We start from the raw sequence: 56,660 nt of genomic DNA on the forward strand, positions 1-56,660 counted from the left end.
GTAGTTGCCGGGCAGCTCGTCGAGCGACACCCAGGCCGAGATCGTGTAGTCCTTGGTGGTGTCGAGCACCGGCGCCCGGGTGTCGGCCGAGTCGCCGTCACCGTCGAAGGTCAGCGCCGAGCCCTTCGCGCCCGGCGCCCACGCGGTGTCACCGGTCAGGGTCAGGTCCGCCCCGCTTCCGCTGCTGTCGCGGGCGGTCGTGCCGGTGCCCTCGTCCAGGGTCCAGTCGCCCCGGCCGGGGAACGTCGCGTCCGAGGCGGCGTTCGCGCCCGCCTTGATCACCGCGGCGTTCACGGCCCGTACGGGCGCGGGGTCGACCTTGATTTCCCGGCGGTCGTAGGTCCAGAGCCCGTTCAGCTCGGTCTCGAGGTCGGTGATCTGGGTGTACACCGAACCGGACAGCTCGGCCCCGGCCGCCTCCCGATAGAAGCGGTCGGTGTTGTCGACGTACTTCGCGGTCAGCGCGGCCTTGTCGGCGACCCCGCTGTAGATGACCGCCGGCGGCCCGGGCCACATGTGCCCCGGAGTGCGCAGCGTGAAGCCGCCGTGCTCGCCGTCCATGGCGATGCGGGTCGCGTCCGGGTAGGGCGGGTCGTTGTTGACGTAGTCGTGGTGGTCGATCACGTCGCCCTTGCCCGAGTCACCCTTGGAGGCGCAGCAGTTCACGCCGCTGTGCGCGTTGAGGATGCGCGACGGGTCGGCCGCCTTCATCTGCTCGGCGATGCGCCCGGTCTCTTCCCGGTTCCACTCGCCCCAGCCCTCGTTGAACACAATCCAGCCGATGATCGACGGGTAGCTGTGCAGCTGCTTCATCATCTCGCGGCCCTGGCTCAGGAACGCCTGCTGACCGGCCGTCGAGGTGATGTCGGAGGAGACGAAGTCCTGCCAGACCAGCAGGCCCAGCTCGTCGGCGTGGCGATAGAAGCGGGCCGGCTCGACCTTGATGTGCTTGCGGACCGCGTTGAAGCCGAGCTTCTTGGTCTCCACCAGGTCGAACTTCAGGGCCGCGTCGCTGGGCGGGGTGTAGAGGCCGTCCGGCCAGAAGCCCTGGTCGAGCGTGGCCAGCGAGAAGATCGGCTTGCCGTTGAGGACGAGCTTGGGGAAGCCGCCGACCTTCTGCACCGCGACCGTGCGCAGGCCGAAGTAGCTGCGTACGGCGTCATTGCCCTGCTTGACCTCGAGGTCGTAGAGGTAGGGGTTGTCCGGGCTCCAGAGCTGCGGCTTGGCGATCTTCAAGGTCAGCGGTGTGCTGGGCGCACCCGACACCGTGGCGACCTTCTTGCCCCGCTTGTCGAGGGCGGTGGCGGTGACCCTGGCGGTGGAGGCCGAGTTGACCTGGACGGTGACGGAGTCGAGCGCCGGGGTGGTGACCACCTCGTCGATGCCCGCCGCGACCACCGGCTCCATCCACACCGTCTGCCAGATGCCCGACGAGGGCTCGTAGACGATGCCGCCCGGGTTGAGCGACTGCTTGCCCTTGGGCTGATCGGGCCCGGTCACGTCGGTGACCGCGACGATGATCTCCTGCGGCCCGTTCTTCTTGAGCGCGCCGGTGATGTCGGCGGTGAAGGCGTTGTAGCCGCCGGTGTGCTCGGTGACCAGCTTGCCGTTGACCCAGACCTTGGCCTGGTAGTCGACCGCGCCGAAGTTGAGCTTGACCTGCTTGTTCCGCCAGCCGCCGGGCACGGTGACGAGCTTGCGATAGAACATGTGGTCCTCGCGCCGCTCGATGCCGGACAGCTGCGACTCGACCGGGAACGGCACGGTGATCTTCTCGGCCAGCTTCCGGCCGAAGACCGGCTGCTCGCCCGCCTCGGCCCCGGCGAACTCCCACGGCCCGTTCAGGTTGAGCCAATCCTTGCGGACCAGCTGCGGGCGCGGGTATTCGGGCAGCGGCTTGTTGCGGTTGAGCTTCTCGCCCCACGGGGTCAGCAGCCGGTGGGCCGAGTTGTTGGTGGCCGAGCGCTGAAGCTGCGGCACGGTCTCGCCGCCGACGACCAGGCCGCCGGCGCCGTCGTAGCTGACCCGAACGCGCTGGTTCTTCTGCACCGTCGCGCCCAGCTTGACCACGATCTTCTTGCCGTCCCGCCGGACCGACCTGATCGGGAACGGGGTGGTGTCGACCTCGACCTTCAGGTGCTGGGCCAGGTCGCCCAGGGCCTCCACGCGCGCGTCGAAGTTCGCGGTCAGCGTCGTGCCGGTCCGGTCGACGGCGAAGGTGACCGGGAAGACCTGGAAGCCGTCCGGCGGGGTGAACGCCGACTCGGGCACGATCTGCTTCGCGAGACCGGCGCCGGCCCAGCGCAGGAACAGGTTCGCGCCGCCGACGTCCTGGAACATCTCGATGCGTACGGTGTGGGTCTCGCCGGCCACCAGGCGTACGGGAGCGCTGTTCTGCTCGACGTCCCAGTCGCCGACCCAGTGGTCGATCACCGGCTGGTCGTCGAGAAGGAACCGGAAGCCGTTGTCGCCGATCATCGAGAACGTGTAGTCGCCGGTGGCCGGGGCCGTGAGCTTGCCGGTCCAGCGGGCGGTCGTGTGCTCGGTGCGGCCGGTCAGCGACTCGAACGTGCCGGCCAGGCCGGGCAGGTCGATGTTGGGGTCGAGGACCGTGCCGCCGAGCTCGGCGAAGTCGCGGGCGCCGGGCGCCGACATCCGGAAGTACTCGCCCTTGAGGCCGTGGACGGTCACAGCGGCCTGGGCGGAGGCGGGGATCGCGAGGACGGAAGTTATCAACAGCAGCGCAAGGAGGAGTGGTCGCACGGGCGATCGCGGCATCGAGTGTTTCCTTTCGATCAACGGCGCGTTGCGACCACATTGAGGCATCCAAATGTGTGATGTCAACAGAACGAAACATGGTTGGACACATTCGATAACAGGCGTGCACTAGTGGGCATTGTGACCGCCGTCACAGAGTTTCGTGATCCGTGGCGGGGTCCCTCGTCGTCTGACCGGATGTGAGAGTGACCGAGCTGGACGAGGAACAGCTGTTGCGGCGCGTCGCGCGAGCCGATCGGGCCGCGTTCGACGAGCTGTACCGGCGCACGTCGCCGTGGCTCGCCGTCCGGCTCCGGCGGCGCTGCGCCGACGACGGCATGGTCGCCGAGGTCATGCAGGACACCTACCTCGCGGTCTGGCGGGCGGCCGGCTCGTTCGCCGGGGTGCAGGGCGGCGGCAGCGCGGCCGGCTGGCTCTGGACCATCGCGGCCCGGCGGCTCGTCGACGCCATGCGCCGGCGGGCCCGCCACCCGGAGACACCGGCCGAGGAGCTTCCCGTACGCAGCATGCCCGCGGCCGAGGACGAGGCGCTGGCCGGCTCGATCGGCGACGAGGTCGGCGCGGCGCTGTCGCGGCTGGCCCCCGAGCTGCGCGCGGTGCTGCACGCGATGGTGCTGGACGGCCTGACCGTCCGTGAGACGTCGATTCTCCTCGGGCTGCCCGAGGGAACCGTGAAGAGCAGGGCGCGGCGCGCCCGGACCACACTGCGGGAGGCCCTGTCGTGAGCGACCACATCCCGGGCGGCTCGCTGGCCGCCTACACCGCCGGCGACCCGGCCCTCGACGACACCGCGGTCTGGGCCATCGAGGTCCACCTGGAGAACTGCGCCGAGTGCCGGGGGCACCTGGCCGGCGCCGCCCCGGCGCCGCTGACCGCGCTGCTCGACGACGTGCAGGTGATGATCGACCGGGAGGTACGCACCGGGCCCGAGCCGGTCCGCCCGCGCGTCTGGCGCCGCCTCGCCCACCGGTGGGCCGCGTGGTCGCTGGTCCCGTGGCTGGTGACCATCTGCGCCGCGGTGGCCGCCGCCTTCCTGCTCGACCGGTCCTTCCCCGACAGGCCGTCGCTGGTGCTGCTGCTGGCGCCGGTCGCTCCGCTCGTGGGCATGGCCGTCGCCTGGTCCCGGCGGACGGACCCGGGCTGGGAAGTTGTGGCCGGCACCGCCCGCGCGGGTCTGGAGCTGTTGCTGCGCCGCACGACGCTGATCCTCGCGGTCGTGCTGCCGCCGCTGGCCCTGGCCGGCTGGCGGCTCGGCATGTCACCCGCGCTCTGGCTGCTGCCCGCGCTGACCTTCACCGCGGCGACCCTGCTGCTCGGTGGCCGGTTCGGCGTGGTGCGGGCGGCCGCGGGACTGGGCGCGGCCTGGTTCCTGGCCGTCGTGACCCCGGCCGTCTTCACCTCGGACGTTCCGGTCCTGGTCGAGCCGGCGAGCGTGCCCGGATGGGCCGTGGCCGCCGTCGCCGGCACCGTTCTTGCCCTCTGGCGCGCCGGCGACCACCGGCACGTCAACCCCCGATAACTGGAGGACACCTTGGTACGCATGGTTAGCACGGCGGAGCTGCGTCCGTCGACCAACGCCTGGCCCATCGAGGCCGACGGACTGATGGTCAAGGCCGGGAAGCATCTGGCCGTCGACGGTCTCGACCTCAAGCTCGGCGTCGGCGTGTACGGCCTGCTCGGCCCCAACGGCGCCGGCAAGACCACGCTGATGCGCGCGCTGTCCACAGTCGAGCGGCCGTCCGGCGGCCGGCTGCGGCTGCTCGGGGAGGACGCGACGAACGGCCGGTCGCTGCGGGCCCTGCGGTCCCGGCTCGGCTATCTGCCGCAGCACTTCGGGTTCTACCCCCGGTTCACCGTGCGCGAATACGTCGAGTACGTGGCCTGGCTGCGCGAGATGCCCAAGGCCGACATCCCCGAGGCCGTGCAGCGCGTGGTCGAACGGGTCGGGCTGGCCGACCGGGCCGACTCCCGGCTCAAGACGCTCTCCGGCGGCATGCTGCGCCGCGTCGGCGTGGCCCAGGCCATCGTCAACTCCCCGGACGTGCTCCTGCTGGACGAACCGACCGTCGGTCTCGACCCCGAACAGCGCGTGGAGTTCCGCACCCTGCTGCGTGACCTCGGCGCCGACAGCTGCGTGCTGGTCTCGACCCACCTGGTCGAGGACGTGGTCGCCGCCTGCACCGACGTCGTCCTGGTCAACCAGGGCAAGCTCGTCTGGCAGGGCCGGCCGTCCGACCTGATCAGCCGGGGCGAGCAGGGCGGCGTGGGCGACAGCCCGGCCGAGCGCGGCTACAGCGCCATCCTGGCCGGCCACCGGAGCGCGGCATGAAGCGGATGCTGGGAATCGAACTGCGCCGCTCCAACGCGCTGACCCTGGTGCTGCTGCTGAGCGCGGCGAGCATCGCCGGGCTGCTGCTGTCCGGCAACGACTGGTACGCCACCTGGATCCGGTTCTCCTTCGTGCACGGGTCCGCGATGTTGCTGCTGCTCCCGCTGGCGCTGGCCGGCGGCGCGATCTTGGGCCGCCGCGAGAAGCGCACCCACGCCGACGAGCTGATCGCCAGCACCGGGCGCCCCAAGGCGCAGCGCTTGCTGCCCGGCCTGCTCGTCCTCGGTCTGGCCGCCGCGGCCACCCACCTGCTGGTCTTCGCGGTGGCCGGGATCCTGCCCGCGGTGACCGGCAGCTACGCCGGGCTGACGGCGCTGCTGTGGCCGCTCACCGGGATGCTCGCCCTGATCGGCGGCGTCTGGCTGGGCCTGGCGGCCGGCCGGGCCTGGGCCTCTCCGCTTGTTCCGCCGCTGCTCGCCGTGGTCACCGTGATCGCGGAGATCGGCCTGTCCGAGGCCGGCGGCCCCGGTGGGTCATCGGCGCTGCGCAACCTCTCGCTGCTGGCGCAGCCCCCGTCGTACGACTGGGAGGCGATCTCGCCCCGGATGCTGCTCGGCTGGACCCTGCTCGGGCTGGGCCTGGCCGGCGCCGGATATCTGTTGTCCACCGGCCGGTCGTGGCTGCACCGGGCGGCCGCCGTGGCCGTGCTGGGCGTCGCCCTTGTGGCTGCCGCGACGGTGCCGGGCACGTCACAGAGCGACCACTACGGCGTCGACGCGGGCGCGCAGAAGCTCGTGTGTGCCGAGGGCGCCCCGCAGGTCTGCGTGACGGCGGTCCACGCGTACGTCCTCGACGACGCCGCGCCGCAGGTCCGCAAGGCGATGGAGTTGCTCGCGAAGCTCCCCGGCGCCCCCACGAAGGCCGCCGAATGGCGCGCCGACAAGGTCTACGACTTCGGCACCACCGCGAACTGGATGAACGGCGGCACGACCCGGCCCGATCCCGGCACGCTCCACTTCGACCTGGTGCTGGACGACAACAAGATCAGCGAACAGCTGGTCGAGAACATCGTGGTCGGCGCCGGCACCTACTGGAACGGCTGCGAGGAGGGCTGGGACACGGTGGCCGGGCGCGCGGCCGGCGCCTGGCTGATGGGCACCGACGAGCTCGAGGGCGTCATCGACGGCACCGAGCGATTGCCCGAGCAGCAGCAGGAGGTCAAGCAGGTTCTGGCCGCCCTGCGCGCCGCGCCCGAGAAGGAGCAGGTCCGGCGGGTGGCCGCGATGCGCGACGCCGCGCTCAGCTGCGAGGGCACCGACCAGGTGGCCATCCTCACCGGCAAGGCGTCCTCGTGATGCGCTGGCTCACCCTGTACGCCCGATCCCGCCGCCTGCCCGTGGCGATGCTGGCGTCCGTCGGCGCGGTCGTGCTGACCTGGGGCGGCTGGGGCTTGTTCACCGACAGCCGGGACATCAACGAGAACCTGGCCGTCCTGACCGTCCTGCTCGTGCTGTCCCCGCTGATCCCGACGATGGCCGGCGACGACGACTCGCTGGAGTCGGGCGTGGCGCTGAACTGGCCACCCCGCCGCGCGCTGCACCTGATCGTCTTCGCCGCCCTCGCCTCGGTGCCGCTGCTGGCCAGCGCGGCCACCGGCGCCTGGTTCGGCCCGCCGGGTGCGGTCCTGCGCAACGTGGCCGCCCTGACCGGGCTGATCGGCCTGGGGGTCGCCCTGTTCGGCATCCGCATGGCCTGGCAGCTGCCGGTCTGCTGGACCGTCCTGCAGATGCTGTTCGGCAACCTGGCCGAGCCGGGGTGGAGGGAAGCGCCGTTCCTGCTCTTCCAGCCGGCCGGCAGCCGGCCCGCCGCGGTCGCCGCGATCGCGCTGTTCGCCGCCGGTGTGCTGGCCTACGCCTGGCGGGTCGGCCCACGCATCGCCCCGGCCGAGGTCGCGTTCGGCCAGTGAGCGTGCGAGGCCTGGACTCCGCGAATCAGTAAGGTGGCGGCATGGACCGATCCGGGGGCTCCCCACTGCCGATCATCGCCGTAGCCAGCGGGAAAGGCGGCGTGGGAAAGTCGAGCGTCGCCGTTGCCATCGGACGCGAGCTGGTCCGCAACGGCCGCAGGGCCGGACTGGTCGATGCCGACATCGCCGGGCCGGATGTGCCCCGCATGCTCGGATTACGTCGCGACGTGCCGGCCCGGACGGTCACCCTCGCGGGCTGGGCGGGCGGCGGCCGGGGCAGCTCCGGGCTGGAAGCGATGGACGTGGGCGGCCTCAAGGTCGCGTCGGCCGGGTTCCTCATGGCCGGCAACCAGGGGCTCGCGCTCGGGTCGGGGCTGGGGGACCTCATGCTCAGCCGGCTGATCAAGGAAACGAACTGGGGCGATATCGAGGCGCTGGTCGTGGATCTGCCCCCCGGCATCAGCTTCACGCAGCAGGGCGTGCTCTCCGGCGCCGGACGGGTGACGACGATCCTGGTGGTGACGCCGGCCGAGGTCTCTCATCTGGACACCGGCCGCACGCTCAGCACGCTGCGCGAGCTGCGGACGCCGGTGCTGGGCGGGGTCGAGAACATGGCCTACTTCGAGTGCCCGTGCTGCGGCGAGAAGTCGGAGCTGCACGCGCCGGCGCCCGGGGAGCGCACCATCTGGGCCGACGGCGTCGAACGGCTCGTCCGCCTTCCGTTCCGGCCCGACGCGGCGATCGACCCCGCCGATCTCGCCCCCGTCCTCGAGGCAGTGGCGGCGCACATCGCGGCGTAACCGCTCACTTGCGGTGGATCGTGTAGTGCAGCACCAGGAACGGCATCCCGTACAGGGAGAAGGCGTGCTCGGCCTTGAGGTCGCCGTCCTCGGTGTAGACGTCCAGCTGCTCGGTGAAACCGTGCACCGCGAGGGTGGTGAGGTCGCGGCTCTCCGGGTCGATGAAGGTCAGGTAGTGGCCCGGGTGGGCGAGCTCGCTGCGGCTGGTCAGCACCAGCCCGCCACCCGGGCGGGGCCGCGGCAGCAGGGTGGCCGTGAAACTGCCCTGCGGCACCGGGAAGCCGACGCTGACGTAACCGCGGCCGTCGTGCCGGTACGTCGTGTAGATGCCCACATAGATCGGCTCGTCGGTGTCGGCGTAAGAGCGGATCCATCCCCGTACGCCGATCAGCTCCGTGCCGTCCGGGGTGATGGTGTCGATGCGGCTGCGGACGCCGCGCAGCGTCTCGCGCTGGTTCATCGGCACGTTGGCCTGGCCCAGCGGCCGCGCGACGAGCGTGCGGTAGAGCAGGTATCCGGGGCGCACCCAGAGCTTCCACTCGGGCACGATGTCGAGCCGGAACCGGGTGGTGTGCTCGTAGAACTCGCGGACGAGCGGATCGACCCCGGCCGGATCGAATTCGGGGCCGGCCAGGTCGTCGAGCGAGGCGACGATGCCCACGTCGGCCGCGTCGGCCTGATATGTGCCGCCGAGCACCTCGGCCAGCCCGCGCACGTAGTCGGTGCCGACATAGCCCGTACGGGCCTCGAGCGGGACCACGAACGGCAGCTCGCCGGCCGTCGCCCGCTCGGCCAGCAGATCGACCTGCGGATCGCGGAATAGCACCGCCGACAGCACCCGGAAGCCGACCACCGCGCTCGCGGCGACCGCGGCCGGGTTGGCGCCGGGCCCGCGGGTCAGATGCCAGGCGGCCCCCACCGCGGCCCCGGCCACCGGGCCGAGCGCGACCTTCTGCGGCCGCAGGCCGAGCGCCCCGGCGACCGCGCCCGCGGCCAGGCCGACCGGCAGCGGCCCGGCCTTGGTGACGCAGCCCGCCTGGGCCGCCAGCGCGCCGCTCATCACGATCCGCGACCACAGGGGCGGAACCTCGTCGGGCCGCTGCCGGGCCCGGGCCACGGCCTCGGTCGCGGCCAGGGCGGCCGCGCCGGCCAGCGCCGCGGGAATCTTCCGGCGTCCGGCCAGGGCGGCCCCGGCCAGCGCCCCCACGGTGGCGGCGAACACGATCCCGGCAGCTCTGCTCATCCGCGAAGGGTAGCGGGGAGCGCGGCCTCCACCCGCCAGCCACCACCGGGAACCGTTCCCGCGGTGAACCGGCCGCCCTGTTCCTGCACCCGTTCGCGCAGCCCGGTCAGGCCCTGGCCGGTCCCGCCGAGTTCCAGGCGGGCCTGCTGGGACGGGTCGTTCTCCACCCGTACGGACAAGGACCGTTCGGTGCCCGTGACGAGCACCCGCACCGCGGCGCCGGGAGCGTGCCGGAGCGCGTTGGTCAGGCTCTCCTGCACGACGCGGAAGGCGACGTGCGCGACCGGCGCCGCCACCCCGTCGCGGTCGCCCTCGAAGCGGCAGGTCACGTCGAGACCGTTGCGGGCCGCGCGGCTCACCACTTCCTCGATCAACGACAGGTCGGGGCCCGCGGTGCCGGCACCGGCCAGCAGGTCCACCAGGCGCTGCAGGTCGGCCCGTCCCTGTCGCGCCGACTCGGCGATCGCCTCGAGCGCCTCGCGGGCGCGGACCGGATCGCGGTCGGCCAGACGCTGCCCCGCGGCGGCTTGGATGATCATGACGCTGATCGCGTGACCGACGATGTCGTGCAGCTCGGCCGCGATCCGCGAGCGCTCGTGCCGCAGTGCCAGCTCGGCGAACAGCTCCCGCTCCTCGGCCAGCTCGCGCCCGCGCTCGGCCAGCTGCCGCGCGGCCTCGCGGCGAAGACGCAGCACCGTGCCCGCGAAGAAGGCCGGCACGCTGAACATGGCCAGCGCGACCCACGTCGCGTCCAGCAGCAACCAGAGCGCCCACAGGTACGCCGTCAGCACCGCACCCGCCATCCAGGCCGCCCGCCCGCCGAACGCCAGGGCCGCGACCCCGGCCAGCAGCGCCAGCACGACCAGGGCCGGATCGGGAAACGGCGTGCCGCCCGCGACCAGTGCCGCGGCCAGCCACAGCGAGCCGCCCGCCACCGTCACGATGCGCGGGTGCGCACGCCACCAGAGCAGGGTGAGCCCGCTCGCCAGCAGCAGGAACGTCACGGGGCTCCACCGCCCGGTGACCGCCGTCGGTCCCACGACCACCCCGGCGACCAGGACCGCGATCGCCGCCCTCTCGAGCATCTAACTCGTCACCGGCAGCTGGGCCACCACCAGCGCCCGGCCGCGGGTGACCTTCACGTCGACCGACCCGCCGAGCAACCGGGCCCGTTCCCGAGCCCGGGCCACCGCCGCGCGAACCTGGCCGGCCCGGCCGACCGACCCGTTGACCCTGATCTCCAGCGCCTCGGGCTCGAACCGGATCGCCACCTCGAGCCCGCCCAGCGCCCCGACCAGATATTCGACGATCCGGTAGGCCGACAACTCCACCGTGGCCGGCAGCGTCCGCGGATCCCCGGTCACCGTCAGCGAGCCCGCCGTCCCCGGCCGGGCCAGCAGCGCGTCGAGATGCGCGACGGTCGGCGGGGGCGCCAGATCCACCTCGCCGCCGCGCAGCAGCCCGACGATCTCGCGCATGTCGTCCATCGTCCGGCGGCTGTCCGTCTCGATCGACTCCAGCAATTGCCGGGTGCGGGCCGGCTCGAGGCCGTCGGCCGACTCGGCCGCCCGGCCGAGCTGATCGAGCCGTTCCTGCAACAACCCGTCGAGCCGCCGCGACAGCCGGGCCCGGTCGTCGGCCACCACCAGCGCGGCCCGCTCGTCGCGCAGATGCCGCAGTTCCTCGTCGCGGCTCTGCAACTGCCGGTTGAGCTCGCTGCGCTGCCTTGCCGCCCGGCCGACGCCGAAGAGAATCAACGCGACCGGCCCGGCGAGCAGCATGGTGTCCGGGCCGGCCGAGGCGTCGACCACCAGGACGGCGTAGCAGAGCAGCAGATTGAGGGCCAAGGACAACCAGGCCTTCGTACGGGGACAGGCCAGCGCCCCGAGGAACGTCAGCACGAACACCAGCGGCAGTCCCGCACCGCACCGGGTCACCCAGCCGAAGAGCAGATCGTGCAGCACCATGACGCCCAGCGCGACGCCGGTGACCGCCAGAACACTGCGACGCCACCACAGCACCGGAACGGTGGCCGCGGCGAACAACGAGATCATCCAGATCGAGTGGGAGCCGGGCATGTGCGCCATGGCGCCGGTGGCGACGTCCCGGGCCATCTGCTCGTCGTCCGCCGTGACACCGAAGACCATGAGCACGGTGCCGAGCGCGGTGAGGCACCCCGCAACGAGCCAGTCGCCGGCCCGGACCCTGCTCATCGCCGCACCTGCTTCCCTGTCCGCGTTCGGCGTCAGACGGCCGCGTGTTCCGGGGCCGGCGCGACGGCTTGCTTCCTTGTGCTCCTAGTCTGGACCGCCAGGCCGATGCCGTAGAAGAGCGCGGACCCCGGAAGGGCGAGCTCGAGGCCGCCGGGAAGCCCGCCGATCGACGAGTCGCGCACGAGCACCAGCAGGATCAACGCGACAATTCCGGCCAGCCCCACCGCCTGGTTGCGGATGTTTCCGGCGAAGCGGGCCACCGCGTACGAGAGGGCGAAAGCCAGCGGCAGGCCGGCGCCGCAGCGGGTCACCCAGTCGAACGCCACCACGTGCACCGCCATCGCGGCCACCGTGACCCCGATGACGGCCAGGATGTTGCGCCGCCGCCACAGAATCGGCACGGTGGCCAGCAGGAACACCGGGAGCATGGCCCATGTCGTGGTGGACAGTGGGTGAGCCAGTGACTCGCCGCCGGGTGCGTTGACGTTCTCCACCATGATCAATGCCCCGCCCGCCGTGAGCAGCGCCGCCAGAATCCAGTCGGTCCTCTTCATGACCGTTCCCCTTTCGTTTCCCGGAACGGTAGGGAGCGGCGCGGGTAGCCTTCGTCTGTCTCGAGGACGATGTCGCGGTCCGGCATCCTCCTCAGGGATGACCCGCTGTCGTTCCCGCTTCGGCAGAATCGCGGGTGTGATCCGGGTGCTGATAGCCGATGACCAGACGCTGGTCCGCACGGGCTTCCGCGTCATCCTGGAGGCCGAGGGCGACATCACGGTGGTGGCCGAGGCCGGCACCGGCGCCGAGGCCGTCCGCCAATCCCAGCTGACCACCCCCGACGTGATCCTGATGGACATCCGCATGCCCGTGCTGGACGGGCTGGCCGCCACCGAGGAGATCCTGCGCCACCCCGGCCCGCCGACGATCGTCGTGCTGACCACCTTCGACCAGAACGAGTACGTCTATCGGGCCCTGCGCGCCGGAGCCGCGGGCTTCCTGCTGAAGGACGCCCCCTCCACGCGCCTGATCGCGGCCGTCCGGGCCGCCGCCACCGGCGACTCCCTGATCGAGCCCTCGATCACCCGTCGCCTGGTCGAGCGCTTCGCCGCCCCGGCCGCCCCGAGTGGCCCACCGCCGGAGCTGGCCACCCTGACGGATCGGGAACGCGACGTGCTGCGCGCGATGTCGCGGGGCCGGTCGAACGCCGAGATCGCCGCCGACCTGGTGGTGGCCGAGACAACGGTCAAGACCCACGTGGCCCGGATCCTGACCAAGCTCGGCCTCCCCGACCGGGTGCAGGCCGTGGTTCTCGCCTACGAGACCGGCTTCGCCACCCGTCGCGAGCGTGACCGCTGACACGGCCGAGGTGTGACCGGCGTACGGGGAAATGGTTGTTCATCACGAGTTCTGGTTCCTGAGCGGCCCCCGGGCATAGCTTGAAATGGCGTTGCACCAACTGCGGAGGGAACCGGCATGGGATATGTCACCACGAACGACGGCGTCGAGATTTTCTACAAGGACTGGGGGAGCGGACAGCCGATCGTGTTCAGTCACGGGTGGCCGCTGTCCGCCGATGACTGGGACACCCAGATGCTGTTCTTCGCGCAGCACGGCTATCGGGTCATCGCGCACGACCGCCGCGGGCACGGACGGTCCACTCAGGTCAATGACGGCCACGACATGGACCACTACGCCGACGACCTGGCCGCCGTGACCACGCATCTCGACCTGCACGACGCGATCCACGTCGGGCACTCGACCGGCGGCGGTGAAGTGGCGCACTACATCGGGCGGCACGGGGAAAGCAGGGTCGCGCGGGCCGTGCTGATCAGCGCTGTCCCGCCGCTCATGGTGCAGACCGACAGCAACCCGGGCGGCCTGCCCAAGAGCGTCTTCGACGACCTGCAGGCGCAGCTCGCGGCCAACCGGTCGGAGTTCTACCGGGCCCTGCCGTCGGGCCCGTTCTACGGCTTCAACCGGCCGGGTGTCGAGTCGTCCGAGGCGATCATCCAGAACTGGTGGCGTCAGGGCATGATGGGCGGCGCGAAGGCGCACTACGACGGGATCGTCGCCTTCAGCCAGACCGACTTCACCGAGGACCTCAAGAAGATCACCGTCCCGGTTCTGGTCATGCACGGCGACGACGACCAGATCGTCCCCTACGCGGACTCGGCTCCGCTTTCGGCCGACCTTCTCAAGAACGGCACGCTGAAGACGTACGCCGGTTTCCCGCACGGCATGCCGACCACGCAGGCCGACACGATCAACGCCGATCTGCTGGAGTGGCTCCGCTCCTGAGGCGGCGTAACCCGGCGGCTGCGGTCCGTGATTGGCGGTTCGTTACTACAGTCATGAGCGATGAAGACGCTATCGAGGGTCGTCGTCGCGCTGGTGGCCGCAACGCTGGGCTCCGGGGCTCTGAGCACGCCGGCCCACGCGATCGCGAACGGTGAGGACGTAGCCGACGGACAGTACGAATTCGCCGTCAAGCTGACCGACATCGGCATCCCGACCAAGGACGGCGGCAAGCGGAACAGCTCCTGTTCGGGCGGGCTGATCTCGCCCCGCTGGGTGCTCACCGCCGGCCACTGCTTCAAGGACGAGAACGACCGCCGGGTGTCGCGGCCGGTGGCGGACCGCACGGTCGCCACGATCGGAAGAGCGGATCTGACCGGTACGGCCGGGTTCAGCGCGAACGTCGTCGAAGTGCGCCAGCACGGCGATTCCGACGTGGCGCTGGCCCGGCTCGACCGGCCGATCACGGGCGTGCCGCTCATGCGCCTCAACCGGAAGAAGCCCGTCAAGGGGCAGCAGGTGCGGCTGGTCGGCTTCGGTAACACCAAGGGCACCGCGAAGCAGACGACCGAGCGGCTGCAAACCGGCGTCTTCGAGATCACGAAGACGTCGAAGCTCGAGATGGGCGTCATCGGCACGTCCCCGCGGGACGACACGAGCGCCTGCCCGCACGACTCCGGCGGCCCCTACTTCATCGGCGGCCCGACCGGCGCCCCCACCGTGGTCGGCGTGGTCAGCCGCGGCCCCCTCTGCCCGCACAGCGGCGCCGACACCTCGGCCCGGGTCGACGCGATCGCCCCGTGGATCCTCTCGGTGATCACCGCCGACCTGCGGACCGCCGCGGTCAAGCCCACCACCAAAGCCCCGGCCGCCGCGAAACCGCCCCCGGCCGGCCGGGCCGAGTCCCGGGCCGAGGAGCCCGTGGACGAGCCGGTCTCGCCCCTGCTGTGGGTGGCCGCCCTGCCCATCGTGCTGCTGATCGGCGCCCTGGTGATGTGGACGGCGAAACCACGCAAGGGGTCGCACCGCCGCCGATAGACCCCGGCAACAGCGCCGTGTCAGGCCGTGTCAGCGGCATGTGCGTGCGCTGTCAGCGCGGGCCGCGAGTCTCTACGCCGAGGGCAGCCGTCACGTTGCGCTGCCCGCGACGGAGGGGACGGAAACATCATGAGCGATCTCGTGGTGCGCGCGGAGGGGCTGCGCAAGCGATTCGGCAAGACGCAGGCGCTCGACGGGGTGGACCTGGCCATGCGGCGGGGCACGGTGCTGGGCGTGCTCGGCCCGAACGGCGCCGGCAAGACCACGGCCGTACGGGTGCTGGCGACTCTGCTGCGGCCCGACGAGGGCTACGCCGAGGTAGCCGGCATCGACGTGCTCAAGGAGCCGGCCCGGGTGCGCCGGCGGATCGGCCTGACCGGTCAGTACGCCAGCGTCGACGAGGACCTGACCGGCACGCAGAACCTGGTGCTGATCGGCCAGCTGCTCGACCTCACGACCCGGGACGCCCGGCGCCGCGCGGCCGAACTGCTGGAGTGGTTCGACCTGGCCGAAGCGGCGGGACGGCAGGCCAAGACGTACTCCGGTGGCATGCGCCGCCGCCTCGACCTGGCCGCGAGCCTGGTCGGCCACCCCGAGGTGATCTTCCTCGACGAGCCGACCACCGGCCTCGACCCGGCCAAGCGCGAGGACATGTGGGGCGTCGTGCGCAACCAGGTCACCCAGGGCGCGAGCGTCCTGCTGACCACGCAGTACCTGGAGGAGGCGGACGCGCTGGCCGACGAGATCGTGGTGGTCAACCACGGACGGGTCATCGCGCACGACAACCCGGACGGCCTCAAGCGCCGGGTCGGGGGGCTGACCCTGCGCGTACGCCCGGCCGACCCGGCCCGCGTGCCCGACGTCATGCGGGTCCTGGACGCGGTGGCCGCTCCCGGCACGAACGCGTCGCCGGACGCGGCCGCCGGCGCCCGCCCCGGCGCGGTCAGCGTGCCGGTCAAGGACGACATGTCGCTCGACATCGCCGTCCCCGCCCTGCGCCGGGCCGGCATCGAGGTCGTCGACCTCGGCCTGCACCTGCCCAGCCTCGACGAGGTCTTCCACTCCCTCACCGACGGCACCTCCGCTGCTCCGGCCACCGCCAAGGAAGGTGAGCTCGTATGACCACGCTCGACGTGCCCGTCCGCAACATCACCGGCGACATCGACAAGCCTCGCGGCGGCGCGCCGGCCGCTCTGGTGCGCCACAGCGTGGCGCTGGCCCGGCGAAGTCTGATCAAGACGATCCGGACGCCGGAGGCCCTGATCGACGTGACCCTGCAGCCGGTCATCTTCCTGCTGCTGTTCACCTACCTCTTCGGCGGCGCCCTCTCCGGCGGCAACCGCGGCGCCTATTTGCAGTTGCTGCTGCCCGGCATGCTGGCCCAGTCGCTTGCGATGGGCGGCATCGCGCTCGGCCAGAACCTCAATGCCGACATCGAGAAGGGGGTCTTCGACCGCTTCCGCTCGCTGCCCGTGGCCCGCTCGGCCCCGCTGGTCGGCGCGGTCGCGGCCGACATCGTGCGCTACCTCACCGTGTGCCTGGTCATGCTCGGCTTCGGCTACCTGATGGGTTTCCGCGTCGAGACCGGCTTCGTGCCGGCGGTTGCCGCGGTCGGCCTGGCCATCGGGTTCGGCCTGTGCTTCTGCTGGATCTCGGTGTGGGTCGGCATGATGGTCCGCACCTCCGGCGCCGTCCAGGGCGTCATGTTCCTGCTGGTCTTCCCTCTCGGCTTCGGCAGCAACGTCTTCGTCGCCACCGAGACCCTGCCCGGCTGGCTGCAGGCGTTCGTGCACGTCAACCCGATCACGCCGCTGGTCACCTCGATCCGGGGCCTGCTGATCGGCGGGCCGGTGGCCAGCCACCTGCTGCTCACCCTGGCCTGGATGGCCGGCTTGCTGATCGTCTTCGTTCCCCTGGCCCTGCGGGCCTACGCCCGCCGAGCCTGAGTCCCGCACTCCCACGGGCCGGGGCGGCCGTTCAAGCCGCCCCGGCCCCGATCTGTCCGCGGTTCAGGGAATGAGCACGAGCTTGCCGGGGGCGTGTCCGGCGAGGCCGGCCTCGTGGGCCTTCGCGGCCTCGGGGAGGGGGAACGTGGTGTCGATGACGACCCGCAGGGCACCGGATCCGGCGCGCTCGACAAGCTCGGCTCGGGCGGCGCTACGAACCTCGGTGCCCGCGTCCTGTCCCGGCCCGTAGCCGAGCAGCTTGATGCCGGACGCGGCCCGGCGCGGCGATCCGGTGATCGAGGCGATCCGGGCGCGGCCGGCCACCAGCTCCAGCGAGACGTCGAGCGCCTCGTCGGTGCCGGCGAAGTCGACCGCGGCGCTGACACCCTGCGGCGCGGCGGCGCGCACCCGGCCGGCGAGTCCCGGGCCGTAGGCGACCGGGACGGCCCCGAGCTCCCGCAGCAGCGCGTGGTTGCGCCCGGCCGCGGTGGCGATCACCGTCGCGCCCGCGGCGACGGCCAGCTGCACCCCCATCAGGCCGACCCCGCCCGCGCCGCCGTGGATGAGCACCGTGTCGCCGTCACCCACACCGGTGGCGTGCAGCGCGTGGAACGCGGTGGTGCCGGTCAGCAGCAGCGACCCGGCCTCGGCCCACCCCAGCCCGGCCGGTTTGGCCAGGATCGAGGCGGCCGGGGCGGTCACGTAATCGGCGTAGGCGGCCGTCACCGGGTACACGATGACCTCGTCGCCGAGCCGGACTCCGGTCACCTGCGCACCGACCTCGGTGACGATGCCCGCGCATTCGAGACCGATCGAGGGCATGGCGGCGGCAACCCCGGCGGCGTCCTTGTGACTGTCGTCGACGGCGTGGAAGGCGCCGCTGTAGACCTTCCAGTCGATCGGATTGACGCCCGCGGCCCGCACCTGGACCACGACGCTGTCGTCGGCCGCGCGCGGAGCCGGCGTTTCCATCACGGCGAGCACGTCGGGCCGGCCATAGGCGGTCGGGCGAACGATCCTGGGCATGTCGGGCTCCTGTCCGGGCGAGTGGCTGAGGACCAGTATCGAGTCGGCCTGGCATGATGCCCAGTGCATTGTTCTTACGTAATCATTGCGCTGGACGCACGAATGAGGCCGCCGTGCCGGAAGAGCTGGATCTCAACCTGTTACGGGTGTTCGACGCGCTCATGGACACCGGCAGCGTCGCCGGGGCCGCCGTACGCCTGCACCTGTCGGCGCCCGCGACCAGCCGGGCGCTGAGCCGGCTCCGGCGCATGCTGAACGACCCGATCCTGGTGCGGGCCGGCCGCGGCCTGGTCCCCACGCCCTTCGCCCAGCACTCCGCGAGCCGGGTCAAAGCGCTGCTCGAGGCCGCGGACGGCTTGCGGGCCGATCCGGCCGACAGCGACCCGTCCTCGTGGCAGCGCACCTTCTCGCTCCGCCTGAACGACGCCCTCACGCCGGTTCTCGCGCCTCGCCTCACCCGCCGGATCACCCGCGAGGCGCCCGGTGTGCGCCTGCGGTTCGTGCGTCAGGAGTCCAAGGAGCCGGAACCGCTTCGCGGCGGCTCGCTCGACCTCGACATCGGGGTCGCGGATCCTCCGCCGCCCGACATCCTCAGCTCCACGTTGTTCACCGCGGGCTTCGTCGCGGTCGTGGCGGCCGGATCGGAGCTCGGCCGGGCCGCGCGCCTGACCGTCGACGACCTCTGCCGTCATCCCCACATCTCCGCCTCGCGACGCGGCGTGGCCCGGGGGCCGCTCGACGACGCCCTGGCCCGGATCGGGCGGTCCCGGCACGTCGCGGCGGTCGTTCCCTCGTACGCCGTGGGCGCCCTGATGGCCCTCGAGGACGACGTCATCTGTCTCGTGCCGCGCGTGACCGCCGCGCACCTGCGCGAGCGAGGGGTCCCGCTGCGCCTGCACGAGGTGCCCCTCGACCTGCCTGCCGCCGAGGTGGAGATGCGCTGGCACCGCCGCGTCGACAACGACCCGGCCTCCCGGTGGCTACGCGCCTGCGTGCGTGACGCCGCAGTGTCGCTGGGGGCGCTCGGCTGACGTGCAGCCATGCCCGAATCCGTTCGATTCCTGACCCGTCGCTCTCCGTAGCCGGGCGTTCGCGCTGGGGTGGCCGGCGGGCGCCGTGGCCGACTGGGAAATGTCGGTTCCTGCCCGAGCGGGCCGGCGACGCGCCGGGACACGCCGACGGCCCCGGCCGAGACGAAACTGTCACCGAGAGCGACGGCTGCCGGGGCCGGGTGGCTTGAGCTGGGACGACCGGGATGACCAACGAGGGACGGCGCGCGGACACCCAGGGGACCCGGCCTGCCGCGACCGGAATTCCGGCCGGTTCACCTATTTCGTCGCCTGTCGATGTTTTGCGCGGGCGCGAGCGGAGGGTAAGTTCTGCTCTCATGACCGAAAGCAACCAGCAGTCCGGCCGGCACGCCGCGAAGCCGGACGATCTCGGCGACCGCTCCACCGTCAACATCAAGAAGTACCTGTTGAAGGACGAGGAGCTGGAGCGCCGGGCGGCCACCGAGAGTAACGGTCGGCACGCCGCCCCGGAGTCGCAGAGCTGAGCGGACCCCCACACCGGCCGCCGGCATGGAAAAGGCCCACCGAAGCGTGGCCGCGAGGAACCCTCCGCGGCCACGCTTCACGCTTTGCGGGCGGCGTCTGACAAAGACCGTCGAGGGCCGGGTTGGGCACACTCGACACCGCGCGGGAGGATCGTGGGTGTGGGGGAGCACGGGGACTCGGCGGCACGGCTGCGTGTGACGCTGCTCGGCGCCTTCGAGGTGCGGCTGGGCGACGCCGTCGTGCCGGTGCCCGGGGCCCGCCTCCGGGGCCTGCTCGTCCGCCTCGCGCTCGCCGGTGGGCGCGCCGTCGAACCGGCCGTGCTGGTCGACGCGCTCTGGTCCGGCGACGGCCCGTCCGACCCGGTCAACTCGCTGCAGTCGCTGGTGTCCCGGCTGCGCCGCGTGCTGGGCTCACCCGGCCTGGTCGTGCAGAACGAGGCCGGCTACCGGCTCGACGTGGCCCCCGGCGACGTGGACGCGCTGCGCTTCGAGCGCCTGGCCGCCGACGGCCGCGAGCGCCTTCAAGCCGGGGACGCGCCGGAGGCCGTACGGCTGCTCGGGAATGCTCTGGAATTGTGGGCCGGCCCACCGATCGCGGGATCGGCGAACCGTCTGGAGACGCTGCGGGCCGAGGCGGTGGCCGACCTGGCCGAGGCCGAGCTCGCGCTGCACCAGCCGGCCGCGGCCGCCGCCCGCCTGACCGGCCTGCTGGCCGAGGATCCGGTGCACGAGCGGGCCGCCGCCCTGCTGATGGACGCGCTGACTGCGCAGGGACGTCAGGCCGAGGCGCTGTCCCTGTTCGAGACCGTGCGCGAGGCGCTGGCCGACCGGCTCGGCGCCGACCCCGGAGCCGCGCTGCGTGAACGTCACACCCGGCTGCTGCGCTCCGGGGCCGGGCCCGTCCCGCAGCCCGCACCCGAGCGCAAGAGCAACCTGCCGGCCCCGCTGACCAGCTTCGTCGGGCGCGACGACGACCTCGACCGGATCGACACGCTGCTCGCGGGCGGGCGGCTCGTCACCGTGCTGGGGCCGGGCGGCGCGGGCAAGACCCGGCTCGCGCTCGAGGCGGCCCGTCGCCGGCGCCACGAATATCCCGACGGCGCCTGGCTGGTCGACCTGGCCGTGGTGACCGAGCCCGCCAAGGTCGGCGCGGCCCTGCTCACCGCGGTCGGGCTGCGCGGCGGCGCGATGTTCGAGCCGTCGGCCCGGATGCGGGTCGAGGCGGGCGAGGTCGACGTGCTCGTCGAGCAGCTCGACGGCCGCGAGACCCTGCTCGTCGTCGACAACTGCGAGCATCTCGTCGACGCGGTCGCGCACCTGATCGCCACGCTGCTGCCGCGCTGTTCCGGCGTCCGGGTGCTGGCCACCAGCCGCGAGCCGCTGGCGGTGGACGGCGAGGCGCTGGTGCCGCTGGGGCCGCTTCCCCTTCCCGGCCCGGACGACACCGCCGACCAGGCCCGGCGTACGGCGTCGGTGCGCCTGTTCACCGAACGGGCAGCCGCCGTGCGCCCCGGGTTCGACGTCGACGACACCACGCTCGGCGACATCGCCCGGATCGTCACCGCGCTCGACGGCATGCCGCTGGCCCTCGAGCTGGCCGCGGCCCGGCTGCGCACGCTGTCGCTGGCCGAGCTGGCCGCGGGGCTGTCCGACCGGTTCCGGCTGCTCGCCACCGGCAACCGCACCGCGGCGCCGCGTCACCGCACGCTGCGCTCGGTGATCGCCTGGAGCTGGGATCTGCTCGGCGACCACGAGCGTACGGTGGCCGAACGGGTTTCCGTGCTGCCCGGCGGCGTCACCGAAGCCACGGCGGTCGCGGTCTGCGACGGCACACCCGTGCCCGCGGCGCAGATCCCCGAACTGCTGGCCGCCCTGGTCGACCGTTCGCTGCTGCAGCTGGCCCCCGAACCCGGCCGCTACCGCATGCTGGAAACCCTGCGCGAGTACGGCGCCGAGCGTCTCGCCGAGCAGGGCACGCTCGAGCAGACCCGCGGCCTGGCCGCCCGGCACCTGTCCCGGCTGATGGGCCGCCTCGACCCCGAGCTGCGCGGACCAGCCCAGGTCGGCGCGCTGCGCGTGCTCAGCGCCGAGTACGACAACATGATCGCCGCCCTGCGCCACCTGTGCGACGTGAGGGACACCGACGGCGCGCTCGCGCTGGCGATGGACCTGGCCTGGTACTGGCAGATGTTCGGGCGGCACAGCGAGGCGGCCTACTGGATCGGCGAGGGGCTGACTCGCCGGGCCGGTCCGCCCTCGATGCTGCGCGACTGCGCCGAGGCGTTGCTGCTGCTCAACCGGATCAGCACGCGGTCGCTGATGACCGCCGAGGAGATCCAGCGTCGCGAATCCGAGATGCGCGCGCTGGCCGACCGCCTGCTGTCCCATCCCGAGCTGCCCGGGCTGATGGGGGCCATGGCCGGGATGACCCTTTTCTTCGTACGCGAGACCGGCGCGGCGCTGACCGTCATCGGGCGCCTGGCCGACGGGGCCGACGTGTGGGTGTCCGGGCTGGCCCACCTGATCCGCGCCCAGTTCGCCGAGAACGAGGGCAACCTCGGCCAGGTACGCCGGGACGTGACCGCCGCGCTCGACCGCTTCGGCCGGGTCGGCGACCGCTGGGGCATGGCGACGGCGCTGCCGATGCGGGCCCTGCTGCGCCAGTACGACGGCGACCTCGACGGCGCGCTGGACGACCTGCGCCAGGCCCGGGCGCTGGCCGGCGAGTTCGGGTCGCTCAGCCTCACCGACGAGGTCTTCATCGACCTGCGCTGGATCGACCTGCACCTGCGCCGCGGCGACGGCGACCGGGCCATCGCCATGCTGGAGGCCACCCGGGAGCGGATGACGCGGTCGGCCTCACCCGAACTGGGCGTGCTGCTCAACGCCCTGGAGGCCGGCACGTGGATCCGGTTCGGCGAGCTCGACCGCGCCGGTCAGCTGCTGGACCGCGCCGAGTCCGACATGGCCGCCGAACCCGACCTGGGCGGGGACCACGGCCGGGCCATCGCCGGCTCGATCCGGGCCGCCCTCTGCCTGGCCCGGGGCGACGCCGCGGGAGCCGAGAAGGCGCTGGTCCACGCGTACGCGGCTGGACTGGAAAGCCACGACATGCCGATCCTGTCCCTGGTCGCGGTGACCGCGGCCCGCCTGGCCGAGCTGCGCGAACGTCCCCGCGAGGCGGCCCGGCTGATGGGCGCCGCGGCCCGCCTGCGCGGCGCCCACGACCGCACCGACCCGCAGATCCGCGAGATGACCACCCGCGTCCGCGAGGCGCTGGGCGAGGACGGCTTCGAGGAGGCGTACGGGCAGGGCTGGTCGCTGGACGGCAAGACCGCCTCCATCGAGGTCGGGCGTTTCCAGGAGCCATCGACAAAGACCACTCTGGGCTAATCGCCGGGCGGGGCCTACGCTCGTCGGATGACCGAGGCCTTTGACACGGGACGGCCGCATCCGGCGCGGGTTTACGACTACCTGCTCGGCGGCAAGGACAACTTCGCCGCGGACCGGGCCGCGGCGCAGCAAGGGATCGCGGCCAATCCCAACGCGGTGACCGCGCCCCGGCAGAACCGGGCATTCCTGCAACGGACCGTGCGGTGGCTGGCCTCCCGGCGCGACATCCGGCAGTTCCTCGACATCGGCACCGGGCTGCCGACCCGGCCCAACGTGCACGAGGTGGCGCAGAGCGTCGACCCGGCGGCGCGCGTGGTCTACGCGGACAACGACCCGATAGTGCTTTCGCATGCGCGGGCGCTGCTGACCGGCGCGCCGGAGGGGCTCACCAACTACGTCGCCGCGGACCTGCGCGAGCCGCGGCGCGTTCTCGAGTCGCCGGAGCTGCGCGACACCCTCGATCTTGGCCGGCCCGTCGCGGTGCTCCTGTTCGCGGTGCTGCACTTCATCGAGGACGACCAGGACCCGTACGGGATCGTCAAGGAACTCATGGACGCCGTGCCCAGCGGCAGCTATCTCGTGATCTCGCAGATCACCGACGACCACGACCCGCAATCGTGGGCGCGGTTCGCCGAGATCATGCGCGGCCAGGGCATCCCGACCCGGCTGCGGTCGCGCGACGAGGTGGCCCGCTTCTTCGACGGCCTCGAACTGGTCGAGCCGGGTGTCGTCCCGATCCTGCAGTGGCGGCCCGACCACGAGGCCCCGTTCACCGACACCCAGGTCGCCCTCTACGGCGGAGTCGCCCGGAAACCCTGACCGGGTCCCCGCTATCCTGTCGCCGCCGGTTGGTTCGGGGGAGGCGGCGGCGTGGACAGTGCGGTGCAAATCCGTGGGCTGGTGAAGACGTTCGGCGACTTCCGGGCTGCTCGGCCACGACCTGGCGACCGACCGCGACCGGGCCCGTTCGGTGATCGGCGTGCTGCCCGAGGGTCTTGACTTTCCCGAGCGGCTCACCGGGGCCGAGCTGCTGCGATACACGGCTGCCCTGCGCGGGCTCGACCCGGCGGTCGCCCAGCGGCGCAGCGCCGAGCTGATCGAGGTGCTGGGCCTGGCCAAGGGGGCCGGCACCCCGCTGGCCGACTGCTCCACCGGCACCCGCAAAAAGATCGGCCTCGCCCAGGCGCTGGTGCACGCGCCGCGGCTGCTGGTGCTGGACGAGCCGTTCGAGGCGGTCGACCCGGTGTCGGCGCTGGCGATCCGCCGCCTGCTGCAGCGCTTCGTGGCCGGCGGCGGCACGACCGTGCTCTCCACCCATTCGATGTTGCTGGTCGAGCAGATGTGTGACGACGTCACGATCGTCCATCGGGGACGCGTGGTCGCGGCCGGCGCGGTCGCCGAGGTCGCCGCGGGCGGCACCCTGGAGGACCGGTTCGTCGAGCTGGTCGGGGCCGAGGTCGCCGGCGACGGCGGCGACCTCGACTGGCTCACGCCCCGATGAGCGCGGTGGTGACCGTCGCGCGGATGCGGGCGGCGATGTTCCGTCGTGCCCTGCGGGACGGCCCCGGCCCGGCGGTGGCGGCGCTGACCGGACTGCTGGCGGCCGGATGGCTGATCGTGTACGCCGCCCGCCCGTCGGCCCACCCGGGCACGCTGACGATCCTCACCGTGAGCTGGGTGCTGGGCTGGATCAGCCTGCCGCTGCTGCTGGGCGGGGTGCGCGGCCGCGTACGCCCGGTTCATCTGCGCCTCGAGTCGCTTCCCGTGCCCGCGGCGTCGACCGGGTTGCTGGTCGCTTCGGCCATCGGCATCGGTCCCGCGGTCTCGCTGCTCGCCCTCGCGTCGCTGCCGGTCCACGCGGCCCGCACGTCCGGCGCGTCGGCCGCGGTGTGGGCGGCCGCCGGGGCGGTGCTGCTGTGGCTCGTCGGGCTGGTCGGGTCGGCCGTCGCGCTGGAGGCGGTGGGGCGCTTCGGCGGACCGGTCGCGGCCGTGCTCACCGGCGTCTTCACGGGCGCCGTCATGGGCGTGCTCGGCTCGGCGTGGGCGGTCGCGCCGTGGGCCGGTCTGCTGCTGGTGGCCGGCCCTCCGGCCGGTGTGCGCCCGGCGCTGTCCTGGCTGCAGGTCGCGGACGGGCGGGCGGTCACCGTCGTCCCGCTCCTGCTGATCGCGGGGGCAGGGGTGATCGCGTACGGGTGGCTGGTGCGCCGTGTGCTCGCCGGAGCGGGACGGCCGCAGCCGGCCCGGAGCTCGACGGCGCCGGGGCGGTTCGCGTACAACGCCGTGGACGGTGTCGCCGGGCGGGAGCAGATCACCTGGCTGCGCCACCCGCTGCGCCTGCAATATCTGGCGTTCGCCGTCGTCTACGGCGCGCTGCTCGCCGGCCTGCCGCTGACGGCCGGCGTCGACGTGCTGGCGCCGTGGGCGGGCGTGCTGGTCGTGCTGTGGGCGGCGACGATGGCGGCGAGCCTGGTCGGGCTGGACGGCACCGCGTTGTGGCTGCCGATGACCGCCCCACGCGGCGAACGGGCCGAGGTGCTGGGCCGCGGGATCGCCTTCCTGCGGCTGGCGTCGCCGCTCGGGGTCGTCTTCGCGGTCGCCGGCCGCCTCGTCGCGCCCGATGTGGATCCGGTGCCCGCCCTGGCGACCCTCGCGGCCGTGCTGGGCGCCGGCGGTTCCGTGCCGGTGTGGGTGTCACTTCTGCGCGTCCGCCCCGTGGAAGATCCTCGCCGCCCGTCGGCGGCCGACAACCCGACCGACATCGTGAGCGTCCTGCTGGTGCTGGTCGCGCTCGTGGTGACGGCCGCCCCCGCGTTCATCCTCGCGCTCTGGGGGCCGCACTGGGCCCGCTGGCCGGCCGTGGCCGTGGGCGTCCTGTGCGGAGTGCTGGCCTGGCTCGGCGGCATCTGGGCGGCGACCCAGCGCCTGACCCGGCGCGGCACCGAGGTGCTGGCCGCCGCCGGTCAGACCACCGCGGCTCCCGCGACCGGGATCCCGATCAAGTGGGACGCCGAATGGGTTCGCACCCACCGTACGACGGTCTGGGCTCTGGCCCTTCTCGCGGCCGGCTGGGTCCCGGTCGTCCCGCAGGGCCTGATGGTGCTGGTTTCGACATCTCGGGCGGCTGGATCGTGGCCTCCCACCTGACCGGAACCGCGCAGACGGCAACGGCTCTGGGCATGGTTGCCGGGGGCGGCACGATGCTGCTCGCCGGTCTGCTCCTGTGGGACCGCCGCGAGCCCTGACCGGTGGCGTCCGGGATCGTCCGGGAATCGCGCACACCCCGGCCACCCCGGCCGAACATCGACATCGCAAGTCGTCGATTTTTCAACGGGGGAGTACAGCATGCGCATTCGATCCCTGGTCCGCCCGGCCGTCGCCGCGGGTTTCGCCTCGGCCGCGATTCTCGGGGTGGCCGCCACACCGGCGTCGGCCGTGGGGCCGTCGGGCAACGTGGCGGCGCCGTCCATCGTGGGCTGCCGTGACACGGCCAAGCAGCTCAACGGCACCGACCCGAACGGTCACTGGCCGCCCTACAGCTCGGCCTACACCACGACGGCCTGCGCCGACATCAACGTCTACGTCAACCAGACGGTCAGCGTGAAAACCTGTTTCGAGCCGTCGAGCGGCGGGATCTCGTGCAACGCCTGGCGTACGGTCTACGCCGGCAGCTGGGGTCTGGCCGCCACCGACGTCCGGGACTACACCCGGTTCCACCTGCTGTTCAGCACGACGGGGGTCACCGGGCGCGTCGCCTACTGACGTCCGGGCCGGCCTCCGGTGGCTCAGCGCCGCCGGAGGCCAGCACGGTCGCCAGGCCGTCGAGGAGGCGTTGCAGGCCGAATTCCAGCAGGGTGTCGAGGCTGAAGGAGCGGTCGCCGGAGGTGACGTAGCGGGCCATCAGCGGAAGCTTGCCGGTGGCCAGCGCGGCCGCGAAACGACGCTCCTGCGACTCCATCCACTCCACTTCGGTCATTCCGGTCTCCTGCTCGGCCTGCGCCTCCTCCTCCAGATTCACCGCGGTTCCCCGTACGTAGTTGGCCACCGTCACGGCCGCGTGGAACTGGGTGCCGCCCTCGAGACCGTGACCCTCGAGGGCGCGCATCGTCCACTCGGTGTGGGCCATCGCGTGCGGGGCCAGCAGCGGCCGGGTGAACGAGATGGCCTGGGCCAGCCACATGTGCCGGCGGTACATCGACCACTGCAGCCGGGCCACGGCCTCGACGCAGGCGCGCCACCCGTCCCGACCGGCCGACATGCCCGGCGGGGGAGGGTTGGCCGCCATCACCTTGTCCATCATCAGCAGCACGAGCTCCTCCTTGTCGGCCACGTGGCGGTAGACCGACATGGTCGGGATGCCGAGCTCACCGGCCAGCCGCCGCATCGACAGCCCGGTCAGGCCCTCGGCGTCGGCGATCGTGATCGCGGTGCGGACGACCAGGTCGCGGTCGGGGGCGGCGCCGGCGGGCACGGCCCCGATCGCCACCACTGTGCCGACCCCGGGCTTGGCCCGCACCAGACCCTCGTCGCGCAGATGGGCGATCACCTTGGTCGCGGTGGCCATGGCGACCCCGTACGTGGCCATGATCTGTCGCGTCGACATGATGCGCTCGCCGGGACCGGGCTCACCGGCGGCGATCCGGGCGGCGATTTCCGCGGCGATCGTGCGATAGACACTCACCGGGCCTCCTAGTGCACTAGAGCGCTTGACCGTAGTGCACTAGCCCGATACGGGTGCTAGCACTACCGATTTCAGAGTAGTGCGTTCGTACGGTGTATCTATGACCGACATCGTCAGGGTAGAAGAGCTGTACAAGACGTACGAGGGTGGCGTCACCGCCTTGGATGGCGTCACGGCCGGGTTCCGCGCGGGCAGCTTCACCGCCGTGATGGGACCGTCCGGTTCGGGCAAGACCACGCTGCTGCACTGCGCGGCCGGGCTCGACCGTCCCACCGGGGGCCGCGTGTTCATCGACGGCGCCGAGCTGACGGCCACCAAGGACACCCCCATGACCAAGTTCCGCCGTACGCGGGTCGGGTTCGTCTTCCAGGACTACAACCTGCTGCCGTCGCTGACCGTCGAACAGAACACCGTGCTCTCGCTGCGCCTGGCCGGGCGTCGTCCCGACCGGCAGCGGGTGGGCGCGGTGCTCGACCGGCTGGGCCTGGGCGACCGGCGGGACGAGCTTCCCGAACGGCTCTCCGGCGGCCAGCGGCAGCGCGTGGCCGTGGCCCGGGCCCTGATCACCGAGCCGGCCGTGATCTTCGCCGACGAGCCGACCGGCGCGCTCGACCTGCGCAGCGCGCGCGACGTGCTCACCCTGCTGCGTTCGGTCGTGCACGAACACGGACGGACGGTCGTCATGGTCACCCACGATCCGGTCGCCGCCGCGTACGCGGACTCGGTCGTGTTCCTGGCCGACGGCCGCCTGGCCGGATCGTTGCCCGCGCCGACCGCCGACGCCGTGGCCGAGCGGCTGGCCCACCTCGGGGACCGGGTGAGCGGGGTGTCCGCATGATCGCCGTGGCCCTGCGCAATCTGCGGCACCGTCCCGGCGGTTTCGTCGCCACGTTCCTCTCCGCCTTCCTGGGCGCCGCGCTGATCATGGCGTTCGCCTCGCTGCTGGACACCGCGTCCGGGGTCGCGGCGGCCGACGGCAACGAGTCGCTGGCCACCACGGCCACCGTCGGCGGCGGCTGGTGCCTGGTCATCGTGGCCTTCGCGGTGACGTCCACGCTGAGCCTGGCCGTCCGGCAACGCGCCGGGCAGATCGCGCTGCTGCGCCGGGCCGGCGCGACCGGTCCGCAGCTCGGCCGGATGGTCGTGGGTGAGGCCCTCGCGGTCGCCCTGGTCGCGTCGGCGGCGGCCGTGCCCGCGGGCTGGCTGCTCGGCCGGGTGCTGGTCTCGCTGCTCAAGGACACCGGGCAGGTCGCCGCGGCGGTCCCGGCCGGGTTCGGCCCGATCGCGCTCGGCGCCGGCTTCGGGGTGACCCTGCTGGGCTCGTTCGCGGCCGCGAACGCCACCGCCCGGCGGGTTCTCGCGTCGTCCGCACGCCACGAGCGGCCCCGGCTGCGCCGGATCGGCGCCGTGCTGTTCCTGCTGATCGGCGCGAACTGCGCGGTGCTGACGGCGACCCTGATGGACGGCAAGGGAATCGACGCCATGCAGACCGCCGGGCAGGCCGGGATCTGGGCCGCGATCGGTCTGGCCCTGCTCGCCCCCGAACTGCTGCGCCTGGTCACGGTCGTCCTCGGCCCGCTCGTGCGGCTGGCCGGTGTCGCCGGTTCGCTGGCCGTGACGGGCGTCCATTCCCGTACGCGTCAGCTGGCCTCCGCGGTCATGCCGGTGCTGCTGTTCACCGGCATCGCCACCGGCACCGTCTACATGCAGGGGATCGAGGATCGGGCGGCGGAGGGCCAGATCCAGCCCGAGTACGCCCAGGACATCCAGACCCTGAACTACGTGGTCGTCGGCATGATCACCCTGTTCGTGGCCATCATGCTGGTGAACACGCTGGTCGCCGCGACAACCCACCGCCGCCGCGAGTTCGCCCAGCAACGGCTGGCCGGCGCGACCAAGGGGCAACTGCTCGCGATGGTCTCGCTCGAGGGCGTGCTGATCACGGTGACCGGCGTCCTCGGCGGGCTGGCCGCCTCGATGTTCACGATCCTGCCGTTCGGTTCGGCCCGCGCCGACCAGCTCTGGCCGTCCGGCTCCCCGTGGGCGTTCGCCGTCATCGCGGCGGCCGCCGTCCTGCTGACCGGCTTCGCCACCCTCCAGACCACCAGCCGTACGGTCCGCGGCCCGGCCACCACCGCCGTCCACGCGTGACCCGTTTCGCCCCCGGGCCGTGAACAGCTACTGTTCACGGCCCGATCCCTGTCCCGTACGCCCGGAGGGAACAGCCGTGACGTCACCGAAGATCGTGTCCGTCGAGTGGGGACGCATGGAGGTGGAGGGGCTGCCGCCCGGCAAGGACTTCAAGCTCTATCCCGGTGGCGGCCGGGAGTGGGACTGGTCGGAGACCGGAACCCGCCACAGCCCCGGCATCCAGCCCGCGGACGTCGAAGACCTCCTCACCCACGGCGCCACGGTGGTCGTCCTCTCCCGCGGCATGGAGCTCAAACTGCAAGTCGACCCGGCCACGCTCGACTATCTCGGCGAGCAAGGCGTCGAGACCCATGTGGCCGAGACCGGACAGGCCGTGGAGCTCTACAACAAGCTGGCGGAGACCCGCGCGGTCGGGGGCCTGTTCCACTCGACGTGCTGACGCCCCCGCCGCGGCCCGCGGCACCCATCAGGTAACCGGATCGCGCGTCCACGCCATCGCGGCGGTCGGCCGGGGCTGCCGGTCACCCCACAGTTGGAAGCGGCGCAAGGCGGCGGTGCCGGAGAGCATCCAGGTGTCGTACGGCCCGGACGCTTCGGCCACGAGGCGCAGGTCGCCCGTCGGTTCGTCGTCGAGGCTGCTCGTCACCCAGGTCTCCAGGGCGTTGCCGGGCACGGGATGCCAGGCGCTCAGCTCGTCCATCAGGGCGTGCCCCTCGATCAGGTGATGGATCGAGGGGCTGACCTCGAGGAAGGGCCCGCCCTCGGTCACCCCGAACCGGCCGTCGGTGTGCATCAGATGCCGCACCGGGGACGACACCCGCTGCCCGATCCAGCCGAAGGACCACCCGTCGCGCTCCGGACGAGCCCAGCCGTCGACATCGAAGTCCCATTCGCGCGTGGTGTCCCACCGCTCGGCGCCGGCCCGGACGCTTCGCCGCACGGTGTAGCGCAGACCGCCGAAGCGGGTGACGAAGTCACGCCGGCGCACGGCCAGTTCCAGCGGATCGCGGTAGTCGGTGGCGAGCACTTCGGTGGCCGCGGGCTCGCGCCGGGCCGTACGGCTCAGGAACGCCCGGGCCCGGGATGACAATCCGTCGAGGTCGTCGAGCAGGTGCACATGGACTTCCACAAAACAGGAGGGACCTCACGGTACCCGGCGCGGAATTTGTTTGGGCTGGTCCGGGGCGCAATCTTGGCGGCCGCGGGCGCAACGGGATAGAGCCGACGCCCGGAGTCGTGCTTAGATCACGCCGGTATTTCGGAGTTCGTCTATCTCCGAGGTGCCGTCGCTGTTCTTTGCACACACGGGGGAAAAGATGGACTTCACCGGCCGATTGCCACGCGCCGAGCGGGCGGCTGACTAAGCGCCGCTTCCTTTCTTCTCGCGCGCCCGTGCCGTACGGGCGTGCGTTCCGCTCTGCCCTGCCCGAACTCTGAAATGGACATTCTGTGGTGAATCGTGCCCCGCGGATCCGCGCCTTACTGATCGCGCTGCTGGCTGCGCTCGTGGTCGCCGGACTTCCCGCCCCGCCGGCGAACGCCGCCCCACCGCCCCGTGCGGCCGTCAAGGCGGCCGCCGATCCGCCCCCGATCCCGGTCCCGCCGGTGGTCACCGAGTCGTGGAACGGCTCGACCGGGGTCGACGCCGTGGCCGAGCGGTGGCGCCGGGCCGTCGCCGACGTCGCCGCGCTCACCCCGGAGCCGGAGATCCGCGACGCCGCCCTGGCCGCCCTGGCCACCGGTGACCCGGCCGTCATCCAGAAGTTCGCCCTGGTCGACAAGCCGGCGCTGGACAAGCAGGTCGCCGCGCGCAAGAAGAAGGAGGCGGCCGACAACCTCGCGGCGGTGAAGGCGCTCAAGGGCACCGGCGGCGCCAACTTCAACGCCGAGGTCGAGCGGGTGCTGGCCGGCACCGACAGCGACCGGGCGATGTTCCTGGCCTACGGGGCCGACATCGCCCGCGAGCGGGACGCCAAGGTGGCCCGGAACGCGCAGGAACGCGCGGCCACTCTGCGCGAGCGTGTGCGTCTGGTGGCCGCGGCGGCGCCGGCCGAGTCGAACGTCCGGCGCGCGGCCGAGGTGGCCCTGGCCGGCGACGACGCGGCGATCAACGCGTTCCTCGCCACCGGCTATCTGGTTGCGGCCCGGGCCGACGCGGCCGAGCGCGAGCAGTACCTGAAGGACCTGGAGGCGCGGAACAAGGCGGCCGAGGAACTGACCGACCTGGCCCAGCGGGCCCAGCGGGCGTCGCAGGCCCGCACCCGGATGCTGGTCGCGCACGGCAACGCGGTGCGGGAGCTGCAGCGTGCGGCCAACGCGATGGCCGGTGCGGCCAACGCGGCCCGGCACGCGCAGCGGGTGCTGGCCGGCAACGGCACGGTGACGGCCAAGGCGACCGAGCTGAACGCGGCCCGGGCGCAGACGACGGCCGGCCTCACGGCCGCGCGGAACGCGGCCCAGGAGGCCAGTGCGGCCGCGGCCATCGCCACCACGGCGGCCGACGACCTGATCGCCACCGGCCTGACCTACGGCGCCGAATGGTCGCTGATCGTCCAGGGCATGAGCGAGGCCGCGACCGCGGCGGTCGGCGCGACGCAGACCGCGGGGCACGCGGTCGACGCGACGATCGCCACCAACAGCGCGCAGGGCGCGCAGGCTCAGGCCGAGGCGCACGCGGCGCAGGCGATCAAGTGGCGTCAGCACGCCGAGGAGCACGCCAAGTCGGCGGCCAAGCTGGCGGCGGCCGCGGCGAAGCAGGCCGCGGCGGCGAAGACCGCCGCCGCCCGCACCAAGAAGGCCCGTGAGCAGGCCGAGGCGGCCGAGGCCAAGGCCTGGGCCGAGGCCGCGAAGACGCGCCGGCACAAGGAGGAGGCCGAGGCCCAGGCGCTCATCGCCAAGGAGCAGCGGCGGATCGCCGAGACCGAGCGGGCCAACGCCGCGGCGCACCGGGCCGAGGCGGACCGGCAGGCGTCGATCGCCCGGTCGGAGCGGGCCAACGCCGAGGCGCAGGCGTCGGTGGCCAGCGGCGCCCGCCGCAACGCGGAGGCCGCCGACGGCGCCGCGGCCGGCGCGGCCAAGCGGGCCTGGGACCACGAGGGCAACGCCCGGCAGGCCCGGGACGAGGCCCAGGCGGCCGAGCGGGCCGAGCAGACGGCCAAGGCCAAGCAGGCGGCCATGCGGGCCGGAGTGTCGGCCGCGGGCAGCGACAGCGAGAAGCAGGAGGCGCAGCGACAGGCCGACGAGGCCGACGCCCAGGCCGGGGTGGCCAGTTCGGCCGCCCGCTCGGCCCGTTCGTCGGCCAACGCCGCCACCGGCGCCGCGGCCAACGCCCGCGCCGCGGCGACGCAGGCGCAGCAGGCCGCCGAGCGGGCCTGGGCGGCCGCGGAAGCGGCCCAGGCGGCCGCCGCGGCCGCCGATGCCGCGGCCGACCGGGCCGAGGCGACTGCCCGGGCCGCCCACGCGGCGCGGGTGCGCGCCGACGCCAAGGCGGCCGTGGCCACGGCCGAGGAGACCAAGGCCGCGCGGGCCGCCGACAACGCGGTCGGGCTGGCCGAGCAGGCGGCCGAGGAGTCGGTGCGGGCGCTGTGGGCGGCCAACCGCACCCGGGACGAGGCCGACGCGGCCACCACCGAGGCCGTCGCCGCGGCCGTGCAGGCCGAGGTCGCGGTGAGCGCGTCCGCCGCGGCCCGGCAGTCGGCGGCGGGCATCGCCGAGCCGGCCAACACGGCCATCGGGATGGTCACCCCGTTCACCGGCGCCGACATCGACGCCGACTTCGTCCGGCTGGTCGCCGAGCAGGCGAAGATCATCGGCGCCGAGCAGGCCGCGGAGGCCGCCGCCCGGGCCGCGGAAGCGGTCCTGGCCGCCCAGCGGGCCGAGACCGCCGCGGCCACGGCCAACGAGCAGGTCCGGCCGGCCTTCGCCGCGGCCGCGCAGGCCGCCCGGTCGGCCGCGGACGCGGCCACCTCGGCCGCCGAGGCCAAGAAGTCGGCCGCTCAGGCCGCGGTGGACGGAAAGGCCGCCCGGGACGCGGCGGCCGGTGCCGCCCGCGCCGACGCGCAGGCCGAGGCCGACGCCCTTGCGGCGCGGTCGGCCGCCCGCGAGGCCGCCAACGACGCGGCCATCGCCGGGAAATCGGCTCAGCAGGCCCAGGCCGAGGCCGACGCGGCCAACAGCGCCGCGTCCGCGGCGGAGAGCGACGCCGCGGCCGCCCGGGGCGCGGCCGACCGGGCCGAGGCCGACGCCGCGAAAGCACGCACCGCGGCCGACAGCGCGCAGGGACACGCCGACAGCGCGGCCACCGCGGCGAGCAGTGCGCTGCAGGCGGCGGTGGATGCGCAGAAGGCGGCCGAACGGGCCGAGGCGGCTCAGCGCAAGCGGGACGCGGAGGAGATGGCCAACGCCATCACCACCCCGCCCGGCGCACCGGCCGGCGACGTCCTCGAATACCTGGACCCGGAGCAGCGGGCCGCGCTGACCGAGGCGCAGGCCCTGGCCGGCCAGAGCCTGATGGACTTCCTCAAGGACAACGCCTTCGACCTGTTCATGGATCTGTCCGGGGTCGGCGACATCAAGAAGTGCGTCATGGACGGCAACGTCGAGGCGTGCTTGTGGAGCCTGGTCAACCTCCTCCCGGCCAGCAAGATCTTGAACGCCACGTGGAAGCTCACCAAGCTGGCGCCCAAGCTTCTGCACTTCCTCGACCGGATCAAGGACGCCCGCAAGAAGCGCGACGAGCTGACCGACCTGGCCAAGCGCAAGAAGGCGGCCTGCCCGTTCGTGCCCAGCAGCTTCGTGGCGGGCACACCGGTTCTGCTGGCCAACGGCACGACCAAAGCGATCGAGAAGCTGCGCGCCGGTGACCGGGTCCTCGCGACCGACGAGGTCAACGGCATCACCGCGGCCCGGACGGTCAGCCGGACGATCACCAGTTACGGCCCCAAGGACCTGGTCGACATCGTCGTCGACGTGGACGGCCCGCGCGGTCACCGTACGGACACCATCACGGCCACGGCCAGCCATCCGTTCTGGGTGCCCGCCCTCTCCGAGTGGGTCGACGCCAAGGACCTGGCCCCGCGGCAGTGGCTGCGCACCGGCGCGGGCACCACGGTCGCGATCAGCGCGGTCCGGCATCACAGCGCGAACCTTCGCGTCTACAACCTCACCGTCGAGGGCTTCCACACCTACTACGTCATGGCCGGCCGCCGGTCGCTGCTGGTCCACAACGCGACGTGCCCGCCCGACGACATCGGCCTGCAGAACGCCGATGACGCCAAGGGGAAGTTCAAATACCCGGGCAACATGAACGGCGCCCTGTTCGTGCCCAACGGCGGTCTCTATCCGCTGTCCACGGGCAAGCGCAACATCCACCCGGACATCCTCGGCAAGGCCGCGCCGGGCACCGCGAAGGGCTTCGACCACCACCTCGAGGCGCAGAGCGCGGCCCTGATGCACGTCTGGATGAAGGACTGGCCGGTGCAGGACAAGAAGGCCACGCTGTTCATCACCGGCGACTACATCTGTGGCGCCTGCGAGAACACGCTGGAGGCGATGCTGCCGTCCGGTTCCCAGCTGACCGTCGTCTATCGCGACTCGAAGGGCATCCAGCGGCGCACCTTCACCGGCCGATAGCTCGCGGCCTACTCCCCGGCCCGGCGCCACTCGATTCCGTCGAGCTGGTCCAGATAGGACAGGCGGCCCGGGTCAGGGGAGGCCACGACAACCTGGAAGAAGCCCGGGCTGTAATCCGGGACGACTTCGGCGACAACCAGGTCACCCAGGAAGTAGCGGTAGTCGTCGTCCTCCGACGGCCACCGCCACTTCGGGAAATCCACCTGCTCGAGGCCGGCCAGCACACCGCTGAGCCGGCCCTCGGGCACGTGGGTGTTCGCATAGGAGCTGCGGGCGCCGTAAAGGGCCTCCTGCACGGCGTGGTGGATCAGGAGCTGTTCGAGCGTCTCCTCGTTGCGGCGCCAATCCTCGTAGAGCTCCCCGTCGTAGACCACGTCGGGCTCGTCCACGTCGAACGACCAGCGCCAGTCACCGGTCGGGTCGACCAGGAAGATCGCCTTCCCGTCCTCCGCCCGGATCTCTTCGGGCCGCAGGAAACGCTTCATCACGCCGCGGGGCTCAGCGCGGCCCGAACTGGTCGCGTACCAGCGCCGCAGCGGCGCGGGAAGCCACTGCCCGGCGGCCGGCAGGGAGAATTCCCCGGACCGGGCGCCGTACCAGCGGGAAAGGAACTCGTCCAGGTGGATCGTCGACGGGTCGATCATGCGGAGATTGTCGCAGGCCCTCAGTCGGACAGAATTTCGATGTAGCCATCCGTGCCGTGGACCCGGATGCGCTGGCCGTCGCGGATGCGGCGGGTGGCGCCGTCCACGCCGACCACCGCGGGCAGGCCGTATTCGCGGGCGATCACCGCGCCGTGGGTCATCTGCCCGCCGACCTCGGTCACCAGGCCGGACACCGCCACGAAGAGCGGCGACCAGCTCGGATCGGTGTAGGCGGTGACCAGGATGTCGCCCGCCTCGACGTCGGCCCGCGCCATGTCGAGGATCACCCGGGCCCGGCCCTCGACGGTTCCGGCCGAGACCGGCACGCCGACCAGGGCGCCGGCCGGCACGTCGTCACGGCGGTACGCCCCGGAGAGACCCTCGCCCTCCGAGGTGAGGATCCGGGGTGCGGCGAGCGCGGCGTACGACCGGAACGCCTCCTTGCGGTCGCGGATGAGCCCGGCGTCGACGGCCCGGTCGCGTACGGCGTCGGAAAGCTCCTGGAACGTCAGGAAGAAGATGTCCTCCCGGGCCGCCAGCGCACCGGAATCGACAAGGCGGTCGGCCTCATTCAGCAAGGCCTGCTTGTAGACGAAGAACCGGCTGACGATTCCGTACTTGGGGAACTCGCGATAGCCGATGAACGTGCGCACCCGCTCGATCATGTGCTGGGTCTCGGCGGCCTTTTCTTCTCCGCCGGGCTGTTCCCGCAGACGCGCAAGCACCTCCTGCGTCTTGTTCTCCGCCGCCTTTCGCCCCTCCTCGAATCGGCGCGCGGCCGCGCCCGGCTCGAAGGAACGCACATTGTCGAGAATCAGCGGAACGAGCGTGGACGGCTGCTCGCTCCACCGCGGCCGGGTGATGTCGATTTCGCCCGCGCAGCGCATCCCGAAACGTTCTAGATAGGACTCAATGGCATCGCGCGCCTCGGTGCCGCCCGGCAGTTTCGGCAACTCGTCGAGGAAATCGTCGTCGCCGGCGGTTCGCAGAAAGGCGACTACTTCCCCGTACGGACGGATCACGTCGGCGACGTCGAGAAGCGCGAGCCCCATCTCCGAGGTGATGTTGCCCGGCGCGGACAGGGTCAGCGTGTCGGCCGCGTTCCGTTCGCCCAGCCACTCCAGCAGGTGGTCGTTGAGCCACCAGGTGGCGCCCATGCCCGCCATCAGCGCCTGCATGCTCAGCGGGTCGGTGAGCAGCCGCTTGTGCTCGTCGATGGCCTCGAGCAGGAAGTCGAACAGCGCCGGCCCGCTCTTGGTGCGGATGTCACGCTTGAGGGCGGCCAGCGAGTCCTCGGTACGCCGGATCAGCTCGGTGACGATGCCCGGATCATTGTCGATCGTGGCCGGGCCGGCGCCGTGCGGAAGCGGGGCGGGTTCGGCGCCGGGTTCGAGGGGCACGAAGTCGCGGTCGAAGAGGGTGTGCAGCGCGTCCCCGACCAGCGGATCGGACTTCCCGGCCATCTGCAGCAGCCCCGCGCGGCCCGCGGCCGAGGCCAGCCGCGCCGTGATGTCGACGAACAGCCGCCCGCCGGCCGTGTGCATCGGCGCCAGCGCGGTCAATTGCCAGACGGAGATTCCGAGGGGCTTCATCGGGTCGGTCATCATCTGCTGGTGGCCGACCGAGATGTACACGCGAGGGCCCGGCCCGGCGGCCTCCGGAACCGGGAACAGCGTGGTGATCGGACGGCTCTGCACGATCTGGAAACTGTCGCCGGCCCAGCACCATTCGATGTCCTGCGGGCGTCCGAAATGCGCTTCGATCCGTCGTCCGAGTTCGGCCAGCCGTACGGCTTGGGTATCCGTCAAAGCCGGCCGTTCCCGCCGTTGCGGGTCGATCGCCACGTCCTCCGTTCCGCCGTCCGGCCGGGGGAGGACGGCGCGGTGTTTGACGGCGATCACCCGCTCGACGATCTCGCCGTCGCGCACCTTGAACACGTCGGGGTTGACCAGCCCCGAGACCAGCGCCTCACCGAGCCCGAAGCTCGCGTCCACGGTGGCGACCCGGCGGTTGCCGGTGACCGGGTCGGCGGTGAACAGGATGCCCGACGCCTCGGGGAGGACCATCCGCTGCACGACGACGGCCATCCGCACCTGGCGATGGTCGAAGCCGTTGCGCAGCCGATAGGTGACGGCCCGCTCGGTGAACAGCGACGCCCAGCAGCGGCTGACGTGCCGCAGGATCTCGGCGGCGCCGATGACGTTCAGATAGGTGTCCTGCTGCCCGGCGAACGAAGCGGTCGGCAGGTCCTCGGCCGTCGCGCTGGACCGAACCGCGTAGGCACTGTCCTCCAGCTCCGCCGTGATCGCCGCCGCGACCTCGCCGGGTATCGGAGTGTCCTCGATCGCGCGCCGCACGTCCGCGCTGAGCGTGCCGATCGCCGCCCGGTCCGCCGGCTCCAGAACCGACAGCCGATCGAGCAGGTCGTCGACGCCGGGCGCGCTCGCCAGAATCGTCCGGTACGCCTCCGTCGTGACACAGAAACCCACGGGCACCCGTACGCCCTCGATCCGTGACAGTTCCCCCAGCTGCGCGCCCTTGCCGCCCACGGCCGCGACCATCGTCCGGTCGATCGCGTCGAAGCCCAGAATCATCCGCAAATACCCCTTCTCGCAGCCCGAGCCGCCGATTGTGCGCCCTCACCCGCCTCTTGCCGCAAGCCCCGGGGTGCGATATACGTTAGAAGTGGCAGGGAGATTGTTCTCCTTGCCTTTTTGCATGTCACCCGTCCGTTGCGCTCGCTGAGCGCCGGTTGCGACCGCTCGTCCATACTGGGGGCATGACGCGGCGACGGCTGTGGGCATCGTTGAAGATCGCCGGCTGTTTGCTGCTCGTCGGCGGGTGGATCACGTTCCTGGCCCGCAACGGGCTCGACCGGGCCGACCAGTTGTCCAGCGTGGCCGGCGTGCTCGTCGGCGCGGCCGGGCTGTGGGCCGCCCTGCGGCAGCACCCGAGTTCGGCCGAGCCGAGCGGGCCGGTGCAGATCAACCAGGCGTCCGGCAACGCCACCATGTACACCGTTCAGGGCGGCGATCTGAACACCGGCGAACCGGCGAGGCGCGATGAGGCGTGAGGTCTCGCCTCAGCAGATCAACACCGCCGGTGACGCCGCCACGCTGCTCGCCGTCCAGAACGGTGACCTGCACGTACACCAGCGGATCGGCACGCATTTCATCGACGAGCTGTCCTTCGGCCCGGTCCGCGCGCTTTCCGGCGAGCTGCCGAGCCGGCTGCTCAACGCGGGCAACCGGGTCGTCGACTTCACCGGCCGGGCGCAGGAGCTGGCCGGGCTGAGCGCCTGGCGTGACGACGGCGCGGCCATGGCCGTCCGCCTGGTGCACGGGGGAGCGGGGCAGGGCAAGACCCGGCTGGCGCACCGGTTCGCCGAGCTGACCCACGCCGCGGGCTGGATCACCGTACGGGCCCGGCACAGCCGCGACGCCGTGGTGCAGCCGGTCGAGGTGGCCGCCGGGAGCGCCCTGGTCGCCCAGAAGCCGCTGCTCGTGCTGGTCGACTACGCCGAACGGTGGCCGCTCTCCGACCTGCTGGCGCTGCTGCTCGACCGTCGCCTGCACGCCGGCCGGGCGCTCCGGGTGCTGCTGCTGGCCCGCCCCTCGGCAACTGGTGGGACGCGCTGACCTACCGGCTCGCCGAGGCGCTCGGCGTCCATGCCGACAGCACCGAACTGGCCACGGCGACGACCGGCCCGCGGGAGGTCTTCGAGGTCGCGCGGTCGTGTTTCGCCCGGGTCCTGGGGGTCGCCGACCCCGGCCACCCGGCGCCGGATCTCGAGGGTTCCTTCCTGACCGTGCACATGGCCGCCCTGGCCCACGTCCTCGCCGTCCGCCACGGCGAGGAACCGCCGACCGACCCGGCCCACCTGTCGGCCTACCTGCTGTCCCGCGAGCGCAACCACTGGCAGTCGATGTACGACAACGACCGCCGGGTCGAGTCGCCGCCGCAGGTGATGGGCCGGGCGGTCTACGTGGCCGCGCTGATCCGGTCGCTCGACTACGCGTCCGCCTTGCCCGTGCTGAGGGCCGTGGCCGTCGCGGACGGGGTCAACGACGCCGGCCAGGTCCTCGCGGATCATGCGATGTGCTATCCGCCGCACGAGCCGGACACCGTGCTGGAACCGCTCTATCCGGACCGGCTGGCCGAGGACTTCGTCGCCCTGCAGACCCCGGGTCACGCCATCGAGGGATTCCGGCCCGACCCCTGGGCCGTGGGCGCGCTCGGGGAGCTGCTGGCCCACGACGCGCGCAGCGCCGCCACGGCGCTGCCGATGCTGCTCGAGGCGGCCCGCCGCTGGCCCCACCTGGCCACCAACCAGCTGGTGCCGTTGCTGCGGCAGAAACCCGAGCTGGCCGTGCGGGCCGGGTCCGCGGCGTTGTCGGCCGTCGCCTCGGCCCCGGCGATGCCGCTGGACGTGCTGGTGGCCATCGAGTCCGCCTTCCCGGCCGAGCCGGCGGCCGACCTGCATGCGGGGGTCGCCGCCATCACCGAACGTCTCGCCCGCGAGCTGGCCGGCCACACCAGCGACCCGGTACGCGCGGGCGCCCTGGCGCTGAAGCTCGGCTGGCGGCTGTTCGAGTCGGGCCGCGTACGGGATGGCCTTGCCCTGCTCACCGAGGCCGTCGTGATCGCCCGGCGTCCGCCCGCGCAGGCGCCGCAGCTGGAACTCGCGCTGCGCAGCCTCGGCCGGGCCTGCACCCGGGCCAGGGACTGGACGCCGGCCGCGGATGCCCTGGGCGAGGCGGTCGGGCTGTGGAACGACAGCGGCCGCCACTGCACGCCGCCGGCCGAGGAGATCGCCACCTGCCTGGCCGATCTCAGCCTCGCCCTGTGGAACCAGGGCCGGGGCACGTCGTCCCTGTCGACCCGCCACCGGGCGATTGCCCAGCTGCGCCGGCTGGTCGCGGTCGACGGGCGGCACCGGCTTACCCTGATCCGCGTGCTGGTGCAGCAGGCGGAGCAGTTGCGCCACGGCGACCGGGCCGGCGACGCGCTGGAAGCGCTGGACGAAGCCCTGGAGCTGCTGCGGGCGGTGGCCGAGAACGCGGGCCCGGGCCTCGAGCTGGACTTCGGGGCGACACTGCTCGGGCGGGCCCTGACACTGCACTCCCTGGGGCAGGACGAGGACGCCGGCTTCGCGGTTTCCGGCGCCGTCGCGGTGTTCCGGCGGCTGGCCGAGGTCAACGTCCGCTACGACCAGGACCTGGCCCGGGCCCGTCAGGTGGAGGCGCAGATCCTGGCCGACCGGTTCAAGTGGCGCGACGCCCTGGACGCGCAAGCCGAGACGGTCGCCATCCATCGGCGCCTCGCCCGCCTCAACGCCGAACGGCACGAGCTTGATCTCCTCCACTCCCTGATCAGGTTCGCCCGCTTCGGCCTCGGCGCCGGGACGCGGACCGAGGCCGCCCTGCAGGCGCTGGACGAAGTGATCGAGAAGGCCCGGGCACCGCGTTTCGCAAACGTCCGGGACCGGCTGATCCGGACCGCGCGCAAGCTCGGCGCCGACATTCTCGACTCGACCGGCCGCGCGCCGGCGACGGACGACATGCGCGACCAGTCGCCCCCGCCGGCCCCGCCGCGACCCGGCAAGCCGGGCGTCGATCCAGTTACGATCGCCCGCTCGCTCGACAACAAGGCGCCCTACTCGGCGCGGATCCGGTTGGAGCGGCTGCCCACACTCGAGATCGCCGCCGTGCTGATCGCGATGCAACCGCAGTACCGGTGGTTCGATCTCATGTTCCGCGGATTCGAACCGGCCAAGCGGCTGGCCATCCTGGGTTTTATGGTGCGCGACGACGCTCTCCTGGCCAACTCCGTGGTGTGGGAGTACGTCCTCCGGCTGCTGCGAAACTTCGACGAAGTCAACCTCACCATGATTTTGCAGCAGGCCGAGCCCGGGGTCGCGGCCGTCATCCTCCGCCATACCAGCAGTTGGACGGCATCCCGGGTGCTCCAGCACTTACCGCAGACCAAGGCCGAGGCGATCAAACGCCTGCTCACTACGACACACGAGACTCCGCGAAATGACCTGTGACTGTGAGCACATACCCCGGCCGGGTCAAATCAGCCGGCGGATCGCCTGCATTCCGGGGTCGAACTCCATACTCACTCAATGGTTGATATCGGGGCGTTCCGCGGGGCCCTCGCGCGATGGTCACTGGCCCCCGCCGAGCGCGCATACGCGGTTTCCCTGGCCCGCGAGGCGGTGCGGGAGATCGCGCCCGACGAGCTCCCGCTGTTCGAGCTGCGCAGCCGGCGGTTCTATCGGTGGCCCCTGCCGCGCGTGCGCCGCGACGTCCTGCGCTCGGACCTCGGCACCACTCTGGCCTGCGTGACCGACGCCGCCCTGGCCGCCGCGCAGGGCGCTGTGGCCATCATGGCCGGCCTGGCCGTGGAACGCGTCGCGGAACGGGCCTCGACCCGGCTGCTGACCCGGCTCAGGGCGCGGTTCCGGCCGCGGTCCGGCTCAGCGGCCGCGGACGCGGCGATCGCCGGTCGGGAGTGGACCCCGGAGCAGCTGGCCCAGATCCGGGCGGCGAGCGTCGCCGCGGGCGGTGGCCGGGTCGATGACGCCGAGCTGGAGATCATCGCCGACCGGATCGTCGCGCGCCTGGCGCTCGGTGCCGCCGGCACCCCGGAGGGTGCGAGCAATGAACGCCGACCGGCCGGCTGACGGCCGACGGGCGGGCTCCAGCACGACCATCCGGTTCGTCGTTCTCCTGATCGCCATGGTGCTCGCCGCCGCCAACGCCGGCGAGATCATGCAGCTTCCCTGGCAGGCCGCCGAGGAACGTTGCCAGCAGGAGCACAAGGAATGGGCCTATCGCGAGGCGGTGGCCCGGCTGCTGGACGTTCCGCCCACGGCGGTCGCCGGCGTTGCCGTACCGGACGATGCTCTCGACCACAGCAGGGTGTACGAGCTGTACAGCTCGACGTATCCGTGTGCCGGGTTCGAACCGCCGATCGGCCTCGTGGGGCTGCTGTCGGTCGCGGCGCTGTTCGGGCTGGGCGTCACCGTGTACTTTCTGCTGCCCTACGCCCGACGGCTCCGGCGTGGCCTGATCCCGCTGGAACAAGCCGGGCACCCGGCCGCCGCAGCCGAGGCCCGCGCCCTGATCGCGGCCGCCGGGGTCCGGGTCACCGTGCTGGTCGACCCGACCGAGTACCGCGCCGACGGGATGGCGTTCGGGCACGCCCGCAGGCGCTGCATCGAGCTGACCGCCGGTGCCCTGATGCTGCACGACCGGGACCCCGAAGGCTTCCGGGCCCTCGTCATGCACGAGATCGGCCATGTCCGCAACCGCGACCTCGACGTCACCTACCTGACCATCGGCCTGTGGCAGTCCCTGGTCATGCTGACCGTGCTGGTGGTAGCCGTCTTCGGCATCGATCTCGGCGAACAGGCGCCGGACCGGTCGGCCAACCTTCTGCACCTCGGTGCTTTGTGGATCACCATCTATCTGACCCGCAACGGCATTCTCCGGGCCCGCGAACACGAGGCCGACGCCTACGCCGCCGAGCAGTCACCGGAGCACCGCGACGCCCTGTTGCGACTCCTCGAGCAGAAATCGCCCGGCCGTTCGTGGCCGAGCACTTTGGCCGGCACCCATCCCGGTCCGCACCGGCGTATCGCCGCACTGCGCCGCCACGGCGGCCTCGATGATCTGACCCGCGGCGACGCGTTCGCACTCGGGCTCGTCACGATGCTCGCCCTGCCGATGGCCCTCAACTGGCGGGTCAACGACGTCCTCAACTACTGGCAGGTCAAACTCGGCTGGATCGACAAGATGGACCTTATCGGTCCCCTGTACTCCTGGCTGGGCGTGCTGGTCCTGGTGCCCTTCGGCGCCGGTCTGGCCATCGGAATCGGGCGGGTGGTGAGCTCGGGCCGATCCCGGGGCCTGCCCCGGCGGTTGGTTCCGCTCGTCCTGGCCCTGTGCGCGGGCTCCCAGCTGGCCATCCTCGTCACGCCCCGGGACACGAACCTCAGCCTGCGGTGGCTGGCCGCGCCCATCGCCTACTACCACGTGAGCGTCTTCGTGCTCGCGATCCTCGTGGCCGGTGTCCTCACCGTCAACGCGCTGGCCTGGCGACTGGTCGTGGCGCGCTCCGCCGCGACACGCTGGCCGTGGCTGTTCGGCGGGTACGGGGCGGCTGTCCTGCTCGTCGGCACTCCCCACATGACGCCCTTCGTCTACTACGTCATCGTCACGGTACCTGTGGTCGGTCTTCTTCTTTCCCTGCGCTCCGGCCCCACGCCGCCGCCGGGCCAGCCGGAGCACCACGCCGCCGAACGGGACCCCGCGCACGCACTTGGCAGCCATCACTGACGCGACGTCGTGGTCTCGCTCGTTGATCCCGGTATGACCCGGCATCTGATTTTCACCGCCATCGCTGCCCTTGCGCTCGGCGCCTGCGACAGTGCGGAAACCGGCGCGGAACCGGCCCCGGTCGCGACGGTCGCCGCCGACCACCGCTATGACAGTGCTCAGAGCCTGGTCGGCGGCTTGGGCAAGGCCGGCATCGCCTGCACCCGATGGGAACGGATCGCCATCCCGATCGGGGCCGAAGATCGCGGCTCCTGCTATGTCGGCGAGAAATCAGTCGTGGCGTCGGTCTATGCCACACATGAGGCCGCCGCGGCCGAGCCGCAGCGCCACGCCGACTTCATGATGCGGGTGAACGGATCCATGGTCTTCGACGTCGTCATGGTGGTCGGCAGTAACTGGACGTTGAACTGCGGCGCCCCCCAGTTGTGCGCCCAGATCCAGAAGAAGTTCGGCGGTGAACTCGTGGCCATCCCGAAGTGACCGGCCGACGTCCTATCGGGCGACTCCCGCCGCCGAGACGGCCCGGGTCACCCGCCGCGACTCGATCGCCAGCTGACGCAGCATTCCGCCCAGCGTCACGTCGTAGCCCATGAAGAACAGGCCCGGCCGGGCCGCCGCACCTCCGTGGACGAGCGGCACCCCGGTGTCGTCGAACAGCGCCGGATCGTCGAACAGCTCGCGCAGCCCGGTGCCGTAACCCGTGGCCGCCACGACCACCTCGGGCTGCAGGCTGGACCCGTCGGCCAGCACCACGGACGACTCGGTGAAACTCTGCACGGCGGCGACCGGCTTCACCCGGCCCGCGATGACATCGCGCACGATGCCCACGTCCTGCAACGGCACGTAGCGCTGCGTGCGCAGCCGGGTCTTCAGGCCCTCGGCCGGGCGCGGGAGCCCGTACGGGGAAAGGTCGGGAACTTCGATTTTGGCCATCGAGGCGGCCATCGTGTTGAACACGCGCTCGGGCAGGCGGCCCAGCAGCAGGCCGTTCATCTGGGCCGGCCAGCCCGCGGTTTCGCGTCGCACGATGTGCGGTGGGGTGCGGATGGCCAGGCTCACCGGCGCGGCGCCGCCCCCGGCCAGGTCCGTGGCGATCTCGGCCCCGCTGTTGCCGGGACCGACGACGAGCACGTTCTTGCCCCGGAACGGTTGCGCATTGCGGTATTCGGCCGAGTGGATCAGCGTTCCGGTCCATTGTGGAAGTCCGGGCCACTGCGGCACGACCGGTGTGTGGAGATAGCCGGTCGCGACGATCAGCGTGCCCGTCGAGTGCTCAGTTCCGTCGCCGAGTCGCAGTGACCAGCGGTCACCGGCCGGTTCGACGTGCTCCACGCTCGTGCCGGTGCGCACGTCCAGACCGAAGCGTTCCGCGTACGCCTCCAGGTAGCGCACCAGATCGTCGCGGCGGACCCAGCGCCCGTACGCCCGAGGGATCGGAAATCCGGGCAGGCCCGACAGCCCCCGCGTGGTGTGCAGGCGCAGCCGGTCATAGCGGCCGCGCCAGCTCGTGGCCACCCCCGGGCCGCGCTCGAACACGACGCAGTCGACGCCGCGCCCCTTGAGCTGAGCCGCCACCGAGAGCCCCGCGGCCCCCGCGCCGAGCACCGTCACATCCGCCATGCGGAGCAGTGTGCGGGACCGGTCGATGCGGCCGTACGCCGGGGTCAGGCCAAGATCCCCGCGGTGGCCAGGGTGACGCGGCGGCGGGCGGCGGCCTCGTCGTCGGAGAAGCGGTCGACCGCCCACGACAGGGCCAGCACCAGTTCGTAGACCTCGCCGGCGGTGATCGGGCCGGACGGCCGGGCCGCCTCGAGAAGCTCGCCGGTCTTGACCATCAGGGGGTCGGCGGCCGGTTTCATCGGGGAGCCGGCGTCGTGGTGCGCGGTGGCCAGGCAGTACGGCAGGTCGTGCCAGATGCGCAGCTGCCAGGTGAGCCGCACCAGCCACTCGGCCAGCGCCTCAGGCGGCGTACGGGTGCGGGCCAGCTCGTCCGCCTCGGCCAGCGCCCCGGCGATGCTGGTCTGCATGACCGCGGCCAGCAGGTCGTCGCGGGTCGGGAAGTTGCGGTAGAGCGTGGCGTTGCCGACCCCGGCCCGCAGGGCGATCCCGTCCAGCGAGGCGAGCACGCCCTCCGCGTCGAACGTCTCGCGCGCGGCGGCCAGGATCGCGTCCCGGTTGCGCTGGGCGTCGGCGCGCAACGGACGGGCTGTAGCCATGAACACTCCTCCTTGACTATCCGGGGAGTATCCCCACATAGTTTTTCCGGGGATGCTCCCCACTTGTTGAAGGAGTCTAGATGAACCAGGCACTCGACGGTCGTACGGTGCTCGTGACCGGGGCCAACGGCGGTCTCGGCGAGCAGTTCGTGCGGCAGGCCCTCGAGCGCGGGGCCGCGAAGGTCTACGCCGCCACCCGTACGGGCCGCCGCTGGGACGACGCCCGGGTCCGCTCGCTCACCCTCGACCTGACGAGCCCCGGCGACGCGGTCCGCGCCGCCGAGGCCGCGCCCGACGTCGACCTGCTGATCAACAACGCCGCCATCGCCCCCGCCGGTGATTCGATCTCCGGCCCCGAGGAGGCTCTGCGGCAGATCTTCGAGACCAACTTCTTCGGTACGCTCCGGGTCGCGCGGGCCTTCACGCCGGTGCTGGCGGCCAACGGCGGCGGCACCCTGCTCAACATCCTGTCCGCGGCCGCCTGGATCAACATCCCGACCGGTTACGCGGCCTCCAAGGCGGCGATGTGGTCGGCCACCAACGCCCTGCGTTTCCAGCTGCAAGCCCAGAAGACACAGGTCATCGGCCTGCTGGTCGGCATGGTCGACACCCCGATGTCGGCCCGCTGGGACGTGCCCAAGGTCAGCCCCGAGAGCGTCGTGTCGCAGGCCTACGACGCCGTGGCCGACGGCTCGATCGAGGTCCTGGCCGACGACCAGACCCGCTACCTGAAGTCCCGTCTCAACACCCGGGCCGAGGAGCTCTACCCCTGGCTCGACGAACAGCTCTCCGGCTTCGCTGCCTGACCGCAGTCGGGTAGCCACCTTTTTGTGGGTACTGGGCAGCGGCTCGCGGTGATAGCAGGCTGGACGGCGGCGGCGCTTCATGCGTGTCGCGGGGCTGCTTACTCCGGCTCTCGGGCTTACTCCGGCTCCCAGGCGATGAGGCGGTCGATGACCTGGCGGTCGCCGTCGAGCTTCAGCGAATCCAGCGGCACCCGGCCGTAGAACAGCAGAACCAGGTCGCCGGCCGGCCCGGTGACGGTGGCGTCGGCCGGTTCGCCGCCGGGCGGCAGGGAGCGGGCGCCCTCGGCCGACAGGGAGACCCGCCAGGAGCGGCCCTCGGTGGCGACGTGGTCGACGATGGCGGGCTCGTGCGGCCACGGGCTCGTCGTCGCGCAGCACGTGACCAGGAACTCCTCCACCCCGTCGAGGGCGACCTGTTCGGGCAGGGGCTGCGGGGCGCCCACGGTGAGCTGGGCGTCGTACGTGTGGACCGCGATCTCCTGCAGCTGATGCCGGGCCGCGGCCGCGCAGTTCTGCGGCGACTCGGAGTCACCCCACCACGTCCAGCAGCCGCTGTCCGGTCCGGCCGCCCGCAGCGCCTCCACCAGCTCCCGGGTCGCCTCGGCGAGCGGGCCGCCGGTGGACCAGGCCGAGGCGGGCGGGGGAGCCCCGGCCGGCCCGGCGGCCACGATGGCCGCCCACTTGCGGCGCCCCTGGATCAGGTGCCGTTCGAGGTCGGCCAGCGTCCACTCGGGACAGGTCGGCACCCGCGCCTCGAGGTCGGGCGCGGAGGCGACGGCGGCGCTGAAGGCCGCCGACCGCTCGTCGATCAGGCTCAGCAGGTCAGTGAATTCCACCCGGGCTTTCTACCACCGCGACCGCCCTCAGCCGAACGTATATACGTACGCCCGGGCGCCGGGGGCGGTGAAGACGACCTCCAGATGGCGGTCCTCGATCCGGCCGGGCTGGCGGATCAGCTGGTACATGCGGCCCTCGTTCAGCAGGCCGCGGCCGTCGGGGCCGGTGTCGGCGCCGTGGGCCTCGCCGGGCGGCTCACCGTCGAGGAAGACCTGGAACGGCACGGGCGAGCCGGCCGCCAGCACCAGGTTGGCGTCGCGGGCCTGGAAGCGGAACGCGATGCTGCCGCCCTCGGCGTGCGAGGCGGCATATTCGCTGCTCAACGTCCAGTCCCCGTCGAGCGCCCACTGGTTGGACTGCAGAAAACCCGGATACCCGTACGCGTGCGAGCCCCCGACGGAGGCGAAGCGCTCGCCCCGGGCGTACCCCAGATAGGTCTCGGGTGTTCTCAGGTGATCCCAGTCGGCCCCGGCCTCCACGCCCAGCGCCTCCGGACGGGTGGGCGGCCTGCTGACGCCGAGCAGTCGCTGGATCGAGCGCTCGAGCTCGGCGTACCGGCCCTCGCCGAACTGGTGGTCGCGGATCACGCCGTCGGGGCCGGCCAGATAGAGGGCCGGCCAGAAGTGGTTGTCGAACGCCTTCCACACCGCGTAGTCGCTGTCGGCCACCACGGGATAGGTGATGCCGCGCGCGGCGACGGCCCGGCGGATCAGGTCGTGATCGTGCTCGAAGGTGAACTCGGGGGTGTGCACGCCGACGACGATCAGGCCGTCGTCGCGGTAGGCCTGCCACCACGCGCGCCGGTGCGGCGCCGTGCGCAGCCAGTTGACGCAGGTCAGGGTCCAGAAATCGTAGGCCACGACATGGCCCTCGAGGCCGGGCGGCTCGGAGTCGAGCCACTCGGCCTCGTCGAGCGAGGGTGCTCTCATGCGCGATACGGTCCCAGGAAATCGGTCAAGGTCGCTACCACCGCCTCGGGCGCCTGCTCGGCGATCCAGTGCCCGGCGTCGGGAATGACGGCTTCCCGTACGTCGTCGGCCAGCGGCCGCATCGCCTTGGCCACCATGTCTCCGTAGCTGAGCGCCCCGCCGATCGCCAGCACGGGCATGCTCAGCTTCGTCTTGGCCCGTTCGCCGTTCTGCGCCAGGGTCTCGTCGAGGGCGCGGTACCAGCCGAAGCTGCCGGGCAGGACCCCCGGCTCGGAAAGCACCCGCACATAGAAGTCGACCAGTTCGCCCGGCAGCTTGCCGCCCTGCACGGCGAACTCGTAGCCGAAGAACACGTCCTCGTTGCCTTGGACCAGCCGCTCGGGCAGACCCTCGACCCGGTTGAACGGGATGTGCCACAGCCGGTTGTTGATCGCCGAGGGCACGAACACCGGCGGTGACGCCGCGGCCAGCGGCGGGCCGGGGATCTCGGCCAGGACGGCCCGGTCGACCCGCTCGGGATGGTCCGACGCCAGGGCGTAGGCGATGGTCAGACCCGTGTCGTGCCCGGCCACGGCGAACCGGCCGTAACCCAGCGCGTCCATCAGCGCCACCAGGTCGTTAGCCAGGGTGCGGGTGTCGTAGCCGCTGTCGGGCCGGCTGGTCAGTCCCGTGCCGCGCTGGTCGACGGCGATCACGGTGAAGTCGCGGGCCAGGGCGGGCATGACCAGGCGCCAGGCGTACCAGAACTCGGGCCAGCCGTGCACGAGCAGCAGCGGAGGGCCGTCGCCGCCGATCACGGCGTGCTGTCGGATCTCCCCGGTGTCGACGTAGCGCCCGGCGAACGTGTCGGCGAACCCGGCGGGCAGGTTCGGCGCACCGGGAACCGACAGCGAATCGGAAATGGTCATGGTGCTCCCTTCACAGAATGTCCGGGACCCCGCCGAGCCAATAGGCCGCGGTTGTCCGTGACAAGGGAGGGAAGCGGAAAAGAATGCCCGACGATGACAGTCGGCCGCGTCCTGGACTGCGAAGACGCGGAAGCGTAGCGTTTTCGGAACTATTCTCCGGACAATTTCCGGATGGCAAATGACATCAATGTTCCGGTCGGTGTTCGACCCTTTTCGGCCGGGTCGTTTCGGGCTTTTTCTCCGTAGCCGAAGCGAGGGGGGCCTCGGGACGCGCGGCCGCGGGTGGCGTGGGCAGCCGGCCCGGGCGGGCCGGGGTCACCGGGCGCCGGCGACGCAGGCGGGGCCAGCGCTTGCCGAGCATCAGATAAGCGGCATAGACGACGGCGGCCACCGCCACCAGGAGGCCGCGCCAGCCCTCGTGGATGACCAGCGGCGGGGCGGTCGACAGCAGGGCCATGGCCAGAACCAGGCGGTGCGTGGGCAGGCGTCCGGGACCGCCACCCGGTCGCCACGCCGAAGATCTCGTCCCGTTGCCCACCGAGGCCAGGTTAGCCCCCGCGGCGCGGGATCCCGCGCCGCCCCGGGCCGGACACAGCCCGGGGCGGCACCGATCAGGCAGCGGGACGGTATCCGGCCGGCCTCGCCGAGAAGGTCGCCCGGCCCCGCGTACGGCTGCGCAGGTCGGTCGCATAGCCGAAGAGCCCGGCCAGCGGCACCACCGCGGTCACCGACTGTGACGTGGAGCCGGTGATCTGGCCGCGCCGGGCCGCGAGGTCGCCCAGCACCGCGCCCAGCGTGTCGGACGGCGCGCTCACCGTCACGTCGGCCACCGGCTCCAGCAGCGCCATCGAGCTCGCCGCCAGCGCCGCTCGCAGACCGGCCCGCCCGGCCGCCCGGAACGCCATCTCGGACGAGTCCTTCACGTGGGTGGACCCGTCGACCAGCGTGACCCGCAGCCCGACGACCGGGTGACCGCCGAGCGGCCCGTCGGTGAGCGCGTCACGGCAGCCCGCCTCGACCGCCCGCACGAACTCGGCCGGCACCCGCCCGCCGGTCACCGCCGACGCGAACTCGAACCCGGTGCCCTCCCGCGGCGCCACATCCAGCACGATGTGCGCGAACTGCCCGGCCCCGCCGTCCTGCTTGACGTGCCGATGGACGAAACCGGTCACCCCGCGGACGACGGTCTCGCGGTAGGCCACCCGGGGGCGGCCCACGTTCACCGCCACCCCGGCCTCGCGCAGCCTGGCCACGGCCACCTCCAGTTGCAGCTCGCCCTGCCCGGACAGCAGGGTCTGGCCGTCCTCGTGCACGACCTCGACGGAAAGTTCCTCGGCCAGCGTGGCCAGCGCGCCCGGCAGCCGTCCGGCGTCCGCCCGCGTACGGGCCTCGACCGCCACCGACACCAGGGGAGTGGCCGCCGCCGGGGCCTCCAGCAGCACCGGATGCTCCCGGGTGGACAGCGTCGTCCCGGCCCGGGCGCCCTTCAGACCGGCCAGCGCGACGATGTCGCCCGCCACCGCCCGGTCCACGTCGGTGACCCGGTCGGCCTGCACCCGCAGGATCCGCCCGGCCCGCTCGGTCCGCGACCGGGCCGCGTCCCACACCGTGTCCCCTTTGGCCAGCACGCCGTCGTAGACCCGTACGAAGGTCAGCCGTCCCTGCTTGCCGGTCTGCACCTTGAAGACCAGCGCCGACAGGGGAGCGGCCGGGTCACCCGCGGGTGCGGGCAGATAGTCGGCCACGGCGTCGAGCAGCGGTTCGACGCCCACGTCGCGATAGGCCGCGCCGCCCAGCACGACGACCGCTTCGCCGCTGAGCGTGAGGTCACGCAACGCCGTCCGCAGGGTGCCGTCGGACACGCCGCCCAGCTCCTCCAGCGCCGCCGGATGCAGCCCGGCCACCGACTCCTCCAGCCGCCGGCGAGCGGCCCGCACGTCCTCGCGGTCCGGTTGCGGCCCGACCAGATCGATCACCCCGCCGTCGACCGGCAGCTGCACGACCAGCGGAGTGACCCCGAGCCGCTCGCGCAACGACCGTACGGCGGCGTCGAAGTCGGCCCCGGGCCGGTCGAGCTTGTTGATGAACGCGATCCGCGGGACGCCGTCCCGGTCGGCCTGCCGCCACACCGCCTCGCTCTGCGGCTCGACCCCGGCCACGCCGTCGAACACCACGACCGCGCCGTCGAGCACCCGCAGCGACCGTTCCACCTCGTCGGTGAAGTCCACGTGCCCGGGCGTGTCGATCAGAGTGAACCGCTCGCCCCGCCAGTCGCAGCTCACCGCGGCGGCGAAGATGGTGATGCCCCGCTCGCGCTCCTGCGGATCGAAATCGGTCACCGTCGTCCCGTGGTGCACCTCGCCGCGCTTGTAGGTGGCGCCGGTCCGGAACAGGATCCGTTCGGTCAGGGTGGTCTTGCCCGCGTCGACGTGCGCGAGGATGCCGATGTTGCGCATGGCTGTGGTCTTTCCAGGAGTTTCTGCGGTGGACGGCGCCACCTGACCGCTCGATACGGCGGTCAGGCACGTCCAGCCCCGGTGGCGCAGCCGAGGCTGGGCACACCGGACACGAGGAGGAGAGCGGTGCGGTGACGCATCACTGGCCTCCCTCCGGAAAAGATCAACTGCCTTTCACCGTACGGGGGTCAGGTCGCGGCTGTCGAAGCATTTAGGCGCTGCCTTCTCCAGGTCACGCCGAGCAGGGTGGCGGTGACCAGGCTGATGCACACGTCGGAGAGCAGCGCCATCGCCGGCGTCGAAACCGCGTACGTGGGCACCAGATAGGCGATCGCGGCCGACACGACGAGTCCGGCGCCCCAGCCGGCCAGCACGTGCGACTGCCCCCAGCCGGCGCGCCGCGACCACCGCACGACAGCCGCCGCCACCAGCCCGGTCACCGCGACCTGGACAGCGACCCCGGCCCAGCCCGCGGCCAGGTCGCCGCTGAGATGCGGCAGGGCCGCCACCACGGCGACGATCAGCACCGGTGGGACCCGGCCGCCGGCCCTGCGTGGACGCCGCCGGATCAGCGCCGCCGTGACCAGGGCGAGCACGACGACGACGGTGAACAGCACCTGCGCGGGCGAGGCGAAGAAGTGCTCGTCGCCGTAGATGTCGGAGAAGATGAGCAGGCTGCCCAGCACGTAGACGACGGCCGTCACCGCCAGGCCCCGGCGGCCCAGCCACGGCTCGTGGCGGCGGGCCGGGGAGACGAACGACTCGACGACCGCGATCGGCGCGCAAATGCTCAGGGCGACGTGCCCACCGACGTACGAGAAAGCCTGCTGGACGCTGAAATCGAGCCCCGGCACCCAGGTGGCGCGGGCCGCGGCGGCGTTCGAGGCGAACTCCGTGTCGTCGAGGAACGCGGGGTTGAACAGCGACTGGTCGACCAGCCCGGCTTGCACGAACCCGAACGCGGCGGCCATCAGCACGATCGCCGGCCATCCACCGGCCCGGCGCCGGGCCACCTCGCGGATCAGCACGGCGGCACCCCCGTACTGAGGCCCGAGAAAGAGAATGACGAACGGCCAGCCGGTGACCGTGAATCCGCCCCAGACGCATTCGGCCGTCCACGGTGCGAGTGCCATGAGCGCGAGAACTGCTGCCATGAGCCGACTGTGCCGACGCCGGCCGGACCGGCGATACGGCTTTCGGTCTCACCCGGATAGACCGAAGTCGCCGCCGCATTACCCTGGTGGCGTGCCACCCACCCGACTGAACCGTGTCGCCGTGCTGGTGCTCGAGGGGGCCAAGCCGCTCGACGTGGGCATCCCGGCCCAGGTCTTCACGACCCGGGCGAGCATGCCGTACGAGGTGCGGGTGTGCGGGCCTGCGCCCGGGCTGGTCACCGGCGGCGACGGCCTGTCCTACCACGTGGCCGACGGGCTGGACGCCCTCACCTGGGCCGACATCGTGTTCATCCCCGGCTACCGGTTCCCGGACCGCGAGGATCCCCCGCCGGCCGTGGTGGATGCCCTGGTCGCGGCGCACGACCGGGGCGCGCGGCTGGCCGCCATCTCGACGGGCGCGTTCGCGCTGGCCGCCACCGGCCTGCTCGACGGCAAACGGGCGACCACCCACTGGCACTACACGCGGCAGCTCGCCGCCAAGCACCCGTCCGTGCTCGTCGACGAGAACGTGCTGTTCGTCGACGAGGGCAGCGTGCTGACCTCGGCCGGCGCCGCCTCGGGCATCGACCTGTGCCTGCACATCCTGCGCGGCGACGTCGGCGTGGCGGCGTCCAACCACGCGGCCCGCCGGCTCGTCGCGGCGCCCTACCGCAGCGGCGGCCAGGCCCAGTACGTGCCGCACAGCGTGCCCGAGCCGCTGGGCCGGCGGTTCGCGGCGACCCGGGAATGGGCCCTGCACCGGCTGGGCAAGCCGCTCACGCTGGAGACCCTGGCCCGGCACGCGGCGGTCTCCCCGCGGACGTTCTCCCGGCGGTTCGCCGAGGACACCGGCTACCCGCCCATGCAGTGGGTGATGCTGGCCCGCATCGACATGGCCCGCGAGCTTCTCGAACTGTCGCAGCTGTCGGTCGAGCAGATCGCGGCCCGGGTCGGGCTGGGCACGGGCGCCAACCTGCGCCTGCATTTCCAGCGCATCCTCGGCACCACCCCGAGCCAGTACCGCCGTACGTTCGTGGCGTGATCCTTGCGATCGGTGGCGTGGCCGCCACTGTTTCGCCGGCCGTCCCGGCGCGAGGCTGGAGGCATGACTCGCATTGCCATCAACGGATTCGGCCGTATCGGACGCAACGTGCTGCGCGCCCTGCTGGAACGGGACAGCAAGCTCGAAGTGGTTGCCGTCAACGACCTGACCGAGCCGGCCGCGCTGGCCCGGCTGCTGGCCTTCGACACCACCTCCGGGCGGCTGGGCCGTCCGGTCACCGCGTCCCCGGACGGGCTGGTGGTCGACGGGCGGCACATCAAGGTGTTGTCCTCTCGCGAGCCCGCTTCGTTGCCGTGGGCCGACCTGGGCGTCGAACTGGTGCTGGAAGCCACCGGGCGTTTCACGGCCGCCGAGGCCGCGCGGGGACACCTCACCGCCGGCGCCCGCAAGGTCCTGGTCGGCGCCCCCTCGTCGGGCGCGGACGTGACGCTGGCCTTCGGCGTCAACAACTCCGCGTACGACCCCGCGGCCCACACGATCGTCTCCAACGCCTCCTGCACGACCAACGCCCTGGCCCCGCTGGCCGCCGTGCTGGACGACCTGGCCGGCATCGAGCACGGCTTCATGACTACCGTGCACGCCTACACCCAGGAGCAGAACCTGCAGGACGGCCCGCACCGCGACCCGCGCCGGGCCCGGGCCGCCGCCGTCAACATCGTGCCCACCACCACGGGCGCGGCCAAGGCGGTCGGCCTGGTGCTGCCCCGCCTGGAGGGCAAGTTGTCCGGCGACTCGATCCGGGTGCCCGTTCCCGTCGGCTCGATCGTCGAGCTCAACACGGTCGTCTCCCGCGACGTCACCCGCGACGAGGTGCTGCAGGCCTACCGGACGGCGGCCGCGGGCCCGCTCGCCGGCATCCTCGAATACTCGGAGGACGCGCTCGTGTCGTCCGACATCGTCGGCAACCCGGCCTCGGCCATCTTCGACTCGGCGCTGACCCGGGTCGACGGCCGCCACATCAAGGTGGTCGCCTGGTACGACAACGAGTGGGGTTTCTCGAACAGGGTCATCGACACCCTGGAGCTGCTGGCCGCCTGATCTCCCCGGCCGGGGTGCGGTTGTCCGCACCCCGGCCGGGTCGGTACACACGGATGTGCCGCGGCGGCGAGCCGGACAGAGTGGACTCATGGAGTTCGTGATCTCGCTGACCTCGGTCTCGCGACGCTATCCGCGGGGTGTGCAAGCGCTCCGCGACGTGTCCCTCGACGTCCCGGCCGGGCAGTTCGTCGCCGTCATGGGGGCGACCGGTTCGGGCAAGAGCACCCTGCTGCACTGCGCGGCCGGTCTCGACCGGCCGGACGGTGGGCGGGTGCGGCTGGCCGGCCACGACGTCACCCGCATGCGCGAGGCCCGTCTGACCCGGTTGCGCCGGGATCGGGCGGGCTTCGTCTTCCAGTCCTACAACCTTCTCTCCGAGCTGACCGTCCAGCAGAACGTCGCGCTGCCGATGCGGCTGGGCGGCCCCCGCCGCCGAACCGTCGGCGAGGTGCTGGAGCAGGTCGGGCTGGGCGGTCTCGGGCCCCGGCCGGTGGGGGAGCTGTCCGGCGGCCAGCAGCAACGCGTGGCGGTGGCCCGGGCGCTGGTCACCGCCCCGGCCGTGATCTTCGCGGACGAGCCGACGGGCGCGCTCGACCCGGCGACCGGCGCGCACATCCTGGGGCTGCTGCGCACCGCGGCCGACCGCGACGGCGTGACCGTGCTGATGGTGACGCACGACCCGGCCGCCGCGGCCTGGAGCGACCGGCTGGTCCTGCTGCGCGCGGGTTCGGTGGCCGGCGACGGCCCGGCTCCCGCCGCCACCGAGATCGGCCGGCGGCTCAGTGAGGTGGCCGCGTGATCCGGCAGGCCCTGCGGGCCAACCCGTGGGCCTTCCTCGGGCCGGCCGCCACCCAGGCCCTGGCGGCCGCGCTCGTCACGACCGGGCTGTGCCTGATCGCCTCGTTCGACGGGGTGCCACTCGACAACGGCATCGCGGACCTCGGGCTGATCTTCACGCTGTCGTCGGTGTATCTGACGGTCCTGGTCGTCGGGGTCACCATGGGCACCGCGATCGCCGGTCAGGCCCGCGACATGGCGCTGGTCCGCACGATCGGGGCGACCCCTTCCCGGGTACGGCGGGCCGTCGCGGCGCAGGCCGTGCTGGTCGCGCTGCCGGCCACCGCGGCCGGGATCCCGCTGGGCCTGCTCGCCGGGCACGCGTGGCTGCGCGGCCTGATCGGGCACGGGGTGGTGCCCCCTGACGTCACCTTCCACATCCACCCGG

51 protein-coding genes (2 of these 51 running past the window's edge) are annotated in these 56,660 nt (G+C 72.4%); 33 read left to right on the forward strand and 18 right to left on the reverse strand.

The window, feature by feature from the left end; translation table 11 throughout:
• Positions 1–2,763: the 5' portion of a LamG-like jellyroll fold domain-containing protein gene (locus ACZ3I4_RS41180; protein ID WP_465387565.1), read on the reverse strand. 381 nt of this gene lie to the left of the window's left edge; 2,763 of the gene's 3,144 nt are visible here — the first part of the coding sequence; its start codon is at positions 2,761–2,763; its stop codon lies off the left edge, out of view.
• Positions 2,764–2,963: 200 nt separating this feature from the next.
• On the opposite strand from ACZ3I4_RS41180, the gene ACZ3I4_RS41185 reads away from it, so the two are divergent.
• From ACZ3I4_RS41185 to ACZ3I4_RS41210, 6 genes are read left to right on the forward strand one after another with little or no spacing between them, the layout of a single operon-like run.
• Positions 2,964–3,503, forward strand: coding sequence for an RNA polymerase sigma factor (locus ACZ3I4_RS41185; protein WP_465387566.1), 540 nt, complete (start codon positions 2,964–2,966; stop codon positions 3,501–3,503).
• Positions 3,500–4,297 carry a zf-HC2 domain-containing protein gene (locus tag ACZ3I4_RS41190; RefSeq protein WP_465387567.1) on the forward strand — a complete coding sequence of 266 codons (798 nt, stop codon included), beginning with the start codon at positions 3,500–3,502 and terminating at the stop codon, positions 4,295–4,297. Before ACZ3I4_RS41185 ends, ACZ3I4_RS41190 begins: the two co-directional genes overlap by 4 nt.
• Positions 4,298–4,318: 21 nt before the next feature.
• Positions 4,319–5,107, forward strand: a complete 789-nt coding sequence (locus tag ACZ3I4_RS41195; protein WP_465387568.1) for an ABC transporter ATP-binding protein — start codon at positions 4,319–4,321, stop codon at positions 5,105–5,107.
• A complete protein-coding gene (locus ACZ3I4_RS41200; protein ID WP_465387569.1) occupies positions 5,104–6,462 on the forward strand; it encodes a hypothetical protein in 1,359 nt (452 codons plus the stop codon). The genes ACZ3I4_RS41195 and ACZ3I4_RS41200 overlap by 4 nt, the downstream gene beginning before the upstream one ends.
• Entirely contained in the window at positions 6,459–7,073 is a 615-nt protein-coding gene (locus ACZ3I4_RS41205; protein WP_465387570.1) for a hypothetical protein, read from the forward strand. The genes ACZ3I4_RS41200 and ACZ3I4_RS41205 overlap by 4 nt, the downstream gene beginning before the upstream one ends.
• A gap of 41 nt (positions 7,074–7,114) precedes the next feature.
• Positions 7,115–7,873, forward strand: coding sequence for a P-loop NTPase (locus ACZ3I4_RS41210; protein ID WP_465387571.1), 759 nt, complete (start codon positions 7,115–7,117; stop codon positions 7,871–7,873).
• 4 nt (positions 7,874–7,877) lie between these two features.
• On the opposite strand, the gene ACZ3I4_RS41215 is transcribed toward ACZ3I4_RS41210, so the two are convergent.
• From ACZ3I4_RS41215 to ACZ3I4_RS41230, 4 genes are read right to left on the reverse strand one after another with little or no spacing between them, the layout of a single operon-like run.
• Positions 7,878–9,116, reverse strand: a complete 1,239-nt coding sequence (locus ACZ3I4_RS41215) for a hypothetical protein (RefSeq protein WP_465387572.1) — start codon at positions 9,114–9,116, stop codon at positions 7,878–7,880.
• Positions 9,113–10,201, reverse strand: coding sequence for a sensor histidine kinase (locus tag ACZ3I4_RS41220; protein WP_465387573.1), 1,089 nt, complete (start codon positions 10,199–10,201; stop codon positions 9,113–9,115). The genes ACZ3I4_RS41215 and ACZ3I4_RS41220 overlap by 4 nt, the downstream gene beginning before the upstream one ends.
• A complete protein-coding gene (locus ACZ3I4_RS41225; protein WP_465387574.1) occupies positions 10,202–11,329 on the reverse strand; it encodes a sensor histidine kinase in 1,128 nt (375 codons plus the stop codon).
• 32 nt (positions 11,330–11,361) lie between these two features.
• Positions 11,362–11,883, reverse strand: coding sequence for a hypothetical protein (locus ACZ3I4_RS41230; RefSeq protein WP_465387575.1), 522 nt, complete (start codon positions 11,881–11,883; stop codon positions 11,362–11,364).
• Positions 11,884–12,019: 136 nt separating this feature from the next.
• Between ACZ3I4_RS41230 and ACZ3I4_RS41235 the strand changes: the two genes are divergently transcribed.
• The 5 genes from ACZ3I4_RS41235 (at position 12,020) to ACZ3I4_RS41255 (ending at position 16,605) form a co-directional block, all read left to right on the forward strand.
• Positions 12,020–12,682, forward strand: coding sequence for a response regulator transcription factor (locus tag ACZ3I4_RS41235; protein ID WP_465387576.1), 663 nt, complete (start codon positions 12,020–12,022; stop codon positions 12,680–12,682).
• A 117-nt stretch (positions 12,683–12,799) separates the two neighbouring features.
• Positions 12,800–13,624: an alpha/beta fold hydrolase gene (locus ACZ3I4_RS41240; protein WP_465387577.1), complete on the forward strand. Its 825-nt coding sequence runs from the start codon at positions 12,800–12,802 to the stop codon at positions 13,622–13,624.
• A 60-nt stretch (positions 13,625–13,684) separates the two neighbouring features.
• Positions 13,685–14,659, forward strand: coding sequence for a S1 family peptidase (locus ACZ3I4_RS41245; RefSeq protein ID WP_465387578.1), 975 nt, complete (start codon positions 13,685–13,687; stop codon positions 14,657–14,659).
• Between the two features lie 129 nt (positions 14,660–14,788).
• Positions 14,789–15,781, forward strand: coding sequence for an ATP-binding cassette domain-containing protein (locus tag ACZ3I4_RS41250; protein WP_465387579.1), 993 nt, complete (start codon positions 14,789–14,791; stop codon positions 15,779–15,781).
• Complete coding sequence (locus ACZ3I4_RS41255; protein ID WP_465387580.1) at positions 15,778–16,605, forward strand: ABC transporter permease; 828 nt, start codon at positions 15,778–15,780, stop codon at positions 16,603–16,605. Before ACZ3I4_RS41250 ends, ACZ3I4_RS41255 begins: the two co-directional genes overlap by 4 nt.
• A 63-nt stretch (positions 16,606–16,668) precedes the next feature.
• On the opposite strand, the gene ACZ3I4_RS41260 is transcribed toward ACZ3I4_RS41255, so the two are convergent.
• The gene (locus ACZ3I4_RS41260) at positions 16,669–17,631 is read right to left on the reverse strand and encodes an NADP-dependent oxidoreductase (protein WP_465387581.1); all 963 of its coding nucleotides are present in this window, start codon (positions 17,629–17,631) and stop codon (positions 16,669–16,671) included.
• Between the two features lie 113 nt (positions 17,632–17,744).
• Here ACZ3I4_RS41260 and ACZ3I4_RS41265 point away from each other — a divergent pair, with 113 nt between their 5' ends.
• From ACZ3I4_RS41265 to ACZ3I4_RS41295, 7 genes are all read left to right on the forward strand, one after another.
• Positions 17,745–18,662: a LysR family transcriptional regulator gene (locus ACZ3I4_RS41265; protein WP_465387582.1), complete on the forward strand. Its 918-nt coding sequence runs from the start codon at positions 17,745–17,747 to the stop codon at positions 18,660–18,662.
• 356 nt (positions 18,663–19,018) lie between these two features.
• Positions 19,019–19,186 carry a hypothetical protein gene (locus tag ACZ3I4_RS41270; RefSeq protein ID WP_465387583.1) on the forward strand — a complete coding sequence of 56 codons (168 nt, stop codon included), beginning with the start codon at positions 19,019–19,021 and terminating at the stop codon, positions 19,184–19,186.
• A 159-nt stretch (positions 19,187–19,345) separates the two neighbouring features.
• Positions 19,346–22,579: a BTAD domain-containing putative transcriptional regulator gene (locus ACZ3I4_RS41275; RefSeq protein WP_465387584.1), complete on the forward strand. Its 3,234-nt coding sequence runs from the start codon at positions 19,346–19,348 to the stop codon at positions 22,577–22,579.
• Positions 22,580–22,606: 27 nt separating this feature from the next.
• Positions 22,607–23,398 (forward strand): SAM-dependent methyltransferase, encoded by a 792-nt coding sequence (locus tag ACZ3I4_RS41280; RefSeq protein WP_465387585.1) that lies wholly within the window; start codon positions 22,607–22,609, stop codon positions 23,396–23,398.
• 121 nt (positions 23,399–23,519) lie between these two features.
• Entirely contained in the window at positions 23,520–24,080 is a 561-nt protein-coding gene (locus ACZ3I4_RS41285; protein ID WP_465387703.1) for an AAA family ATPase, read from the forward strand.
• Positions 24,077–25,723: a hypothetical protein gene (locus ACZ3I4_RS41290; RefSeq protein ID WP_465387586.1), complete on the forward strand. Its 1,647-nt coding sequence runs from the start codon at positions 24,077–24,079 to the stop codon at positions 25,721–25,723. The genes ACZ3I4_RS41285 and ACZ3I4_RS41290 overlap by 4 nt, the downstream gene beginning before the upstream one ends.
• A 198-nt stretch (positions 25,724–25,921) precedes the next feature.
• Entirely contained in the window at positions 25,922–26,338 is a 417-nt protein-coding gene (locus tag ACZ3I4_RS41295) for a hypothetical protein (protein WP_465387587.1), read from the forward strand.
• On the opposite strand, the gene ACZ3I4_RS41300 is transcribed toward ACZ3I4_RS41295, so the two are convergent.
• A complete protein-coding gene (locus ACZ3I4_RS41300) occupies positions 26,316–27,257 on the reverse strand; it encodes a TetR/AcrR family transcriptional regulator C-terminal domain-containing protein (protein ID WP_465387588.1) in 942 nt (313 codons plus the stop codon). The genes ACZ3I4_RS41295 and ACZ3I4_RS41300 overlap by 23 nt on opposite strands.
• Positions 27,258–27,357: 100 nt before the next feature.
• On the opposite strand from ACZ3I4_RS41300, the gene ACZ3I4_RS41305 reads away from it, so the two are divergent.
• From ACZ3I4_RS41305 to ACZ3I4_RS41315, 3 genes are all read left to right on the forward strand, one after another.
• Entirely contained in the window at positions 27,358–28,095 is a 738-nt protein-coding gene (locus ACZ3I4_RS41305; RefSeq protein ID WP_465387589.1) for an ABC transporter ATP-binding protein, read from the forward strand.
• Entirely contained in the window at positions 28,092–29,408 is a 1,317-nt protein-coding gene (locus ACZ3I4_RS41310; protein ID WP_465387590.1) for an FtsX-like permease family protein, read from the forward strand. The genes ACZ3I4_RS41305 and ACZ3I4_RS41310 overlap by 4 nt, the downstream gene beginning before the upstream one ends.
• A gap of 76 nt (positions 29,409–29,484) precedes the next feature.
• Entirely contained in the window at positions 29,485–29,847 is a 363-nt protein-coding gene (locus ACZ3I4_RS41315; RefSeq protein ID WP_465387591.1) for an Mth938-like domain-containing protein, read from the forward strand.
• A 27-nt stretch (positions 29,848–29,874) separates the two neighbouring features.
• Here ACZ3I4_RS41315 and ACZ3I4_RS41320 read toward each other — a convergent pair whose 3' ends face one another.
• Positions 29,875–30,537: a hypothetical protein gene (locus tag ACZ3I4_RS41320; protein WP_465387592.1), complete on the reverse strand. Its 663-nt coding sequence runs from the start codon at positions 30,535–30,537 to the stop codon at positions 29,875–29,877.
• Between the two features lie 320 nt (positions 30,538–30,857).
• Here ACZ3I4_RS41320 and ACZ3I4_RS41325 point away from each other — a divergent pair, with 320 nt between their 5' ends.
• On the forward strand, positions 30,858–35,039 hold the full coding sequence (locus ACZ3I4_RS41325) for a polymorphic toxin-type HINT domain-containing protein (RefSeq protein WP_465387593.1): 4,182 nt from the start codon (positions 30,858–30,860) through the stop codon (positions 35,037–35,039).
• A gap of 8 nt (positions 35,040–35,047) precedes the next feature.
• Here the strand turns inward: ACZ3I4_RS41325 and ACZ3I4_RS41330 are convergent, their stop codons facing one another.
• Both ACZ3I4_RS41330 and rph read right to left on the reverse strand, forming a co-directional pair.
• On the reverse strand, positions 35,048–35,683 hold the full coding sequence (locus tag ACZ3I4_RS41330) for a hypothetical protein (protein ID WP_465387594.1): 636 nt from the start codon (positions 35,681–35,683) through the stop codon (positions 35,048–35,050).
• 20 nt (positions 35,684–35,703) lie between these two features.
• Positions 35,704–38,277 carry a rifamycin-inactivating phosphotransferase gene (rph, locus tag ACZ3I4_RS41335; protein ID WP_465387704.1) on the reverse strand — a complete coding sequence of 858 codons (2,574 nt, stop codon included), beginning with the start codon at positions 38,275–38,277 and terminating at the stop codon, positions 35,704–35,706.
• A gap of 185 nt (positions 38,278–38,462) precedes the next feature.
• Here rph and ACZ3I4_RS41340 point away from each other — a divergent pair, with 185 nt between their 5' ends.
• The 6 genes from ACZ3I4_RS41340 (at position 38,463) to ACZ3I4_RS41365 (ending at position 44,508) form a co-directional block, all read left to right on the forward strand.
• Positions 38,463–38,756, forward strand: a complete 294-nt coding sequence (locus tag ACZ3I4_RS41340; RefSeq protein WP_465387595.1) for a hypothetical protein — start codon at positions 38,463–38,465, stop codon at positions 38,754–38,756.
• Positions 38,746–39,321, forward strand: coding sequence for a hypothetical protein (locus ACZ3I4_RS41345; RefSeq protein WP_465387596.1), 576 nt, complete (start codon positions 38,746–38,748; stop codon positions 39,319–39,321). The genes ACZ3I4_RS41340 and ACZ3I4_RS41345 overlap by 11 nt, the downstream gene beginning before the upstream one ends.
• Positions 39,210–41,732, forward strand: a complete 2,523-nt coding sequence (locus tag ACZ3I4_RS41350) for a hypothetical protein (RefSeq protein ID WP_465387597.1) — start codon at positions 39,210–39,212, stop codon at positions 41,730–41,732. The genes ACZ3I4_RS41345 and ACZ3I4_RS41350 overlap by 112 nt, the downstream gene beginning before the upstream one ends.
• 78 nt (positions 41,733–41,810) lie before the next feature.
• Positions 41,811–42,371 (forward strand): hypothetical protein, encoded by a 561-nt coding sequence (locus ACZ3I4_RS41355; RefSeq protein WP_465387598.1) that lies wholly within the window; start codon positions 41,811–41,813, stop codon positions 42,369–42,371.
• Complete coding sequence (locus tag ACZ3I4_RS41360; RefSeq protein WP_465387599.1) at positions 42,349–44,028, forward strand: M48 family metalloprotease; 1,680 nt, start codon at positions 42,349–42,351, stop codon at positions 44,026–44,028. The genes ACZ3I4_RS41355 and ACZ3I4_RS41360 overlap by 23 nt, the downstream gene beginning before the upstream one ends.
• A 33-nt stretch (positions 44,029–44,061) precedes the next feature.
• Positions 44,062–44,508, forward strand: coding sequence for a hypothetical protein (locus ACZ3I4_RS41365; protein WP_465387600.1), 447 nt, complete (start codon positions 44,062–44,064; stop codon positions 44,506–44,508).
• 12 nt (positions 44,509–44,520) lie between these two features.
• Here the strand turns inward: ACZ3I4_RS41365 and ACZ3I4_RS41370 are convergent, their stop codons facing one another.
• Positions 44,521–45,648, reverse strand: coding sequence for a flavin-containing monooxygenase (locus ACZ3I4_RS41370; RefSeq protein WP_465387601.1), 1,128 nt, complete (start codon positions 45,646–45,648; stop codon positions 44,521–44,523).
• A 44-nt stretch (positions 45,649–45,692) separates the two neighbouring features.
• Complete coding sequence (locus ACZ3I4_RS41375; RefSeq protein WP_465387602.1) at positions 45,693–46,244, reverse strand: TetR/AcrR family transcriptional regulator; 552 nt, start codon at positions 46,242–46,244, stop codon at positions 45,693–45,695.
• Positions 46,245–46,324: 80 nt separating this feature from the next.
• Between ACZ3I4_RS41375 and ACZ3I4_RS41380 the strand changes: the two genes are divergently transcribed.
• Positions 46,325–47,050, forward strand: a complete 726-nt coding sequence (locus tag ACZ3I4_RS41380) for an SDR family oxidoreductase (protein ID WP_465387603.1) — start codon at positions 46,325–46,327, stop codon at positions 47,048–47,050.
• Between the two features lie 116 nt (positions 47,051–47,166).
• Here ACZ3I4_RS41380 and ACZ3I4_RS41385 read toward each other — a convergent pair whose 3' ends face one another.
• From ACZ3I4_RS41385 to ACZ3I4_RS41410, 6 genes are all read right to left on the reverse strand, one after another.
• A complete protein-coding gene (locus ACZ3I4_RS41385; protein WP_465387604.1) occupies positions 47,167–47,886 on the reverse strand; it encodes a maleylpyruvate isomerase family mycothiol-dependent enzyme in 720 nt (239 codons plus the stop codon).
• 27 nt (positions 47,887–47,913) lie between these two features.
• Complete coding sequence (locus tag ACZ3I4_RS41390; RefSeq protein ID WP_465387605.1) at positions 47,914–48,816, reverse strand: thioredoxin; 903 nt, start codon at positions 48,814–48,816, stop codon at positions 47,914–47,916.
• Positions 48,813–49,724, reverse strand: coding sequence for an alpha/beta fold hydrolase (locus tag ACZ3I4_RS41395; RefSeq protein WP_465387606.1), 912 nt, complete (start codon positions 49,722–49,724; stop codon positions 48,813–48,815). Before ACZ3I4_RS41395 ends, ACZ3I4_RS41390 begins: the two co-directional genes overlap by 4 nt.
• A 184-nt stretch (positions 49,725–49,908) precedes the next feature.
• Positions 49,909–50,262 (reverse strand): hypothetical protein, encoded by a 354-nt coding sequence (locus tag ACZ3I4_RS41400; protein ID WP_465387607.1) that lies wholly within the window; start codon positions 50,260–50,262, stop codon positions 49,909–49,911.
• A 73-nt stretch (positions 50,263–50,335) separates the two neighbouring features.
• Positions 50,336–52,180 carry an elongation factor G gene (locus tag ACZ3I4_RS41405; protein WP_465387608.1) on the reverse strand — a complete coding sequence of 615 codons (1,845 nt, stop codon included), beginning with the start codon at positions 52,178–52,180 and terminating at the stop codon, positions 50,336–50,338.
• A gap of 188 nt (positions 52,181–52,368) precedes the next feature.
• Positions 52,369–53,334: a hypothetical protein gene (locus ACZ3I4_RS41410; RefSeq protein WP_465387609.1), complete on the reverse strand. Its 966-nt coding sequence runs from the start codon at positions 53,332–53,334 to the stop codon at positions 52,369–52,371.
• A gap of 91 nt (positions 53,335–53,425) precedes the next feature.
• Between ACZ3I4_RS41410 and ACZ3I4_RS41415 the strand changes: the two genes are divergently transcribed.
• The 4 genes from ACZ3I4_RS41415 to ACZ3I4_RS41430 all read left to right on the forward strand — a co-directional run.
• The gene (locus ACZ3I4_RS41415) at positions 53,426–54,376 is read left to right on the forward strand and encodes a GlxA family transcriptional regulator (RefSeq protein ID WP_465387610.1); all 951 of its coding nucleotides are present in this window, start codon (positions 53,426–53,428) and stop codon (positions 54,374–54,376) included.
• 63 nt (positions 54,377–54,439) lie between these two features.
• A complete protein-coding gene (gap, locus tag ACZ3I4_RS41420) occupies positions 54,440–55,435 on the forward strand; it encodes a type I glyceraldehyde-3-phosphate dehydrogenase (protein WP_465387611.1) in 996 nt (331 codons plus the stop codon).
• 88 nt (positions 55,436–55,523) lie between these two features.
• Positions 55,524–56,234, forward strand: a complete 711-nt coding sequence (locus tag ACZ3I4_RS41425) for an ABC transporter ATP-binding protein (RefSeq protein ID WP_465387612.1) — start codon at positions 55,524–55,526, stop codon at positions 56,232–56,234.
• A protein-coding gene (locus ACZ3I4_RS41430) for an FtsX-like permease family protein (RefSeq protein WP_465387613.1) crosses the window boundary here: on the forward strand, positions 56,231–56,660 show its start. The gene runs 860 nt beyond the window's last position; only the first 430 of its 1,290 coding nucleotides appear in the window; the start codon lies at positions 56,231–56,233; its stop codon lies off the right edge, out of view. The genes ACZ3I4_RS41425 and ACZ3I4_RS41430 overlap by 4 nt, the downstream gene beginning before the upstream one ends.

This window comes from Actinoplanes sp. NPDC021490 (assembly GCF_055562135.1).

Excerpts from the sequence above, each read along its gene's own strand:
- gap (WP_465387611.1), top strand. The coding sequence starts at position 54,440 with ATGACTCGCATTGCCATCAACGGATTCGGCCGTATCGGACGCAACGTG.
- ACZ3I4_RS41295 (WP_465387587.1), top strand. The coding sequence starts at position 25,922 with ATGCGCATTCGATCCCTGGTCCGCCCGGCCGTCGCCGCGGGTTTCGCC.
- ACZ3I4_RS41240 (WP_465387577.1), top strand. The coding sequence starts at position 12,800 with ATGGGATATGTCACCACGAACGACGGCGTCGAGATTTTCTACAAGGAC.
- ACZ3I4_RS41375 (WP_465387602.1), bottom strand. The coding sequence starts at position 46,244 with ATGGCTACAGCCCGTCCGTTGCGCGCCGACGCCCAGCGCAACCGGGAC.
- ACZ3I4_RS41365 (WP_465387600.1), top strand. The coding sequence starts at position 44,062 with ATGACCCGGCATCTGATTTTCACCGCCATCGCTGCCCTTGCGCTCGGC.
- ACZ3I4_RS41290 (WP_465387586.1), top strand. The coding sequence starts at position 24,077 with ATGAGCGCGGTGGTGACCGTCGCGCGGATGCGGGCGGCGATGTTCCGT.
- ACZ3I4_RS41355 (WP_465387598.1), top strand. The coding sequence starts at position 41,811 with ATGGTTGATATCGGGGCGTTCCGCGGGGCCCTCGCGCGATGGTCACTG.
- ACZ3I4_RS41230 (WP_465387575.1), bottom strand. The coding sequence starts at position 11,883 with ATGAAGAGGACCGACTGGATTCTGGCGGCGCTGCTCACGGCGGGCGGG.
- ACZ3I4_RS41395 (WP_465387606.1), bottom strand. The coding sequence starts at position 49,724 with ATGACCATTTCCGATTCGCTGTCGGTTCCCGGTGCGCCGAACCTGCCC.
- ACZ3I4_RS41215 (WP_465387572.1), bottom strand. The coding sequence starts at position 9,116 with ATGAGCAGAGCTGCCGGGATCGTGTTCGCCGCCACCGTGGGGGCGCTG.
- ACZ3I4_RS41280 (WP_465387585.1), top strand. The coding sequence starts at position 22,607 with ATGACCGAGGCCTTTGACACGGGACGGCCGCATCCGGCGCGGGTTTAC.
- ACZ3I4_RS41345 (WP_465387596.1), top strand. The coding sequence starts at position 38,746 with ATGAGGCGTGAGGTCTCGCCTCAGCAGATCAACACCGCCGGTGACGCC.
- ACZ3I4_RS41330 (WP_465387594.1), bottom strand. The coding sequence starts at position 35,683 with ATGATCGACCCGTCGACGATCCACCTGGACGAGTTCCTTTCCCGCTGG.
- ACZ3I4_RS41390 (WP_465387605.1), bottom strand. The coding sequence starts at position 48,816 with ATGAGAGCACCCTCGCTCGACGAGGCCGAGTGGCTCGACTCCGAGCCG.
- ACZ3I4_RS41250 (WP_465387579.1), top strand. The coding sequence starts at position 14,789 with ATGAGCGATCTCGTGGTGCGCGCGGAGGGGCTGCGCAAGCGATTCGGC.
- ACZ3I4_RS41220 (WP_465387573.1), bottom strand. The coding sequence starts at position 10,201 with ATGCTCGAGAGGGCGGCGATCGCGGTCCTGGTCGCCGGGGTGGTCGTG.
- ACZ3I4_RS41255 (WP_465387580.1), top strand. The coding sequence starts at position 15,778 with ATGACCACGCTCGACGTGCCCGTCCGCAACATCACCGGCGACATCGAC.
- ACZ3I4_RS41305 (WP_465387589.1), top strand. The coding sequence starts at position 27,358 with ATGACCGACATCGTCAGGGTAGAAGAGCTGTACAAGACGTACGAGGGT.
- ACZ3I4_RS41270 (WP_465387583.1), top strand. The coding sequence starts at position 19,019 with ATGACCGAAAGCAACCAGCAGTCCGGCCGGCACGCCGCGAAGCCGGAC.
- ACZ3I4_RS41380 (WP_465387603.1), top strand. The coding sequence starts at position 46,325 with ATGAACCAGGCACTCGACGGTCGTACGGTGCTCGTGACCGGGGCCAAC.
- ACZ3I4_RS41370 (WP_465387601.1), bottom strand. The coding sequence starts at position 45,648 with ATGGCGGATGTGACGGTGCTCGGCGCGGGGGCCGCGGGGCTCTCGGTG.
- ACZ3I4_RS41310 (WP_465387590.1), top strand. The coding sequence starts at position 28,092 with ATGATCGCCGTGGCCCTGCGCAATCTGCGGCACCGTCCCGGCGGTTTC.
- ACZ3I4_RS41200 (WP_465387569.1), top strand. The coding sequence starts at position 5,104 with ATGAAGCGGATGCTGGGAATCGAACTGCGCCGCTCCAACGCGCTGACC.
- ACZ3I4_RS41210 (WP_465387571.1), top strand. The coding sequence starts at position 7,115 with ATGGACCGATCCGGGGGCTCCCCACTGCCGATCATCGCCGTAGCCAGC.
- rph (WP_465387704.1), bottom strand. The coding sequence starts at position 38,277 with ATGATTCTGGGCTTCGACGCGATCGACCGGACGATGGTCGCGGCCGTG.
- ACZ3I4_RS41360 (WP_465387599.1), top strand. The coding sequence starts at position 42,349 with ATGAACGCCGACCGGCCGGCTGACGGCCGACGGGCGGGCTCCAGCACG.
- ACZ3I4_RS41425 (WP_465387612.1), top strand. The coding sequence starts at position 55,524 with ATGGAGTTCGTGATCTCGCTGACCTCGGTCTCGCGACGCTATCCGCGG.
- ACZ3I4_RS41195 (WP_465387568.1), top strand. The coding sequence starts at position 4,319 with ATGGTTAGCACGGCGGAGCTGCGTCCGTCGACCAACGCCTGGCCCATC.
- ACZ3I4_RS41410 (WP_465387609.1), bottom strand. The coding sequence starts at position 53,334 with ATGGCAGCAGTTCTCGCGCTCATGGCACTCGCACCGTGGACGGCCGAA.
- ACZ3I4_RS41340 (WP_465387595.1), top strand. The coding sequence starts at position 38,463 with ATGACGCGGCGACGGCTGTGGGCATCGTTGAAGATCGCCGGCTGTTTG.
- ACZ3I4_RS41405 (WP_465387608.1), bottom strand. The coding sequence starts at position 52,180 with ATGCGCAACATCGGCATCCTCGCGCACGTCGACGCGGGCAAGACCACC.
- ACZ3I4_RS41225 (WP_465387574.1), bottom strand. The coding sequence starts at position 11,329 with ATGAGCAGGGTCCGGGCCGGCGACTGGCTCGTTGCGGGGTGCCTCACC.
- ACZ3I4_RS41260 (WP_465387581.1), bottom strand. The coding sequence starts at position 17,631 with ATGCCCAGGATCGTTCGCCCGACCGCCTATGGCCGGCCCGACGTGCTC.
- ACZ3I4_RS41245 (WP_465387578.1), top strand. The coding sequence starts at position 13,685 with ATGAAGACGCTATCGAGGGTCGTCGTCGCGCTGGTGGCCGCAACGCTG.